This window comes from Paenibacillus radicibacter (genome assembly GCF_024721995.1).
Lineage (GTDB): Bacteria > Bacillota > Bacilli > Paenibacillales > NBRC-103111 > Paenibacillus_AM > Paenibacillus_AM radicibacter.
Genome location: NZ_JANQBC010000009.1, coordinates 230,686 through 282,379 on the forward strand (window position 1 = coordinate 230,686; position 51,694 = coordinate 282,379).

The 51,694-nt window shown below is 41.7% G+C and carries 65 protein-coding genes, 1 pseudogene and 1 riboswitch (1 of these 67 cut by a window edge); of the genes and pseudogenes, 11 read left to right on the forward strand and 55 right to left on the reverse strand.

The genetic code is table 11. From position 1 onward, the window contains the following. Positions 1-157, reverse strand: the start of a protein-coding gene (locus NV379_RS17575) for a hypothetical protein (protein ID WP_258208636.1). Its footprint begins 701 nt before the window's first position; 157 of the gene's 858 nt are visible here — the first part of the coding sequence; it begins with the start codon at positions 155-157; the stop codon falls past the left edge of the window. A 165-nt stretch (positions 158-322) separates the two neighbouring features. Between NV379_RS17575 and NV379_RS17580 the strand changes: the two genes are divergently transcribed. After that, a complete protein-coding gene (locus tag NV379_RS17580; protein ID WP_258208637.1) occupies positions 323-1,261 on the forward strand; it encodes an AEC family transporter in 939 nt (312 codons plus the stop codon). Positions 1,262-1,266: 5 nt separating this feature from the next. Here NV379_RS17580 and NV379_RS17585 read toward each other — a convergent pair whose 3' ends face one another. The 7 genes from NV379_RS17585 to NV379_RS17615 all read right to left on the reverse strand — a co-directional run bounded on the left by NV379_RS17585 (position 1,267) and on the right by NV379_RS17615 (position 6,002). Continuing rightward, positions 1,267-1,947 (reverse strand): GNAT family N-acetyltransferase, encoded by a 681-nt coding sequence (locus NV379_RS17585; protein ID WP_258208638.1) that lies wholly within the window; start codon positions 1,945-1,947, stop codon positions 1,267-1,269. A 54-nt stretch (positions 1,948-2,001) separates the two neighbouring features. Next, positions 2,002-3,159 carry a purple acid phosphatase family protein gene (locus NV379_RS17590; RefSeq protein ID WP_258208639.1) on the reverse strand — a complete coding sequence of 386 codons (1,158 nt, stop codon included), beginning with the start codon at positions 3,157-3,159 and terminating at the stop codon, positions 2,002-2,004. 6 nt (positions 3,160-3,165) lie between these two features. Then, positions 3,166-3,531 (reverse strand): zinc ribbon domain-containing protein, encoded by a 366-nt coding sequence (locus tag NV379_RS17595; protein ID WP_258208640.1) that lies wholly within the window; start codon positions 3,529-3,531, stop codon positions 3,166-3,168. A 323-nt stretch (positions 3,532-3,854) separates the two neighbouring features. Continuing rightward, a complete protein-coding gene (locus NV379_RS17600; RefSeq protein ID WP_258208641.1) occupies positions 3,855-4,316 on the reverse strand; it encodes a DIP1984 family protein in 462 nt (153 codons plus the stop codon). A 289-nt stretch (positions 4,317-4,605) separates the two neighbouring features. Beyond that, on the reverse strand, positions 4,606-5,037 hold the full coding sequence (locus NV379_RS17605; RefSeq protein ID WP_258208642.1) for a hypothetical protein: 432 nt from the start codon (positions 5,035-5,037) through the stop codon (positions 4,606-4,608). A gap of 120 nt (positions 5,038-5,157) precedes the next feature. Further along, positions 5,158-5,802, reverse strand: coding sequence for an NUDIX hydrolase (locus tag NV379_RS17610; RefSeq protein WP_308860302.1), 645 nt, complete (start codon positions 5,800-5,802; stop codon positions 5,158-5,160). Further along, positions 5,799-6,002 carry a hypothetical protein gene (locus tag NV379_RS17615; protein ID WP_258208643.1) on the reverse strand — a complete coding sequence of 68 codons (204 nt, stop codon included), beginning with the start codon at positions 6,000-6,002 and terminating at the stop codon, positions 5,799-5,801. Before NV379_RS17615 ends, NV379_RS17610 begins: the two co-directional genes overlap by 4 nt. 108 nt (positions 6,003-6,110) lie before the next feature. Between NV379_RS17615 and NV379_RS17620 the strand changes: the two genes are divergently transcribed. Continuing rightward, positions 6,111-7,358 (forward strand): MDR family MFS transporter, encoded by a 1,248-nt coding sequence (locus NV379_RS17620; RefSeq protein ID WP_258208644.1) that lies wholly within the window; start codon positions 6,111-6,113, stop codon positions 7,356-7,358. A gap of 5 nt (positions 7,359-7,363) precedes the next feature. Here the strand turns inward: NV379_RS17620 and NV379_RS17625 are convergent, their stop codons facing one another. The 5 genes from NV379_RS17625 to NV379_RS17645 all read right to left on the reverse strand — a co-directional run bounded on the left by NV379_RS17625 (position 7,364) and on the right by NV379_RS17645 (position 9,920). Then, the gene (locus NV379_RS17625) at positions 7,364-7,783 is read right to left on the reverse strand and encodes a GNAT family N-acetyltransferase (protein WP_258208645.1); all 420 of its coding nucleotides are present in this window, start codon (positions 7,781-7,783) and stop codon (positions 7,364-7,366) included. Positions 7,784-7,786: 3 nt separating this feature from the next. Next, complete coding sequence (locus NV379_RS17630) at positions 7,787-8,308, reverse strand: hypothetical protein (RefSeq protein ID WP_258208646.1); 522 nt, start codon at positions 8,306-8,308, stop codon at positions 7,787-7,789. Between the two features lie 14 nt (positions 8,309-8,322). Next, entirely contained in the window at positions 8,323-8,820 is a 498-nt protein-coding gene (locus tag NV379_RS17635) for an NUDIX hydrolase (protein WP_258208647.1), read from the reverse strand. 23 nt (positions 8,821-8,843) lie between these two features. Continuing rightward, positions 8,844-9,248: a GNAT family N-acetyltransferase gene (locus NV379_RS17640; RefSeq protein WP_258208648.1), complete on the reverse strand. Its 405-nt coding sequence runs from the start codon at positions 9,246-9,248 to the stop codon at positions 8,844-8,846. A 123-nt stretch (positions 9,249-9,371) separates the two neighbouring features. After that, on the reverse strand, positions 9,372-9,920 hold the full coding sequence (locus tag NV379_RS17645; protein WP_258208649.1) for a nucleoside/nucleotide kinase family protein: 549 nt from the start codon (positions 9,918-9,920) through the stop codon (positions 9,372-9,374). Between the two features lie 91 nt (positions 9,921-10,011). Here NV379_RS17645 and NV379_RS17650 point away from each other — a divergent pair, with 91 nt between their 5' ends. After that, complete coding sequence (locus NV379_RS17650) at positions 10,012-10,248, forward strand: hypothetical protein (protein ID WP_258208650.1); 237 nt, start codon at positions 10,012-10,014, stop codon at positions 10,246-10,248. Next, positions 10,232-10,498, forward strand: coding sequence for a type II toxin-antitoxin system RelE family toxin (locus NV379_RS17655; protein WP_258208651.1), 267 nt, complete (start codon positions 10,232-10,234; stop codon positions 10,496-10,498). Before NV379_RS17650 ends, NV379_RS17655 begins: the two co-directional genes overlap by 17 nt. Before the next feature lie 26 nt (positions 10,499-10,524). Here NV379_RS17655 and NV379_RS17660 read toward each other — a convergent pair whose 3' ends face one another. From NV379_RS17660 to NV379_RS17690, 7 genes are all read right to left on the reverse strand, one after another. Beyond that, a complete protein-coding gene (locus tag NV379_RS17660; RefSeq protein ID WP_258208652.1) occupies positions 10,525-11,433 on the reverse strand; it encodes a serine hydrolase domain-containing protein in 909 nt (302 codons plus the stop codon). Beyond that, positions 11,430-11,960, reverse strand: a complete 531-nt coding sequence (locus NV379_RS17665; RefSeq protein WP_258208653.1) for a P-loop NTPase family protein — start codon at positions 11,958-11,960, stop codon at positions 11,430-11,432. Before NV379_RS17665 ends, NV379_RS17660 begins: the two co-directional genes overlap by 4 nt. Before the next feature lie 16 nt (positions 11,961-11,976). Next, positions 11,977-12,462, reverse strand: a complete 486-nt coding sequence (locus NV379_RS17670) for a GNAT family N-acetyltransferase (protein ID WP_258208654.1) — start codon at positions 12,460-12,462, stop codon at positions 11,977-11,979. Between the two features lie 194 nt (positions 12,463-12,656). Further along, positions 12,657-13,223: an HAD-IA family hydrolase gene (locus NV379_RS17675; protein ID WP_258208655.1), complete on the reverse strand. Its 567-nt coding sequence runs from the start codon at positions 13,221-13,223 to the stop codon at positions 12,657-12,659. 23 nt (positions 13,224-13,246) lie between these two features. After that, entirely contained in the window at positions 13,247-13,777 is a 531-nt protein-coding gene (locus tag NV379_RS17680) for a P-loop nucleotide/nucleoside kinase family protein (protein WP_258208656.1), read from the reverse strand. A 67-nt stretch (positions 13,778-13,844) separates the two neighbouring features. Continuing rightward, positions 13,845-14,750, reverse strand: a complete 906-nt coding sequence (locus NV379_RS17685; RefSeq protein WP_258208657.1) for a P-loop NTPase family protein — start codon at positions 14,748-14,750, stop codon at positions 13,845-13,847. Continuing rightward, a complete protein-coding gene (locus NV379_RS17690) occupies positions 14,747-15,559 on the reverse strand; it encodes a GNAT family N-acetyltransferase (protein WP_258208658.1) in 813 nt (270 codons plus the stop codon). The genes NV379_RS17685 and NV379_RS17690 overlap by 4 nt, the downstream gene beginning before the upstream one ends. Positions 15,560-15,749: 190 nt before the next feature. Here NV379_RS17690 and NV379_RS17695 point away from each other — a divergent pair, with 190 nt between their 5' ends. Both NV379_RS17695 and NV379_RS17700 read left to right on the forward strand, forming a co-directional pair. Beyond that, the gene (locus tag NV379_RS17695; RefSeq protein ID WP_258208659.1) at positions 15,750-17,063 is read left to right on the forward strand and encodes a hemolysin family protein; all 1,314 of its coding nucleotides are present in this window, start codon (positions 15,750-15,752) and stop codon (positions 17,061-17,063) included. Between the two features lie 58 nt (positions 17,064-17,121). Beyond that, entirely contained in the window at positions 17,122-18,204 is a 1,083-nt protein-coding gene (locus tag NV379_RS17700; protein WP_258208660.1) for a hemolysin family protein, read from the forward strand. 65 nt (positions 18,205-18,269) lie between these two features. Here the strand turns inward: NV379_RS17700 and NV379_RS17705 are convergent, their stop codons facing one another. From NV379_RS17705 to NV379_RS17805, 21 genes are all read right to left on the reverse strand, one after another. Continuing rightward, positions 18,270-18,569 (reverse strand): RNA polymerase alpha subunit C-terminal domain-containing protein, encoded by a 300-nt coding sequence (locus NV379_RS17705; RefSeq protein WP_258208661.1) that lies wholly within the window; start codon positions 18,567-18,569, stop codon positions 18,270-18,272. A gap of 26 nt (positions 18,570-18,595) precedes the next feature. Next, positions 18,596-18,958 (reverse strand): glyoxalase superfamily protein, encoded by a 363-nt coding sequence (locus NV379_RS17710; protein ID WP_258208662.1) that lies wholly within the window; start codon positions 18,956-18,958, stop codon positions 18,596-18,598. Between the two features lie 128 nt (positions 18,959-19,086). Continuing rightward, positions 19,087-19,593 carry a signal peptidase I gene (lepB, locus tag NV379_RS17715; protein ID WP_258208663.1) on the reverse strand — a complete coding sequence of 169 codons (507 nt, stop codon included), beginning with the start codon at positions 19,591-19,593 and terminating at the stop codon, positions 19,087-19,089. Positions 19,594-19,632: 39 nt separating this feature from the next. Beyond that, entirely contained in the window at positions 19,633-19,854 is a 222-nt protein-coding gene (locus NV379_RS17720; RefSeq protein WP_258208664.1) for a hypothetical protein, read from the reverse strand. Positions 19,855-20,093: 239 nt separating this feature from the next. Beyond that, entirely contained in the window at positions 20,094-21,545 is a 1,452-nt protein-coding gene (locus NV379_RS17725; protein ID WP_258208665.1) for an amidohydrolase family protein, read from the reverse strand. A 243-nt stretch (positions 21,546-21,788) separates the two neighbouring features. Then, a complete protein-coding gene (locus NV379_RS17730; protein ID WP_258208666.1) occupies positions 21,789-22,775 on the reverse strand; it encodes a DMT family transporter in 987 nt (328 codons plus the stop codon). Between the two features lie 38 nt (positions 22,776-22,813). Next, the gene (locus NV379_RS17735) at positions 22,814-23,932 is read right to left on the reverse strand and encodes an FAD-dependent oxidoreductase (RefSeq protein WP_258208667.1); all 1,119 of its coding nucleotides are present in this window, start codon (positions 23,930-23,932) and stop codon (positions 22,814-22,816) included. A gap of 63 nt (positions 23,933-23,995) precedes the next feature. Continuing rightward, positions 23,996-24,820, reverse strand: a complete 825-nt coding sequence (locus tag NV379_RS17740; RefSeq protein WP_258208668.1) for an alpha/beta fold hydrolase — start codon at positions 24,818-24,820, stop codon at positions 23,996-23,998. A 52-nt stretch (positions 24,821-24,872) separates the two neighbouring features. Beyond that, entirely contained in the window at positions 24,873-25,703 is an 831-nt protein-coding gene (locus tag NV379_RS17745) for an alpha/beta hydrolase family protein (protein ID WP_258208669.1), read from the reverse strand. A 43-nt stretch (positions 25,704-25,746) separates the two neighbouring features. Continuing rightward, positions 25,747-25,935, reverse strand: coding sequence for a 4-oxalocrotonate tautomerase (locus tag NV379_RS17750; protein ID WP_258208670.1), 189 nt, complete (start codon positions 25,933-25,935; stop codon positions 25,747-25,749). Further along, positions 25,926-26,714: a 2-keto-4-pentenoate hydratase gene (locus tag NV379_RS17755; RefSeq protein WP_258208671.1), complete on the reverse strand. Its 789-nt coding sequence runs from the start codon at positions 26,712-26,714 to the stop codon at positions 25,926-25,928. The genes NV379_RS17750 and NV379_RS17755 overlap by 10 nt, the downstream gene beginning before the upstream one ends. A 3-nt stretch (positions 26,715-26,717) precedes the next feature. Beyond that, the gene (gene dmpG, locus NV379_RS17760; protein WP_258208672.1) at positions 26,718-27,746 is read right to left on the reverse strand and encodes a 4-hydroxy-2-oxovalerate aldolase; all 1,029 of its coding nucleotides are present in this window, start codon (positions 27,744-27,746) and stop codon (positions 26,718-26,720) included. Continuing rightward, entirely contained in the window at positions 27,736-28,632 is an 897-nt protein-coding gene (locus NV379_RS17765; protein ID WP_258208673.1) for an acetaldehyde dehydrogenase (acetylating), read from the reverse strand. Before NV379_RS17765 ends, dmpG begins: the two co-directional genes overlap by 11 nt. Positions 28,633-28,646: 14 nt before the next feature. Beyond that, the gene (locus NV379_RS17770) at positions 28,647-29,426 is read right to left on the reverse strand and encodes a 2-keto-4-pentenoate hydratase (RefSeq protein WP_258208674.1); all 780 of its coding nucleotides are present in this window, start codon (positions 29,424-29,426) and stop codon (positions 28,647-28,649) included. 29 nt (positions 29,427-29,455) lie between these two features. Beyond that, entirely contained in the window at positions 29,456-30,907 is a 1,452-nt protein-coding gene (locus NV379_RS17775) for an aldehyde dehydrogenase (protein WP_258208675.1), read from the reverse strand. 13 nt (positions 30,908-30,920) lie between these two features. After that, positions 30,921-31,382, reverse strand: coding sequence for a RidA family protein (locus tag NV379_RS17780; RefSeq protein ID WP_258208676.1), 462 nt, complete (start codon positions 31,380-31,382; stop codon positions 30,921-30,923). A 15-nt stretch (positions 31,383-31,397) separates the two neighbouring features. After that, positions 31,398-32,396 carry an amidohydrolase family protein gene (locus NV379_RS17785; protein ID WP_258208677.1) on the reverse strand — a complete coding sequence of 333 codons (999 nt, stop codon included), beginning with the start codon at positions 32,394-32,396 and terminating at the stop codon, positions 31,398-31,400. Then, positions 32,381-32,920 (reverse strand): 3-hydroxyanthranilate 3,4-dioxygenase, encoded by a 540-nt coding sequence (locus NV379_RS17790; protein WP_258208678.1) that lies wholly within the window; start codon positions 32,918-32,920, stop codon positions 32,381-32,383. Before NV379_RS17790 ends, NV379_RS17785 begins: the two co-directional genes overlap by 16 nt. A 47-nt stretch (positions 32,921-32,967) precedes the next feature. Further along, complete coding sequence (locus NV379_RS17795; protein ID WP_258208679.1) at positions 32,968-33,732, reverse strand: IclR family transcriptional regulator; 765 nt, start codon at positions 33,730-33,732, stop codon at positions 32,968-32,970. A 381-nt stretch (positions 33,733-34,113) separates the two neighbouring features. Next, complete coding sequence (locus tag NV379_RS17800) at positions 34,114-34,857, reverse strand: MOSC domain-containing protein (RefSeq protein WP_258208680.1); 744 nt, start codon at positions 34,855-34,857, stop codon at positions 34,114-34,116. Between the two features lie 29 nt (positions 34,858-34,886). Next, positions 34,887-35,714, reverse strand: coding sequence for a hypothetical protein (locus tag NV379_RS17805; protein WP_258208681.1), 828 nt, complete (start codon positions 35,712-35,714; stop codon positions 34,887-34,889). 137 nt (positions 35,715-35,851) lie between these two features. Between NV379_RS17805 and NV379_RS17810 the strand changes: the two genes are divergently transcribed. Beyond that, positions 35,852-36,148, forward strand: coding sequence for a phosphatidylinositol kinase (locus NV379_RS17810; protein WP_258208682.1), 297 nt, complete (start codon positions 35,852-35,854; stop codon positions 36,146-36,148). A gap of 162 nt (positions 36,149-36,310) precedes the next feature. Next, a pseudogene (locus NV379_RS17815) lies at positions 36,311-37,060 on the forward strand (exodeoxyribonuclease III); the annotation flags it as partial. Positions 37,061-37,984: 924 nt separating this feature from the next. Here the strand turns inward: NV379_RS17815 and NV379_RS17820 are convergent. The 7 genes from NV379_RS17820 to NV379_RS17850 all read right to left on the reverse strand — a co-directional run bounded on the left by NV379_RS17820 (position 37,985) and on the right by NV379_RS17850 (position 43,276). After that, the gene (locus NV379_RS17820; protein ID WP_258208683.1) at positions 37,985-38,449 is read right to left on the reverse strand and encodes a DinB family protein; all 465 of its coding nucleotides are present in this window, start codon (positions 38,447-38,449) and stop codon (positions 37,985-37,987) included. Between the two features lie 28 nt (positions 38,450-38,477). Next, the gene (locus tag NV379_RS17825) at positions 38,478-38,975 is read right to left on the reverse strand and encodes a HugZ family pyridoxamine 5'-phosphate oxidase (protein WP_258208684.1); all 498 of its coding nucleotides are present in this window, start codon (positions 38,973-38,975) and stop codon (positions 38,478-38,480) included. Between the two features lie 16 nt (positions 38,976-38,991). Then, a complete protein-coding gene (locus NV379_RS17830; protein ID WP_258208685.1) occupies positions 38,992-39,777 on the reverse strand; it encodes an ABC transporter ATP-binding protein in 786 nt (261 codons plus the stop codon). A gap of 1 nt (position 39,778) precedes the next feature. Next, positions 39,779-40,768 (reverse strand): FecCD family ABC transporter permease, encoded by a 990-nt coding sequence (locus NV379_RS17835; RefSeq protein ID WP_258208686.1) that lies wholly within the window; start codon positions 40,766-40,768, stop codon positions 39,779-39,781. 37 nt (positions 40,769-40,805) lie between these two features. Then, entirely contained in the window at positions 40,806-41,816 is a 1,011-nt protein-coding gene (locus NV379_RS17840; protein WP_258208687.1) for a helical backbone metal receptor, read from the reverse strand. 173 nt (positions 41,817-41,989) lie between these two features. Then, positions 41,990-42,517 (reverse strand): GNAT family N-acetyltransferase, encoded by a 528-nt coding sequence (locus tag NV379_RS17845; RefSeq protein ID WP_258208688.1) that lies wholly within the window; start codon positions 42,515-42,517, stop codon positions 41,990-41,992. A gap of 78 nt (positions 42,518-42,595) precedes the next feature. Then, a complete protein-coding gene (locus NV379_RS17850; RefSeq protein ID WP_258208689.1) occupies positions 42,596-43,276 on the reverse strand; it encodes a Type 1 glutamine amidotransferase-like domain-containing protein in 681 nt (226 codons plus the stop codon). Between the two features lie 101 nt (positions 43,277-43,377). Between NV379_RS17850 and NV379_RS17855 the strand changes: the two genes are divergently transcribed. Beyond that, positions 43,378-43,791, forward strand: a complete 414-nt coding sequence (locus NV379_RS17855; protein ID WP_258208690.1) for a hypothetical protein — start codon at positions 43,378-43,380, stop codon at positions 43,789-43,791. A gap of 80 nt (positions 43,792-43,871) precedes the next feature. Here the strand turns inward: NV379_RS17855 and NV379_RS17860 are convergent, their stop codons facing one another. From NV379_RS17860 to NV379_RS17885, 6 genes are all read right to left on the reverse strand, one after another. Beyond that, on the reverse strand, positions 43,872-44,933 hold the full coding sequence (locus tag NV379_RS17860; protein ID WP_258208691.1) for a sensor histidine kinase: 1,062 nt from the start codon (positions 44,931-44,933) through the stop codon (positions 43,872-43,874). Continuing rightward, entirely contained in the window at positions 44,923-45,618 is a 696-nt protein-coding gene (locus NV379_RS17865) for a response regulator transcription factor (protein WP_258208692.1), read from the reverse strand. The genes NV379_RS17860 and NV379_RS17865 overlap by 11 nt, the downstream gene beginning before the upstream one ends. 29 nt (positions 45,619-45,647) lie before the next feature. Further along, a complete protein-coding gene (locus NV379_RS17870; protein ID WP_258208693.1) occupies positions 45,648-46,331 on the reverse strand; it encodes a phosphatase PAP2 family protein in 684 nt (227 codons plus the stop codon). Further along, complete coding sequence (locus tag NV379_RS17875; RefSeq protein ID WP_258208694.1) at positions 46,332-46,775, reverse strand: class I SAM-dependent methyltransferase; 444 nt, start codon at positions 46,773-46,775, stop codon at positions 46,332-46,334. Between the two features lie 139 nt (positions 46,776-46,914). Beyond that, positions 46,915-47,793, reverse strand: coding sequence for a radical SAM/SPASM domain-containing protein (locus NV379_RS17880; protein WP_258208695.1), 879 nt, complete (start codon positions 47,791-47,793; stop codon positions 46,915-46,917). 68 nt (positions 47,794-47,861) lie between these two features. Continuing rightward, on the reverse strand, positions 47,862-48,809 hold the full coding sequence (locus NV379_RS17885; protein ID WP_258208696.1) for a DMT family transporter: 948 nt from the start codon (positions 48,807-48,809) through the stop codon (positions 47,862-47,864). A 143-nt stretch (positions 48,810-48,952) separates the two neighbouring features. Next, positions 48,953-49,104, reverse strand: a riboswitch (FMN riboswitch). A gap of 230 nt (positions 49,105-49,334) precedes the next feature. Between NV379_RS17885 and NV379_RS17890 the strand changes: the two genes are divergently transcribed. Both NV379_RS17890 and NV379_RS17895 read left to right on the forward strand, forming a co-directional pair. Further along, positions 49,335-50,069, forward strand: coding sequence for an MBL fold metallo-hydrolase (locus tag NV379_RS17890; RefSeq protein WP_258208697.1), 735 nt, complete (start codon positions 49,335-49,337; stop codon positions 50,067-50,069). A 204-nt stretch (positions 50,070-50,273) separates the two neighbouring features. Beyond that, a complete protein-coding gene (locus tag NV379_RS17895; protein WP_258208698.1) occupies positions 50,274-51,476 on the forward strand; it encodes a polysaccharide deacetylase family protein in 1,203 nt (400 codons plus the stop codon). 74 nt (positions 51,477-51,550) lie between these two features. Here the strand turns inward: NV379_RS17895 and NV379_RS17900 are convergent. Beyond that, positions 51,551-51,694 (reverse strand): IS3 family transposase (locus tag NV379_RS17900; protein WP_258208712.1); only part of this gene is annotated, 144 nt, incomplete at its 5' end.

Here is a 51,694-nt window from a genome sequence, read left to right on the forward strand (position 1 = left end):
TAAAACGATCTGGACTATATACTGCATTAGAAGTTTGTGGATGATTCGTAGTAGTTGGTGTTAGACTTTCTGGTGAGACAGCTTGTTGATTGTTACCGCAAGCAGTAAGCGCTAATAATATGAACAAAGTAATGAACATTTTCAATTTGGTTTTCAAGATTGTCGACTCCTTGTGTATGTATATTCTTGGCTGCTAAAGTCCAATCCATCAACCATACCACATGAAATCCCATTAATAAATCAATTATACCAAATACTAAAAATAAAGGTAATTCACCCATCTCTCCCCTATTTCATACGCTTTACCAAGGGGGAGTGGCTCATGTTCTCTATGCTCACATTTATACAAGAACTCGTACTTATGTATATGATTGGACTGCTTGGTTATTTGCTTCGTAAAAAAGGTATCTTACAAAGTGGAAGTGAAGGTGTCCTTACTTCACTTATTCTATATGTGACCCTTCCCGCGCTCATTCTGTATGGGATGGATATTCCTTTTTCAATTACAAGTCTGAAGCATTTTCTGTGGCTATCTCTAATGTCATTCTCGATTCTAACCGTTTCATCTATTATAGCCTTCTTGACCGTGAGGCGATTACGTGCAGGAAAGCTTAGAAGAAATGCGCTTGAAGGTATCATGATATTCGGGAATCAGGGATTTCTTGGAGTGGCGATTAGTTATCTTCTATTCGGTAAAAATGGGGTTCTACTTGCGACTTTATTCAACTTCGTCTATCTCATCTTCATATGGACATATGCCATTTACTTGTTCGCGAGGGCAGCTGAAACCATTCAGTGGCGTAAAGTTTTCTTCAATCCAGGTATACTTGCAACTCTTCTTGGTCTAATCTTATTGCTTTTACCTGGAACACTTCCACACGTTCTGCAAGATACATTGGAAATGCTGGGTAAGCCAACGGTTCCATTGTCCATGCTCCTAATTGGCGTACTGCTCGGGGGAATGAATGCCAAAGTGCTTCAACAATTTGTGAAGGATCGGTATCTTTGGCTTGCTTCTTTGTACAAATTAATGCTGTTTCCCTTATTACTGCTACCATTCTACTGGCTGTCAGTCCCTTTCGAGCTATTAACAGTTGCTGTCATCTTGGCCGGTATGCCGTCAGCACCTACGATCTCAATCTTTGCACATCAGTACCGAGAAGACTCTTCGTATGCTGCTGCAGGCGTTGCGATCAGCACGCTGTTATCCATTGTTACAATACCTATATTGTATGGATTGCTGTATATAATCATGAAGTAGCAACATCACTCTGTACTTATATTAAAATCAACCCCATACTGAACGAAGCCAAGTTTCTTCGCCACTTGCTGAGATGCGATATTGTCCCAAGAGGTGCTGTAAAGCGGGATGAGACCCGACTTAAGGATCAACTGTACCCAACTGGAAACTACTTTTGCTGCGTATCCTTTACCTCGAAATGGCTCAGCAGTCATTAGACTTGCTTCTGCTGCCTGTTTCGATCGACGAGCACTACAGCATACGGATACTGCTTCACCATTGACAACATAAGCGACAACGGGTTCGCGCAAACTAAGTTCAGACGTTAGATGATTGAAGTACGGTCGTAATAACGCCTTATTCGAATCGTCAATAAGTATCGTTTCATCTAGGTGTTCAAGGGTCTCTTTTGTTGAAAAATAATATGCAGGTCCTGCCCAGATCGTTTTCACTTTCTGGTGTTTTTCTACTATTTTACAATAATCGATAATCGGCAATGGATCTGTGGGTAATGTTTGAATCTCATCTAATAAATATTGAGGAATATCATCGCGAAAATGAATAACGGAGGAATTCTTCGTCTTTCCAATAAAGAGTGCTGGAGGTTGCAACTCCGTTTGTTCATTAATGCGTACGATTCGATTGTCCTTATTCATCACGTACAAGGTTGAAGCTTGGATTTGGATTAGTTCATGATCGTTATACAAGGGTATAATCACACTCCTCTCATTAATGTAAATCATGGTACGAATATCTACGTTTTAGAAAAAGCTTTTCTTTCCTTCCACTGATTTCCTAATTTGCAATGTATCAAACAATCTACCTTCTTCATCTATAGCACGTACTTCCAATCGATCTGAAGTCACGACGACCTGAACAAAATGTGGAACTGCTACTGCTTGGGATGTATGCCATTCGCGTTTAGGCAGTAACCAATTCTCCATTGCCCCAGCTCCACCTGCCACGATATAGACGACTCCTTGCTCAAAATCGACTTGCCCAGCACGAAGTGGATGACTTCGTTCGTAGATAATCGTATGCGAGTTAAATACCAGATCCACACCATATTGCTCAAAGAAAGGACTAAGCACTCTCAAATCTTCCACTTGATAACCGCCTGACACATAAGGAGGGTAATGAAAATATACGATTTTCCATTTGGCAGTTGTCGCTTGTAAATCACTTAATAAGAAATCAATTTGAGGATTAACGCAGTGCAGTTGACCGTTAAGATGCGGATAGGTTTCAGATGGGATGAAATCTGTAGCGTCTAAGCAAATAAAATGAGCATCCCCATAATCGAAGGAATAATAATTTTTCGGAGGATTAAATGCAAAAAAATCATAATACCAAGACCCTTGATTCTCATGATTTCCCAAAAAACTAAACACAGGTGTAGAATGGAACAATTCTTTACCTGGTCCAAAGAAATATTGTTCCCAATCCTCATACCGCTGACCATCATCTACAACGTCGCCTATAAACAATGCAAGATCAGGTCGATAACGACTCATCTGTTTAAAAATATTCCGATTGATCTGTCCATCCGTCGAATCAAATCCACTATATCCACCTGTTTCACTCGTTACTGCGAAGGAAAACGACTCTCCGCTTCGTACTGCTGTTTTGAAGGGAAAAGGGCCACCTTCAACCGAATCACCGGCATATATTTTATAAAAATAGATGGTACTCGGTTCTAGATTATCTATAGTTACTTCATGAATTAGTGCTGATGTTTCATTCGTAATAGATCTGATGATATGTTCTGGTTGCTTGTAGTTGCCTTGATGACCACTGTGGATTCGCTCCGCTTGTAGCACTTCTACTTTTGAGAATGTGCGCTCTGAAGTCTCCCACATAATGGTCATGGAGTCCATAGTAGGTCGTTGTAGATAAGGTCCTTTTACGATCTTCATCATTTCACACTATCCCCCAAACAATATATCTAGCACCGTCCCAAGCTTCCCCGTCTTCTTCCCTTCCAGAACTTCAGGATCATACATCTCCACATATCCGCAGTTCATACAAGAGACAAACAAATAATGATTATGCTGAATATCAAACATCTTGCTGAGTCCAGTACCCGTCATTGCTACTTCTTTAATTCTGCATTCTTCGCACTTACACTTCGCGCATTTGAACTTATCTTGGATCATGTCCTGGATACTCAAATGATTCGTATACACATCCGTATTATGTAGTTCTTGATCTGGCAGTACTTCTTGCTTGCAGTTGGGACAAATATTGTCATACACTTCAACATTCTTGTTACACCAAGGACATTCAATCATCTAGCTCATCCCCTCCTATCTTTTCACATAAATTTTAACACAAATACCAATAAAAAAATCTGCAATAATCTATTGCAGATGTTGTAATTCGAATATGTAATTGTCGAAAAGCAATCTAAATCCCCAATCCCGCCCTCGCTTATCCGATAAATCAGCATTTGGTAGTAACAATAATAGGTACATGATGCAGTGCTTTCACACGTGTGACAATGCTGGGCTAATTCGTCATGGTTTGGACATGGCCCGGCGTCCATTCAGGTTTCCAACTTCCCGTTGGAGGGGTCATGCTCGCCTTTATTCGGATTAGCTACCTACTTCGATTGCTATTCTTCGATCAGATCAACTGTCCAGTTCAATTCTTGGATCTTCAAGTCAATTTCGCGATATTCTTTGGATAGGTCATCCACTTGTTTCTGCACAGCAGCAACATCAATTGTACGGATATATACAACCTCGGAACGTGAATATCTCTCTTGTTTGATCGTGGATTGATCGAGTAGATCACTCAATATTTTACGATGCTGCATCCATTGATCGCGCTGTGCTAGTGCATCGGTCAAGCTAAGTTTATCATCATAAGGCGTTAACGAGTTTGTTTTGTTTACTTTGCGAACCCAAATCGAATGTTCTTGAATTACTTTTTCTAGTTCAGCAAGGAGTGAATTCGAGTCCTCTGCAGGTGTCTCACCCTCTTGAACTTTTACAACTCTCTCAAGCCGCTGTTTCAACTGCGCAATTCGCTTCTGACAATCTGCACGTAATACAAGTGCCTCTGCAAGCCTCATCTGATGATCCCCCTTATCAATCTTTCGCATCTAGTCTATTTCCCTATTCTATCAAATTCTACAGGTACTCGTTCATGCACAATACGAATCACGCGAAAATTTTATAAACCAAATAGGCAATTATCGCGCCAAATCCTAATCCTGCAAGGGCAATTAATGAATACCTGATTTTATCTGCTAATGGTTCTGGCGACCTTTCGCCGCAATGTGGGCACATCTTCGCTGTAGAAGAAACTGTACCACCGCATGTTTTACAATTGATGAGAACTCCCATGTTGTTTGTACCCCTTTACACTGCATTCTGCTGTCGCAACACGGCAATATATGCATACAACCCTGAACCGATTGAACTGCATACAACCACAAGCAAGATATTCACTTCAAACAGATAATAGACAACTAAGATGACCATCAATAATACGATCATATAGTACAGCTTGATCTTGAGCGTTCTTTGTTTCGTATGTAAAAGTCGATTCAATTCGTAATAGTAATCGCTCAGAATAAAGTTTCCTTTTTCCAAAAAAGTTATCAAATACTCCCTGCTAATCGGATACTTTAGTTCCATAGCAATCTCGTAGAGCAAATTAGCCTGATCTTCTATTGAACTTCCTACATCTTTTAAAAATGTACGAGAAGTCATATCAAGCCTCTTCCCATACTTAGCTTCATACCGCTTCGCAACATATTGAACAAACTGATTTTCAGTCCTAATCTTCATATGGAATAATCCTCATTCGCAAGTAGTTTGGATTATTATACCATCTAAGTTGGGTCATGTATCAATTACCTACAAAAAAAGCACCAAGCTGTTCGCTTGATGCCTGCTGCTTTCATATGTTCACACATTACCCTCATAGGAATAGAACGCCTGAGTTTTAATGGAATCATTGTTCAACTGCAACTTCTTCATTAACTCAGGCATCAAGCTCTCCGCCGTTGAATGATCAACCCAACGGACTTCGTGAATATCATCATCAGGATCTTGAATGTTTATCGTCCCGCCTATAATTTCCCCTGTAAAAGAAATAATCAGCGCGTGATGCCCACGCTCGGTAAATAACGCTTCTCTAATGGAATGAAGTCCAGTGATCCTAACATTATACCCTGTCTCCTCTTTCACTTCACGTACAGCAGCTTCCTCCAGCGTCTCCCCATCCTCAACCGCACCACCTGGTGGACTCCAGTAAGACGACTCACCTCGAACATTCTTAACGATTAATAGATTTCCCTCTGCATTATGAATAAGTACAGATGCTACATTAACTCTTAACATAAGATGACCTCCAAGTTGTTGTTCAGTTTGTTTCAATATAATGATTTCATTCAACACACTCGTTCTTCTAGAGAGCACAAGTTCTACCTCTTGATACAAGTGATAACGGCTCAGTTCTTCCTCTGTTGGAATTTGTACGCGTCTAAGCTTACCGTCTGGTTTAATTACGCTGATGATATCCTCTTTAATAAATACGACAGTCCCTTTCACCCGGTGGACGTCTTTAAAGATAGATCAAGTGCAATTAATATCGCAAGTACCATAAAGAATAGGGCTAACAACCCAAAGAATACCACTAGAAAATAAAACTCTCTACTTGCTGTAACCACCGCCTGCAGAACGGAAATGACGAAAAATAAGCTCGTAGTTAACAAGATGGTAATTAGTGATCGTTCGTACCTTTTCTTCACAGCATATCCCCCCGAACAAACCATTTTGAACACCAAAAATTTGTCTATACTTTTCCGACAACTTCATATATAGTTCTCTTTACTTGATTTTGAGTAGAGGTGATTTATATGCAAATTCGTTTGTGGGACAATAATCTGAAAGTTCGACTGCTTGGTGATGGCTTATTCAATATGCTGTTCTGGATGTACTTCCCGTTTATCACCGTCTACTTCGGCCAGGCGCTCGGTAATCATATCGCAGGTGCACTGATGACAGTCCCGCCTATATTTAGTATGATCGGAGGTTTAATTGGAGGCGGCTTAGCAGATCGCTTAGGAAGAAGGCCCGTTATGCTTTTCGGAGCAATCCTACAGACCGTGATGTTCGCAGCGTTTGCGATGTCACCATCCCCTTGGCTGGATTATGTAGCTTTTATCGGAATTGGGATTGGGGGATCGATCTATCGCCCTGCAAGTGCCGCAATGGTGGCAGATCTCGTACCTTCTGAGCATCGTCGGCAAGTATTCGCCACGTTTACGACGGCTAACAATATCGGAGCTGTGCTCGGGCCAGCGCTCGGAGCCATATTCTTTTTCAATTATAGACAAGAATTGTTGTGGACTTGTTCCTTGGTCTTACTTCTGTACTTCATCGCTATCTATTTTATGATAAAAGAAACCCTTCCAGACGCTGCCAAGCAAAATGCGAAGCCGACAACGATACCACAGTTATTCACAGAGCAGTTGAAGAGCTATAGGACTATTTTTCAAGATAAAATATTCCTCGTCTACATCTTGGCAGGGATCTTCGCGTTAGTTGCGATTATGCAATTAGACCTGTACTTGCCAGTGTACATAATTAACCACGTTCCTGCACAATCCTTATTCACATGGAATGGAGAGGCATTCATACTGTCCAGTACAGAAATTTTCGGTTGGCTAATCGGGCTTAACGGCTTATTGTTCGTCTTGTTCGTGCTCCCAGTCACCAAATGGTTCGGGAAATGGAAAGAGCGTAATGTGTTCGTACTATCCTCGCTGCTTGCAGGAGTTGGGACATTCATGGTCGGACTATATACGAACTTCTGGTATTTAGTCTTCGTGACGATTATATTCACTTTCGGTGAGTTGGTACGCTCTCCAGTTATGCAAAGTTTTATCAGTAACTACGCACCAGAGGATGCAAGAGGGCAGTATATGGGTGCAGATAGTATGCAGTATACGATTGGAAAGTTCCTAGCCCCGATGACCGTATTCTTATCGAATTGGATACCTTCTATGGGAGTTTTCACGCTGATCTTGCTAAGTGCGCTGGTAAGTGCAGTGCTCTATATTCAATTGTTTCGTATGTATAAGGATAAGCCTAGTGGTGGGTAACTAATTTACTCACCGCTTTGCCATTCCCAAATGTTATTAATCTTCTTCGTTTCTTTGAGTCTCCAGCCACTTTTCTCATAATAATTATTCAATGTAGAAGATATTGGGCACAGAACCTCAATTGGATAATCACCTAATATCCGAAGCATTTTCCCCAGTAAACCTTGCCCTTGGTGACTCGAAACGATGGCGAATTGATACAGTGAAATCGTCTGAGTAGACTTCTTCGGATAAAATCGTAATGCTCCGACGATCTGATTATTGTCTATCGCTACAACAACTTGCCTTCTTAAAGCAGCCGCAAATGCTCCATCTGGGCATAAGAATTCTCTGTTAGGTATACCATCGTTATATACGAAGACATTCTTTTGAAAAAATGATGTAATCTCATATCCCAACGATGAGTCAGCAATTGATATTTTCATAATTTAAACCTCGCTTACTTCCTTTTTGCAATACAGGATGGTTAGGATACACATGATTGCTGCCATAAATGAAATCGAAGCTCCTAAAAAATATCCGAATGCAACCATAAATGTATCATCTCCTGGAAATTGCGGCTTAAGTGTAAAGAGTGAATACAGAAGAATCCCACAAAGCAGCCAATAAAACAAAGCCCCGATGTTAGCAACCCATATTCTAGAGCGATAAGCTCCACTCCATGTTTTTCCAATCTGAATCCAGAACCAGAAGCTAATAACAATCCCAAGGATAGCTAATAACCAGTGCAAGAACGGTATGTTCAACATAATATTCAACATAAACAATCCACTAATACCAAATAGTAAAATTAAATTCCCAGCAAAAACAAGTAACCCTGTCTTCCAGTAGCTCTGAAACCATAATTGCTGAGATAAGTATTTAAAAGCACTAGAAGGTTTAACGAACTTGACCATCCCGAACATAATCGGAACCATTACCATTACGATGACGAAGAAAAAGATCATCAAAGCAATTGCACCTCCTAAGTTTTAACACATTCACTCGCTTTCTCTAAGATAAGCAATGCTAACGCATGATCTTCGATCACATAAGGAACTTCACTTGGTTCAACCCAAATTCGCGCAGTTGTTTCATGTTCTCTTCTAAAAGGATGACACTTCGTAATATCCATTCGATAGAACAATTGGTAACCAATTAACGGATACTTACCCTTCGGGTCATACAGTGGATTTTCCTCCGAACTAACCTCAATCATACCTAAGTAATGTATGTCACCTTCCACTGATCCCTCTTCCATTGCTTCACGATGAAAAGCTTGTTCAGGTGTCTCGCCCTGCTCTACATGCCCGCCTGGCATATTAAAGCTCCTACCTGCTACATGAACCAACATTACTTTGTCATCATGGAAGCAATATCCGTGTACGCTTGTTACTTTACATGCTTCTGGCTGCTGATCAGTTGGGATCCAAGTTAACTTCATATTATGTCCGTTCCAGTCCGCATAGATGGTTTTGTTCATTGATATATCATCCTTTCAAGCAATTACAGCTTCTTCGTTAGTATCACTTCAAGAGGTTCATTTTCAAGCAATAAGCAACCAGCGTCACGATAACCCATTTTCCGATAAAAATGCTGTGCATCTTCATTAGATAACGTTGAAGTCATGACCAACTTAAACCCTCTATCACGCATGATCTTCTCCCACTCTAGTACCACTTGCTTGCCTATGCCTTTCCCCCGATGGCTCTCATTGATCCACAGCATATTCATAAACGGTGTGTTATCCCAAAAGTATCCGAAACGCATCCAGCCGATATTAGTATCAAAATCTCTTATAATCAGAATCTCTTGATTGTCGATCTTCCGCTTAATTAGCTCCTCCACAATATGCTTGTCCCGCTCCAAAATGTAGGTATAGTCGTTATCAGTTGCATATTTGATAATCATAGTGCTTAGTCACCTCACTTTTATAAAAAAATGACTCCAACAATCAATCCTATCAAGATAACGCTCAAACTAAATATCAATTAACCATTTCCAATACCCAGTTTGATGTTATATATTTTCCTATTACTCATTGAATCTCTTCGAAATTTCTTCGAGTATCCGAGCAACAATTGTGTCTACACTAAGAGTCCCATCTATGATCAAGTCCGAATCTGGTTTAATCGTTCGTAACATACTTTCATAACCGCGTCTTCCACCAGATAGATAGTTACGCATCTCATCCATAATAACTTGAGTGTCAGAATGGCTATGATCTCTTAATATCCTTCTTGCCATCGCGATATCCAGAGGTGTATCAATAAAAATCGATAGATCAATTAATGGTAATTGGTTATGTAATCTTGAGAATGGGTAATCCAGCAATAGGAACTCAGCATGCTCCGAACATGTTATTTTTCCCATATCCTCAAGTAAAGGGGTGATGTTCCATTCGTTACGATCAGCCCCTCGATCTATCCAATCCCGAAAGTCTTTAGGACCTTCAAATTCATAATCGTCAAAGTATAGTGCTTTGGAATTGGCAAGTACTTTATTCAAATGCGTAACGACAGTTGTTTTCCCTCCGCCTGAAACACCTGAGATTGAAATGATTATGAGATTATTATTATTCATTTTTATAACACTCCGCAACTTATATCATGTAATTATCCATTTCAATAGTGGTATAATGTTTGTATAGATCTTTAACAAATGGGGTGAAGTTGTGGCTATAACCAAAGAAGATTTAAACAAACTCATTCAAAAATTATCTGATGATGTCCTCCCAGAAGCTGCAAAATACTTGGAAAATCTAGTATCCAAATCTGCACAGCGAGAAATACCATGGGATGATGAACCAACTACACAGGATGATCTTGATGTTATCAAAAAGGCTAAGGAAGCATTTACACGAGGTGATACAATAAAATTAAAGGATGTAGTAAATGACCTACTCAATTGAGTTTGATAAAGAAGCATTTAAGTACCTCCAGAAATTAGACAAAACAACAAGACTACGAATAGTTCACAGCTTGCAAATACTCAGCGAAGATCCATATCATCCCGAGCTTGATATTAAAAGGATGAAAGGAACTTCTGATGAATATCGCTTAAGGGTCGGTAGCTATAGAGTTATTTATACAGTTTTTAAGCAAGAAATATTAATATATGTAATCAGAATCGGTTCTCGCGGAGATGTTTATAAAATTTGATTTTGTCTACTACTTTTCAATTCAAGTTAGGAATTCAGACAATCAAATAACATCTCATTAAAAATAACCTGATCCTCCGCATACTTATCCGTGTATCGATTTAGCATCCTTACAGCAACCGCATTTCGTTCAGGTACAACTACACAATGACAACCAGCTGCTCCTGTTGCGTAGTACCAATGCTTTTTATGATACCAACCTAAGATACGACTTTTATCCTCTGTGTCCTGTCTTAATTGATCTATCACATCAAAAACCTGACTTGGAATCAACTCCACACCATTTAACATTCCTTTGTTTAGGAACAAATTGCCCCACATTGCCAAGTCACGCGCACTGGTGTATAAGTTTCTCTCATGACCCTCATCCGATTCTATCCGAACGGAAGCATAACCATTACCTGCTTGAAAATCGCATACCAAGTTAGCAGAAGGAACTGTTGCCCACTGCGAATGTGTTAAATTTAATGGTGTGAGAATACGCCTATGAATAAGCTCAGCAATCGTATGTCCAGTAAGCCGTTTAATTACTTTACAAGCTACTTCTTCCCTTTCGATACGACTCTCCCCATAATACTTAAGATTGGATTTAGTAGCCAAATCTCGAAGGGTCAAACCTACGAAATCCTGTTCACTTAACTCCGATTCAATGTCAGTTACTTTCGTATCTATCGATATTCTTGCCTCAACCGCTGCAATAGCTGTCGCTAAGCCTACATACGTCTTTCTTGTTGAATACAGATTGAACATGGAATCCGATGTCACTTGAACAGCACCATTTTTAAAATGATGATGTCCTGCATACCACTCCGTTACGATTTTATTATCTTGAATCACCAATACGGATGCTGCTGAAGCACCAAAATTGTCTTGTGCTTGCTTCGTATAAGTAACTAAAGATTCAAACTTCTGATTATGTACGACAGGTAATTTCATGATTGTATCCTCCAATTATTACGATTTAAATCCACATGAAGATACTTATAAATCTTCGCATTATCATCAAGTGTAACGATCTTATTTTGATAAATACTGTGATTAAGAAAATGTTGCAACGACACTTGATTATAATTCCTGTTCCATTCAATCAGTTCTTGAACGCTTTCAATTGTTTCTTTCTTTTTCGAAGGAAGCAGTCCGGATTTTCTCTGCTCATAACGAGTCCAAATCCGCTCTTCTTGCATTTCTAATGGTACAGTTAACACAAATATGTAATCTGCCGAAGCAAAACTTGGGTCCATCCACGAAATATAGACCCCTTCATTAATCCATGCGAACTGATCTACAATACTACTAAGCTTCTGATCTCTTATATCTTCAGGATTTTTCACCCCAAACATCTCAACCGAGTTATCCCAGTAAATATCGTCCATATCGAAGTGAGGAATACTCCATCTGATACTCAGTTCATTCGCGATGTAAGACTTACCACTGCCTGCTCCACCTAGAATATGAATTTGCATAAGAGCTCCCTCGTCTTCAAGTTATTTTCCTGCTTCCTTCCTTTTGATAAAATACCATCGTCATACGATCATTAATTTCTTTCATCTCTCCAACTTGTTTATAGCCTAACTTTTCATACAAGTAGCAATTTCTTTTTTCTTGTAAAATAGTACCTAGTCCCCACATTTTCGCATCATAATAAATCTCTTCGATCTGATTAAATACCTGTTGTGCGATGCCTTTTCCTTGATACTCTGCCAAAATAAATATCGGACTGACGCGATACGACTGACTCGCCCTCTTTACGATCCTAACAGCACCAATAGGTACTTCATCACATTTGATCATGTAGTAATCAGTAAAGTCTTGATTCATACGATGGATCACATGTTCAATTGTCTCATTAGCTGGACTTGTTTCATAGTCTTGATATTTTTCGAGTAGCGGCATAAACGCCTTAATCTGCATCTCGTGAATAAGTGTAGCATCTTCTAACCCTGATTTCTGTAAAATAATTTCCATTCAGCATTTGCCCCTTCCTATGAATTAGACGATTGGTTATAACCATGATTCAGCTTGAATCATAGATTGCTCCATCTAACATAAAGCACCCCCTTATTCCGACGTTTTGCTTAATTTATACTCTGAGGTCGTGACTCCGAATTTCGATTTGAACAGAAGTAAGGTATGGGAAGATCATTATCGGGGTTAGATGTTCAGTTCAGCTTCATTATCTTTTCAAATTCCTCATAACTCGCTAAATAATAATCCGCTCCTGGCGTATTATTCTGGAACAAACATGTTTGGATACCAATCGCTTTCGCAGGTAGAATATCAAGCTCTCTATCGCCTATTGCTAGATCTAACTTGTATTTGTCATGTAAATAGATATATGAGGCCGGATCTGGCTTTCTAGGGAAACCGTCTTCTTTAGTAACCATCTCTTGAAAATAATCCAACCAACCATAATACGATAAAATTTCCGTTACCCCTTTGCGAGATTTATGCGTCATAATCACATTGTTATCCGCAGATTGCAGCACTTTTTCAAGAAAAGGGAACGGTGGTGTCTGCGAAGGATGGAAATTTTTCTTCAGTTCCAAGATCTTGGTCTTATGAACTTCAGTTAAATGATAGTGCTTCTCCATGTGTGAAAAAGATATTTTTAAATGAGACATAATCTCTTGCTTAGAAGCTTGCCCTTCTAATACTTCATAAATCGTGTCTGTATATGCAGGGTACGTATTAAACAATGTACCGTCGAAATCCCATAGTATGTTCATCATTCTCACTCTCTCTTTCTCCACTACTCTCTCACATATTTCATGACTTTCTCTAGGTAAGTATCTAAGGGATTTGAAGAATCCACAACGATGTACGTATGTTCTTTCGGCTTAGCGCTGCCATTCACCGCTCGATTAAAGCCCTCAATAGACCTTACCTCTTCAATCTGGCTTCTCATCCGAATACGGCTTTTCAGTCGGGCACTAATGATATCTACATCATTTAGGTAGCACTCCACATATTTATATTTCACATTGTTCTTAGTTGCAAGATACTCCCCCTTCTCAACCATTTCTGGATAAAGGCATGGACTATCTAGTATCACACTAAACCCTGATGAGAGATAATAATCAATCAGCGACCACTCGATATCGTACGAAATACGACCTGCCTGACCTGCATCAATCTCAGCACTAACGGAATCAAGTGAATTCATCAATGCTGTCTTCATAATATCATGATCGACTACAATTGCTCCGGTTGCTTGACTAATCCGCTTCGAGAGCGTTGACTTCCCTGAACCCGGGAATCCTGACATCTGAACGAAGAACATACACACCCTCCAAATCAAGATAATAACTTCTACTCTTCAATTTTTGACTTCATATACGCTAGTCCTTTCATTCATATTTGATTATGATTCCGTTCATATTAGCCATCTTTTTGAATTTATCACCCGAACTGCCTTGAATGCTTAAGTTTATTGAATCATGCCAGCTAATCTGAAATTCACTATCGGAAATGTACACATTCCCGGTCACATTTGCAAGTTCACTGCTTTGCTCAATTACGGACAAATGGTAGCTGAACCCTGTTGTAGCCCCACAATCTCTTTCATAATAAACAGCTGTAAAATGGCCACCATCGGGTTGATTCAGATTACGAATAATCTTATTACCACATGCACTGGACATCACCTTACTGCCGAATTGAATAAGGGATAGAACAGTAATACCAATTACAATAAGTAGTGATAGAGTTAAGAGCCATACATTTCGTCTTAACAAGCGCCTCTTGATTTGATTAAAATCACTCGATACATCAATGTCCAATTTTCTATTGTCCATCAATCGAATGACCTTATCATTGTGTAATTTCAATCTTTCCTCAAACCCCGCTCGGCTCTGTTCAAAATCTCTCGTCCACTTATACATATTTTTCAACATCGTAAGGTTCGGTTTGTAATGACACTTCTCTATACCAAGCCTTTGTTTAACGAATCGCGTTGATATCCGTAGTCGGCGTTTCCACAGCGGAGGATCAAGGAAGATGATCGTATCCGCCATCTCATATAAACAGCGGTAAGAATCGCGATCCACCCCTTCCATAATCCATGCACCTTGACTATCAATATCCTGAATAACTTGAACTTGTTCTTCTGCTGTACGTTTATACCTACCCGCTTCTGTTTTGTGGTACACAACGCTATCGAGTTCATACCAGGTAATATTAAGATCCTTCGATAATTGCTTCGCTAAAGTAGTTTTGCCACTTGCCACAATTCCCACAATGAAGATTTTTCTCATGAAGTCCACGTTGTCCTTACATACCCTATCTTCATTCCAGCACACTCCATGTTTCTATGGCTCTGTGATAGGAATGCACACTGGCTGACAACAAGTTTACAGTTACTTTTCCTTGCTTCTTCAATCCTTTTTTTGATGAGTAGTTGATGTAATCCTAGATTTCTATACTCGGGTAATGTAGCTGCAAATGTTAATGAAGCTGTCGTATCCTTCGTATACATGACCGCAACTGCAGCTGGGTTCTTTTGATAATAGGCGATGAAGAATTTCCAGCCTGGTCGGTTATACAAGACTTGATTATTCGCGGCGACATACGGTATTCCGTCATCAGACAATCCTGTTCCTCTGCAATGGATAGATGCATAAGTCATCATCTGATTCTCTTGTAATTCTTCTATTTCTATGTACTCAGAAGGAACCTGCACGTTAACATTACTCGCTGTTAACTCTGTATATACAGAAGTGTGAAAACCTGATTGATACAACCCACGTTCTGATAAATGCTTCAATACATTCTGATCAACAAGAGAAGGAACAATTTCAAATTGAACTTTTCTTCCTCTTCCTATGTAGTAATCCATAATCTGATTGATCCTATCAACGTCGCTGCTTGAGAATCCCTTCACTGTATTAAACGCCGCCCAAGGCATTGTTCGACTATATAAACATAAGGCGTTGCCGAACTTTTGAACTGCAATTCCTTCAGGGTTCCCTGGCCTTTCTTGAATGGCTGTTACGCGATCATACATGTAATCCATCTCAGACTGCTCAATCTTCTTAATCAATGTTTCAGTAAGTACAGAATTCATCATTTTTGCTCCTTCTTGTTATTAATCTCATACAATACGTCAATCAAGACACCCAAAACTGGATGATGCAATCCAATCTATGGTATACTTTTGCCAATTCATACAATGAAAGGAGTTATAGTTCTCTGTTAGAAATTAACACTTAGATGCTACTACATACGGAGGTGAATCCCTCAATCGAGGGAAGTAATTGGACATAATCACGTTAACAAATTTATTCATTCTTGCAGTATTAATTGGACTAACCGCTTTTTTCGTTGCAGCAGAGTTTGCCGCTGTCAAAATTCGGCTTTCTAGAATTGATCAACTTATTGCAGAAGGAAACCAGAAAGCGATTATAGCTAAGAAAGTGGCAAGCGACTTAGACTACTATTTATCCGCCTGCCAGCTCGGAATCACGATAACAGCGCTAGGATTAGGTGCTATTGGTAAGCCAACTGTGGAGCGCTTGTTGTATCCACTTTTCGATTTATTCAATGTATCGGCGTCAGTCTCTTCTATCGCGTCCTATGCCATCGCCTTTATTTTCGTGACTTTTCTTCACGTTGTAGTAGGTGAAATGGCTCCCAAGACACTCGCGATTCAGTTTTCCGAAAAACTGACATTGATGTTGTCTGGCCCGCTCTACTGGTTCGGGAAAGTCATGTATCCTTTTATATGGGCATTAAATGGAGCTTCGCGTGTTATACTTAGAGGTTTCGGAGTAAAGCCTGCCGGTCATGATCATGTCTACTCTGAGGATGAATTGCGTATTATTATGAACCAAAGTTACCAAGGCGGAGAGATCAATCAGACTGAGCTGACTTTCATGGAGAACGTCTTCTCATTTGATGAGCGTGACACCAAAGATATTATGGTTCCACGTACGGATCTAGTCGTTCTAGACAAAGATATGAAATATTCAGAAATCATAGAGATTCTAGATAAATATAATTATACAAGATATCCGGTCACCATGAACAACGATAAAGATAAAGTAATCGGAATTGTGAACGTGAAAAAAATGCTTCCCCATATCATAGCAGGCAGAGAGCGCAAACTTGAAGAATTTGTTCGATCTATGCCTATCGTACTAGACGCTGTTCCCATCCAAAAAGTGATGAAGATCATGCAACAACAACGCGTGCATATGGCTCTAGTTATTGATGAATATGGTGGAACTTCAGGAATTGTAACAATGGAAGATATTCTCGAAGAGATTGTTGGCGAGATCCGGGACGAGTTTGATATAGATGAAAAAGCGGATATCCAGAAAGTATCGGAGAACGAATACTTAATTAATGGACGAGTTCTATTAGAAGAACTGAAGAAGCAGTTCGGGTTTATTTTCGAAAATGAAGAGGAAATTGATACGATCGGTGGTTGGATTCAATATCGTAAAGGTAGAGCAGTTGATGAAGGTGAGATACTCGATCATGAAGATCATACTTGGATCGTATCAGAGACCGATAACCTTCAGATTAAGCAAGTCATATTGAAGCTTACACATGTCCAGAACGACTAATATACGATCAACTAAGACCACATACTTACGGAGGTGAACCCTCAGCCTGAGGGAAACATTGGACGGAATAATTGTTCTTAATTTAATTTTAGTTGCTGTATTTATCGCGTTAACTGCTTTTTTCGTTGGAGCAGAGTTTGCAATTCTCAAAGTTAGAATGTCGCGAATCGATCAGTTAGTTGCAGAAGGCAATAAAAAAGCAGTTCTAGCGAAGAAAGTTGCTCAAGAACTGGACTATTATCTATCCGCCTGCCAGCTAGGGATTACAATCACAGCACTTATTCTAGGTGCCCTTGGAGAACCTACTGTAGAGCGCATTTTACACCCGCTATTCGTAAGTTTAGAAGTACCTGCTGCTCTTGCAACTGTACTTTCTTACGGTATTGCGTTATCACTCATTACCTTCCTGCATGTAGTAGTTGGGGAATTAGCTCCTAAGACCCTTGCGATTCAATATGCGGAGAAAATGACACTTCTATTAGCACCGCCGCTCTATTGGTTCGGTAAAGTAACAAGCCCAATCATTAAAGCATTAAATGGATCGGCTACGCTGCTCCTCAGAATCTTTGGCATTAAGCCATCTGGTCATGATTCGGTTCATTCCGAAGAAGAAATCAAATGGATCGCGGATCAAAGTTATCAGAGCGGTGAGATCAATAAAACCGAGCATGACTATTTGAACAATATTATCGCTTTTGATAAACGGAAGCTGCACGAAATCATGATCCCACAGGAAAGAATCATTTCGATTAGAAAAGACATGACAACCGATCATGTGATTGCATTCCTGAACGATTATGACTACACCAGATACCCTGTATCCTGTAATGAGAAACCGAATGAATATATAGGTTATCTGAACGCGAAAGAAATGCTAACAGCTATAGCAGCAGGCAGAACTTGCGTACTGGCTCATTTCATTCATGAAATGCCAAGACTCTCTGCTCAATCATCTATTAGAGACGTTCTTGTCAAAATGCAGCAAACTCGCGTTCATATGGCAGTCGTCCTGAATGATACGAACACGATTGTGGGACTGGTTACGATGGAAGATATTCTTGAAGAAATCGTTGGGGATATTCGTGATGAATCCTATCGAAGTATACAAATTAAGATCCCACCACATCGAGCAAGATTGTAGCCGTAAATGAACAAAGTAAAAGCCTTCCATCCCTATTCATTAGGGATGTGAAGGCTTTTTTCTGATTAGGGATGTTGTTGAAAAGCTAATCCCGCTTCTTGCAATGCTGCTCTTAGCTTAGGTAACGACGCGGGTCCCATCCCGTGGAATTTCATGATATCTTTTTCACTATGGGAAGCTAATTGTTCTACTGTTGTGATCCCGTTGTGCTCTAATGCTCTTCTCGGTGGTGCTGACAGCACCGAAAGAAATCCATCAGCAGGTTTACGTTCCTGCTCACAGGTTGGGCAAGTTGGACAGTCCGTACTTTTATCATATTGATGTCCCTTCGGGCAAGTCCGCAAAGTTTTATTGGAAGTTGTCACGATTAAACGCCTGCTTTCTTTTCCAGTTAAATATATTCATAGAAAATGATTCGGTTTCCAAAAGGATCAATAACACAGCACTCTTCACTCCCCCAAGGGGTACGCTCTATCCCTGGACGTGAATACGAATACTGCTTACCGATCAATTCCTTATGTAAGTCTGTAATGCCATCCACTTGAATTCGAATCGCGGCCCCCGGACTGCAATCACCATAATGTTCACTTAAGTGGATCTTCAGCCCATTCTTTGAAATTTGCATGTAGAGCGGCAATTGTTCCTCAAATCGATGCTCCCAATCGGGTTCAAATCCTAAATAATTCAAGTAAAATTCTCTCGCCTTCGCGACATCAAATATCCGTAAGATCGGTACAACTTCCTGAAGCTTCATTCTGCTAACCTCCATAAAAGCCGTTTGCACGCCTGCAGCAGGCATCGATCACCAATAAATGAACGTTGACCTATCTCTGAAAGGCAATCTTGCAAAGGGTTACTTGTAGACATGCACTAGCCTCATTCCTATTGACTAATATAATGCCATGGAATATTGAACATAACCTTACCAATTAATTTATCCTTTTTAACAAAAGGTACGTCCCATAGATGACCATCCAAACTCATATTACGATTATCCCCAAGGAAAAAATAGCTGTCTTCCGGAACCATAATCGGTCCGAAATTATAAGTCATTCTTTCATTAAGATAAGGCTCATCGAGCTTCTCGTCATTGCGATACAGTTCTCCATCTTTAATTAGAATCTTATCACCTGGAAGGCCGATCAATCTTTTCACATAGCGATTGTCTTCTTCGCCTTTAACAGGAGGGTGAAACACGACCATATCTCCGTGCTTTATTTCCGTTTCCCAAGGAAATTTTTCCACTACAACTCGATCATTAATTTGAAGTGTAGGGATCATGGAACCTGTCGGGATATGCATAGCCTCGGCTACGTATGTACGGATGAATAAGGATAGAACAATTGCAATTGCGATGCTTGGCAGCCAGTTTTTGATAAATTTTTTCATGATAATCCTCCTCTATTAATACCAAATATTCTTTTATTATTACTTCATACTAGTATCCTTCAATTTCAATATCTTATCTTCTATTCTAAACCTAGCCACATCTTTTATATCAAAATCTTTCTTCGTGCTGACAGCTTCGATTAAATCTTTCTTAAATTGTTCAGCATTTGCATTGTTCACTTTTACCTTGCTGTATGAATAATAGCTAAACAAAAAAAAGACCAAAATAACAGCAGTTATTACAAGTACAACCCCCTTCAACGTTTTAAAAGTCAGATCCTCCACCTACTTTTGGGGATTATAGCCTGTTAAATTATCTCTATATTTATCGTGTAACTGCCTTTCATTCTTAATTGACTCACCTGTCATCTAGTAATTACTTCATACTACATCTAGTATATTCCATTTCTCTCCAAACAAAAAGCCCAGCGATCTCTCGCCAGGCTTCTTGCTTCAATCAACTACTCTATCTTATCCTCTTTGAAAATAATTCCTAAACCCTAAACCATCAAACCAGTCTTGTAAGCCTCACCAAAGCTCTTCGTCGCCATGCGCTCGCCGATTGTCCACCATTGCTTAATACCAGCAGCATCAGCAAGTGGCAATTTCTCAGCCGCTTTTCTCATGCGCTCAAGCGCTTGCGTTGCACGCGCACGTACTAAGAACAGATCTTGACCTACTAGCTCGCCATGACGCTTCTTGATCTCACCATCAATAATAACTGTGTCAACGTCAGCAGCTGTTGTTTGCAGTACAACTGTACCTGCAGGGTAACTGGAAGGTACGAAGCTGCGTTTTGCAGACACAATGATAACATCTGCTTTCTTACCAGGAGTCAAGGAACCGATCTCATCGCCTAAGCCAAGTGCTTCAGCTCCACCTTGTGTTGCCCAGCGAAGAGCATCACGCACGCTTAGATCGATTGTCATAGGCATTGTACCATTAGCATGTACTTTGTCGTTATCGATTGTACGTTGGAATTGAAGACCAAGACGCATTTGGGAGAACAAGTCACCAGAACCTACGCACACGATGTCTGTACTAAAGGAAGGCATAATACCATGCTCTAAGCTCTTACGGAATGGAGGGTGCCCCATACCCATCTGCATTTCTGTCTCAGGAGAGATGGATACTTTACCGCCTGTTTCTTTTACAATTTCCCATTCAGGATCTGTAAAGCCATTGCAGTGGATATGCAAGTGATTAGGACGAATCAGGTTATGATCTTTGAACTCACGAAGTCCCTTAAGCAGCAAGGAGGAAGTTGCAGCACCTGTATGGGAACACATTAATACCCCCATATCTGCACCTTTATTAAATTCTGCAGCAGAATGCTCGAACGGCAGTGTTCCATAGTCGCTCATTAAAATACCCATTTTGACAAGGGAATCACTGCTGAATTGATCTTTAAGTAATCTCTCTGCATCTCTCAAGCGCTCGGAATGCTCATGGAATGCACGTGGCTGGAAGTCATAGTGCTGCATGCCGTAAGCATACACACCGCGAATACCTGTTTGACGTAAAGATTCAACAGCTGCAATTCCGTGATCCGGTGTATTTACGCAGTCACAGCAATCCATAATTGTAGTAACGCCTGAGTCGATTGCTTCAAGTGAACCAACGAGTGTTGCAGCTCCCATATCTTCAGCTGTTACAACAGAGCCAATACGGTAGAACGTATTTACAAGGAACTCAGGCAAGGACATATCTGCAGAAATTGCGCGAAGCAAGGACATCCAAGTATGTCTGTGGCTATCTACGATACCTGGAAGAATGATGCCGCCTTCAGCGTCAATCACTTCAGCTTCAATACCTGTGAAGTCTTCAGCACTTTCCGCAACAGCTACGATTTTATTGCCTTCAATTAGTACTGCACCATTTGGCAAGTCACCTAGATTGTCATCCATTGTAATAATGTAACCATTCGTAATAATTTTGCGGTTTGTGCTCATCGTTTTCTTCCTCCTTATAATTAGACCCATATTTTGTAACGCTGTTCACTTCCAACCCATTTCAATAAAAACCCAAAACTCTGTTATTCGGAGGAGGACGCGCCCCCCATTTCCTTCGATTATCTACTGTTTCTACCTGAATACCTCGTCCATAAGTATCTGACACAATGTCGAAAACGCTTACATTATTGCGTATCCGAAAAGTTCTTATATCCACGCCCCTTATATCCCCATTTAAGTTCATTACGAAGAGATATTAGAAGAATGTATAGGAGGTTGATTCGGATGTTCGTTTAGCGGATTCGGATCACGTTGCAGCATATACGCAGCGCCTAAGATCAGAACACCACCGATAATTTGGATCAAATAAAGCTGCTGATGCAAGAACACCGCTGCAAGTACAGAACCAACAATCGGTTCAAAGATTGCCATAATGGAAGCTTTCGATGGTCCAATCATCCGGATACCAGTTAATAGGAGCATCGTTGGAATCGCAGCAGCAATCACACCAGCAAAAATTAAGATCGGCCACACCGAAGCATCTTTAAACGGATGGAGCATCGATTCACCCTCTCCAAATAAGAAGCCAATTACGGAGAATACAATTGCACCTGCAATTAGAAAGATCGTTGTCGCATACGAGGCTGGAAGCTTCGGATAACCACTTTTTCCAATGAGAAAATAGACACCAATTCCTACTGCAGCAAGTAGTGCTAACACAATACCGAACCAATTGATCCGTAATTCTTCACCGAACATTTGACCGATAATTGCAAGCGTACTTCCACTTAATGCGCAAATTAATGCGATCAACTTCGTACGTGTTAACATCTCTCGACCTGTCACAGCGCTGATTATCGTCACGATCGCTGGATAAATGTAGAACAATAGGAAAGCAAGTGATACGGTTAAATAGACGAATGCATAGAAAATCGCTAATGAGTAAGTCATGAATGCAAATGCGGCAAAACATAAATTACGAATCTGAGACTTCGGCATATTCTTAAATGGATTACGTTCTCCGGCTTGTGGACGTCCAACACCGCATAGAAGTAAGATAACCATGGTGATCGCCCCAAGTGTCTCGCGCCATGCACCGAACGCAACTGGACTCATGCCCGCTTCATAAGCAAAATTCGTTAATACCCCAAGTGATGAGAATAACGCTGATGCTAATAATACGATGAGAATCCCGTAAAGCTGTGTTCTTCTTGGACTCGAATTACCCATATAACCGCCTACTCTCACAATGAAATGTATACGACAACTTACAATCCCGTGATGTGTCTAGCTGCAGTACTGAGCATGAGGTCAACATCCTCTGATCCTAGTGCCTTGCGTATGACTTCATTACGTATGCCTAACAATTCCTTCGGCCAATGTGCCGCTGCTGATCCATAAATGCGCGACCACATTTGGGTATGCTGAACAGTTGGACGCATTAATGTCTCCCAACGGTCTAAAGCGTTGTCAATATCATGATTCTCAAGCTGCTTCGCAAGTTCTAATGCACTTGTAATACTAACACCTGCACCTTGTCCCAAGTTTGGTTCCATACCATGTGCAGCGTCACCAAGTACCAAAGCTCGACCTGAGGACCATTTGTCCATAAATACATAATAGAAATGACGATCTAAGCGGGTTTGATCAATGCGTTTAATTAGCGTTTCTAAGTGTGGGAATGATGAAATCCAAGCTTCTTTATTCAGTGGATCTGAGAGGGCTTCTTCATCGCTAGATGAGGCTGTTAAGTACACATACATATGCGAAGGTGAAGTAGGAGAGATTCCAATGCGACGGGAGCCTGACCAATGTTCTTTGGCATGAGCCACACTGTCTGCTTCTAACCGCGGAATAAGTGCACGTACAGCACCATTGTTCACACGTTCGAAGGTTTTGGTAATGTTAAGCGAGTTACGTATATTGGAATAGATGCCATCTGCACCGACAACGAGATCGGCTTTGTAAGTCTTACCATTCTCAAGGGTTACTTCACCACTTGGACAAGCAGCAGTCACGTTCGAACTTGTTTCGATTTGTACACCTGCTCGTGATGCTGCTCTTGTCAGACCACCATACACGATATTGCGAGGGATGACACAGAACCGACTGTTACTTGAAAAAGGCGTGGAGTGGATTAACTCTTGATGTTCGTCAATCATATCGAGCTTCGTAATGAGCTCTACATGTTCCCGAATATCCTCATAAACGCCGATATCCTCAAGAACCTTCAATCCATTCTCCCAAGTATACAGCCCTGCCCCAATCTCTCTAAGCTCTGCTGAACGTTCTAAGATCTGAACATCCCAGCCACGCTGCGCAAGTGCAGTTCCAAGCGTTAATCCTGATAATCCTGCTCCAGATATGACGACTTTCTTAGGACTCAACTTCAACCATCCTCCTTAAGTTAAGAAATATGATGAAATGAACTGCCGGTATACGTTATGAAGTTATACAGCTTTGACGAAGTTGCTTATCTCATGCGCGGTTTCTTGCGGGGATTCTAAAGTTGGAAAATGTGTCTGACCATTAATGTGGCGGTAACCAAACCATAGATGCTCGCTAATAAATTGATCTTGCATCTCTTCATAACCCTCAACAGGTGCTTGTGAGTAAACATGAATGATTGGACGCTTCTCTGTTAGTGCTGCCATCCGCTTAAGAGGTGAACCCCATTTTTTGTAAGCGTTTTCAATTACGCGACAAGAACGAGACCACATATCGTAACCGAATGCTGCCATTTCTTTATTTAAGTGATTGCTAATCGCTTCGTTATGACTAACTCCTAGCCACAGATCGAATAAGTTCTGACGACCTTGTACCCAATGTACTTCCGTTTGACTTACTTGCAGATCGTGAATGAAACCTTCACTTGCTTCAATCATAATCCAATCAATGACGATCGAACGAGGTACTCTAGCTGTTCCAAGTCTCTCGCAAAGCTCAATGTTTGCCCAACCTCCATGTGAAGTAGATACTGGAATAACTTGATCAATGCCGAGCGCATCAAGCACAGCAATAACATCACTAGCCTGCTCCGCAACACCGAAATCTAAAATTTCAGTTGACGGATCAGAATGTCCACGCCAATTTATCCGGATTACTTTGTGATTCTGAGCAAGCTTATCAACTACATACTTAAATAATCGATAATCTTGGCACCATCCACTTACTAACAAGACTGAAGGACCATCCGCATCGCCGTGAATATCATACGTAATTTCGTGATCATTCACGATAATTGAACGTAATCCTTGTGTTTCTTGCATACTCATCGCAAACATCTCCATTCATACACTTTTATTAGAATCATGCCTTTATTGCATGTCATTCTTGAAGTAAACGTATTGTGGATTGTACAACTTGCAAGCCTGCCTCTGTGTCTGGATCAATTAATTGAAAATGTTCTGCTGTTGGTAAAATCATATAGTCGACAGCATCCCCAGCACTTCTAGCTGCTTGGACAAAATGATCACTAATACCTATCGGCACGTTAATATCGAGCGATCCGTGAATCACACAAAGTCTAACACCGCACGGTAATAGCTTAATTGGGGATCCCTCGTTATAGCGATCAGGCCGCTCTATTGGAGTTCCATTTAAGAGATCATAGGTTGGGTTATCATGGAAACCGTTAATGGTTTCACGAATTTGATGCACGTCATGCATCAGTGCAAGATCACTAACACCTGCAAGACTAACTACACCTTTTAAAGTTAGAGATAGGTCACTTGTACGAAGAACACTATCTGTAGGCAAATTGTTTCTACCTGCAAGCCATACCGCTAAATGTCCACCCGCAGAGTGACCAATTGTAACGACTCGGTTCAGATCAATGGGATAAGTATCCGCTAAAGTCCGAACATAGTTAGTTGCAAGAGCACTGTCAATGAATGTCCCTGGCCAAGCTCCTCCTTCATGACCAACCCGGCGGTACTCGATTGTCCAAGTCGCAACGCCCTGAGCTGTCAGGGCATCTGCTAATGGATTGATATGATCTAGATTGAACTTCGCACGCCAGAATCCACCATGTATCACAATTGCAACGGGAAAAGGACCCTCACCTTCAGGTAATCGAAGATCACCAAATTGATTTTCATCATCTCCATATGGAATCCGAATCGCTTGGTGAGGTACAGTATTTGTTGTTAAACTCATGACTTATCATCCCTTCTCGGTCTTTAAAATCTACTGTGATCGTTTAGGATTGCTGATCTTTCGTAACCCCACCTGCCCCCCAATGGGAAGCAGGAATTTCGGTTACGAGTACACGTACTTGTTCTTTCTTAACTTGAAGATTATTGACACATGCATCTGTGACTTCAGCAATTAAGCCAGCCACTTGCTCTTTACTTCTGCCTTCGAGAATGGAGATTTGTACTATCGGCATACGAATGTCACACTGCCCATTCCGCTAATTTGTACATGCACATTGTCTCCAGCTACGAATGGAATCGCTTCTGTTAATGCTCCGCTTAGGATGATCTGACCTTTCTTGAGACCAAGACCACGCTCTCCAAGCTTGTTTACAGCCCAAGCGACAGCTTCAGCTGGATGACCTAACACCGCAGCACCAGAACCCGTTGTTGCTACAACACCGTTCTTCGACATCACGACACCCGTCAATGCAAGATCCATTGCATCCACAGCAACCCAAGTGTTGCCGACTACAAATTTCGTAGAGGAACAGTTATCTGCAACTACATCTGGCAGGGTGAAGCGGAAGTTCTCATAACGGCTGTCGATAATTTCGATCGCAGGAGCAACATGGCTTGTCACACGCATCACATCTGCTGCAGTTACATTCGTTCCTTTCAAGTCTTCCCCAATCATGAAAGCAATCTCAGGCTCGGCTTTCGGATGAATATAACGATCATATGGAGTTGGTTCCCATTCAAGGGCAAGCATATCATCTGTCAAATATCCATAGATCGCTTCATGAACGCCCATCATCTGCTGCTTGGCTCTACTTGTTAGACCTAACTTCAGACCGATGACACGCTCACCGCTTTGCTCTTTACGAGCGATAAGTAACTGCTGAATATCATAAGCGACTTCGATTGGAAGATCTGGATAACGAGAAGTAATCTTCTCCACTTCACGTTTCTCTAGCTCTGCCCCAAGCAGAAAATCGGCAACCTCTTGTTTTAACGCTTGTGTCCATTCCATCTGTTAGACCCTCACCTTCTGCTGCTGTGCAAGCTCTGCTGCTACGTCGATGATCATGTCTTCTTGACCACCAACCGCTTTACGACGACCTACTTCAAGCAGAATGTCACGTGGATCAACGCCAAAGCGCTTGCCCGCTCTTTCTGCATGTAAGAGGAAGCTGGAATATACGCCTGCATAACCCATTACAAGTGAGCCCTTACGAATTTCTTGGGATTGCGGAAGGATCGGTCCTACGATATCTTCGGCAATATCCATCATCTTATAAAGGTCAACACCAACATTCATACCCATGCGATCAAGCACTGCAATGAGTACTTCTGTCTGTGCATTCCCTGCACCAGCACCAAGGCAGCGCAAGCTTCCGTCAATGCGTGTTGCACCTTCTTCAATTGCTGTAATCGTATTTGCCACTGCAACGGATAAGTTGTTATGTGCGTGGAAGCCGATCTCAATATCAAGAGACTGACGAAGTGCTTTCACACGTTCGCGCACTTGATCAGGAAGCAAAGCACCAGCGGAATCTGTTAAGTACACCGCTTCTGCGCCATAGCTTTCCATGAGCTTCGCTTGTTCAACCAGCTTCTCAACTGGAGCCGAATGACCCATCATAAGAAAGCCACATACTTCCATCCCAAGCTCACGCGCTATACTAATATGCTGTGCAGATACGTCTGCTTCTGTCACATGCGTTGCGACACGAACAAGTCCAACCCCTAATTGATGAGCTTCCTTCAATTCATGAACGGTTCCTACTCCAGGAATTAATAAAGTTGCAACTTTCGCTTGTTTACAAGCGCCAACTGCTGCTTCAATTAATTTCATTTCATTCACAAGAGAGCGTCCGTATTGGATCGTTGATCCGCCAAGTCCGTCTCCATGAGCGACTTCAATATAATGCACACCTGCATCATCAAGTGCGCCTGCAATCTTCGTTACTTGTTCAACTGTGAATTGATGCGCCATCACATGGCTGCCATCACGTAAGCATACATCTGTAATGCGGATAGGTTTATCACTATTACGCTTCAATGTTGACACCCCTTCCATCCAATAGATGACAAGCAATCTGTTCACCGACGCGTGCTGCTGCAGCCGTCATAATGTCGAGGTTCCCAGCGTAAGGCGGGAAATAATCCCCTGCTCCTTCAACTTCTACGAATACCGTTACTCGATTCCCATCAAATAACGGTTCTTGCTTAAGTCTGTAACCCGGTACGTACTCACGAATTCGCTCTAATATTTCATGAATGGACTTCGTAATTGCTGCTTCATCCATATTCTTCACTTCACAGTAGATCGTATCACGCATCAAGATTGGCGGTTCTGCCGGATTCAAGATAATAAGCGCTTTACCCTCATCTGCTCCACCGATTAATTCCAGACCACGACGTGTCGTAATTGTAAATTCATCAATGTTCGCTCTTGTTCCCGGGCCTGCACTCTTAGATGCAATTGTCGCTACGATTTCCGCATAAGAAACGTCAGCTACTTTATTAATGGCATGAACGATTGGAATCGTCGCTTGACCCCCACATGTAATGAGGTTGAGGTTCGAAGTTTCCATCTCAAGGAGTGCATCCAAATTAACTGCCGGACTCACGAATGGCCCTCTTGCTGCTGGAGTTAGGTCAATTGCAACAATACCTAATTCTTTTAACACTTTGGCATGTCGCACGTGCGATTTAGCCGAAGTTGCATCGAATACGATCTGTGCTAGATCCGGATTTTCTTCAATTGCCTTGATCCCATTGGAAAATGTCTGGTATCCTCTGTCGCTCGCACGCTTTAATCCATCCGAATCTGGATCGATCCCGATCAATGCTGTCAGCTCGATATGATCATAACGTTCCAATTTGTACATAAGATCTGTTCCAATGTTGCCGGAACCAATAATCGCTGCTTTAATTTTGTTCACAGGAACTCTCCTCTCTATACAAACGTCACGCTGACGGACCCGATTGATCCAAACTTTGCTGTTACGCTGTCACCTTGTTTCACTGCCACTGCACCACTTAACGCACCTGGTAAAATAAGCTCCCCAGCTTTCAAGCTAATGCCGAATTCATGCAGCTTATTAGCAAGCCATGCAATCGCATGTGCGGGGTGTCCAAGAGCTGCTGCACCTGCACCATTACCGACTTCAATTTCATTATTGAATAAAACCATGCCAATATTGCGAAGTTCCAGTCCATCAATCGGCGTCTTCTGATCGCCAACTACAACCATGGCAGAGGAGCCATTATCCGCCACTGTATCCACGAGCTTGATTTTCCAATCTGCAATACGGCTATCAATGATCTCGATTGTTGGTACAACATAATCTGTCGCCATCAACACATCCAGATAGTTCACATTCGGTCCAACAAGATCACTCTTTAGTACGAAGCCAATCTCTGCTTCCACTTTCGGAGAAAGTAAGCGACTTACCTCAACTGTTCCATTATTTGCAACAACCATATCATCTAGTAAATGCCCGTAGTCTGGCTCATTAACGCCAAGCATCGTTTGCATCGCTTTGCTCGTTAACCCTACCTTCTTACCGACAACAACTCTTCCACTTTGAAGCTTTGTTTCTAAGACTTGAAGCTGAATTTGGTAAGCATCTTCTACTTGCAAGCCTTCATAGCGTGCAGTAATTGGCAAGATCGGCTCACAGCTTGTTTCTGCTTCTAATAATTGTCCTGCGATTTCCTTAATTCGTTCCATCATCTGACCACCCTTATCCGCTTAAGACTTACCTACATTTTCATCGTAACGGTCTTCGCCTCTGTATAGAATTCAAAGCTGTGACGTCCACCTTCACGTCCAATTCCGCTCTGCTTCGATCCACCGAATGGTGTGCGAAGATCGCGAATATACCAGCAGTTGATCCAGAGTAATCCGGAATTGATGTTAGCTGCTACACGGTGAGCACGTCTTAGATCATTGGTCCATACGACGCCTGCAAGACCATAGATGGAATCATTCGCAATACGAACCGCTTCTTCTTCGGTTTTGAAAGGAATAATGACGATAACTGGGCCAAAAATTTCTTCTTGTGCCACACGCATCTTGTTATCCACATCGTAGAATACAGTCGGCTCGTAGAAGTTCCCTTGCTCAAGTCCTGGCACGATGACACGCTTACCACCATGGGCAAGCTTCGCTCCTTCGGACTGACCAATCTCTACATAGCTTTCTACTGTATGCAAATGACTTCTGGATACGAGTGCACCCATCTCAGTCGTTGGATCAAGCGGATCGCCCACTTTGATCTTCTTCGCAGCTGCCGTAAATTTCTCAAGGAACTTATCATAAACAGACTCTTGAACGAGTAGACGTGATCCAGCTAAGCAGATTTCCCCTTGATTACGGAATATTGCCTCAATTGAACCTGCAACTGCTTCATCCAAATCTGCATCTTCGAACACGATGTTCGCCGACTTACCACCAAGTTCAAGTGATACAGGAATTAACTGCGATGCCGCATTACGCATAATCGTCTTTCCTGTCGTCGTTTCCCCTACAAAGGAAATGCGACGAACGTGCTCATGTGTTGTCATTGCTGTACCAACTGTACCTCCAGGACCTGTTAAGATGTTCAATACGCCAGGAGGAAGTCCTGCTTCATTCGCAATTTCACCTAGCATAATCGCGCTAAGCGGTGTATAGGAAGCTGGTTTTACTACAACGGAGTTACCAGCAGCTAGTGCAGCAGAAGCTTTCCAAGTCATTTGCATGAATGGCAAGTTCCAAGGAATGATTAAGCTCGTTACTCCAGCTGGCGCATACTTCGCGTAGGAAGTATAGTTGCCTTTATCATAGTGCTCATGATTCACATATTTCGCCATTTCCGCAAAGAAACGAAGGTTCTGTGCTGCACGAGGAATATCAAATCCTACGCTCTCTTTAATCGGTTTACCTACGTCCATCGTCTCTAATCGAGCAAGCTCTTCGACACGCTCCATGACTAGATCCGACATGCGACATAAAATTTCAGAACGCTCTTCCACCGACTTCTTCGTCCACACACCACTTTCAAAAGCAGCCTGTGCCGCTTCAATCGTACGATTCACGTCTCTCTCATCTGCACAAGCTACATCTGCTAGCTTCTCGTTCGTCGAAGGATTAATAGAAGCGAATGTTTCACCGGAAAGTGCGTCTTGGTATTCTCCATTAATAAATAATTTAGCTTGAATTGGACTCGTCATGGCTACCTCCTGCTTACTCTTCAATCTCCAAAATCATCTCGATCTCGATTGCCGTGTTGTTCGGAAGCTGCGCCATTCCAACTGCTGAACGACCATGTCTGCCTTTATCTCCGAATACCGCTACTAGCAAATCCGATGCACCGTTCATGACTTTGGGTTGGTCTGTGAAGTCTTCTGTTGAATTGACAAATCCTAATATCTTAACGACACGTTTTACTTTGCTTAATTCACCAATCTCTGCTTTCACTGCACTTAACAGGTTTAGCATCGATTGACGGGAAGCAGCGTAACCTTCTTCAATTGTGAGGTCGCGTCCTAATTTGCCTTTGTATTGGTCAACACCTTGACCTGCAGTAAAGATTAGATTGCCCGTTCTTACGCAAGGTACATAAGTGCCGACAGGTGTACGAGGGTTAGAGAGCTCGAGTCCGAGCTCTTGAATTCTTTGTTCAGGTGTTAAAGTTTGTTCTGTCATTGTCGCAACTCCTTTTTATCGTTTCCAGTTCAAGAATGCCAAGGCATTGCCGCCTAACATCGCTGCTTTTTCCTCTGAAGTAAGTCCCGGCGTATCGTAGATTACTTTGCCTGGTGGCAATTCCCGAAGTGGGAACGGATAATCAGTACCCATCACAATCTTGTCAGAACCGAATCGATCTATCATGAGTTTCAAATTCAGAGGATCATAATTTAAGGAATCAAAGTAAAAGTTCTTCGTATAGTGACTTGGTGGATGTTCGGTAACACGCAAGTGTGGCCATACATTCCAACCTTGATCAAGTCTTGGCAGAATGAATGGGAACGATCCACCGCCATGTGCGAAGCATATTTTCAAATTCGGGAACTTCTCAATCACACCGCCGCCTACTAAGCTTGCTGCAGCAAGTGCAGTTTCACTCGGCATGCCCACCGTGTACATGAAGTTGTGGCGTGGCATTCTCTCGCGTCCAAGTGTCTCCCACGGGTGGATAAAGAGTGGCACTTGCCACTTCTCGCACATTTCGAAGAATGGAAGGAAAGCTGGATCATCCAGGTTCAATCCGTTCACATTCGTACCAATCTCGATTCCATGTAAGCCAAGCTCATTCATACAGCGCGCCATTTCGCGAATAGATGTTTCCACATCCTGGAGTGGAACTGTACCTAGACCGATGAATCGATCTGGATTCTTACGAACCGTGTCTGCGATAAAATCGTTCTGAAGGCGTGCCATTTCTTCGGCAGCTTCAGGTGGTGCCCAATAAGAGAACGTAACGGGGATGGGGGATATGACTTGCATATCCACCCCCTCATTTACCATATCTTCAATACGTTTATTCGGATCCCAGCATTGATCCGTAATTTGACGGAATAAGTTACCTGCAATCATAATGTTGGCACCGCAAGAGCACGTCTTCTCGATAGTCGGCCAGCGAGTACCCCCATATTTACTTGCGAAGTCAGGTAATTGATCCGGTATGATGTGTGTGTGAAAGTCTACTCTGGTTGCCATTCGGATACTTCCTCTGATGCAACATGGTTGCAGTTTTTGCAAGTACGTAATTCAAGGCTGGAATTGAATCCGTGGATTGCTTCTTTTACTTGCACTTCAATATCAACGAGTTGAACAGTTGCACGGTGCATTGGGTGGTCACATTTCTCACAAAACCATACGAAAGATTCAAGCTCACCATCTGCACGATTTCTCTCGATAACTAAACCTAATGTATCTGGAACACGGTGCGGGGAATGCGGAACGTTTGCTGGAAGCAAGAACATTTCACCTTCGTTAACCGTAATAACTTGACGCTTACCTTTTTCATTAATAATTTCAACATAGCAAGAACCTTTAAGTTGGTAGAACACTTCTTCGGATGGATCGACATGGAAGTCACGACGCTTGTTCGGTCCGCCGAGCAGCATCACCATAAGCTCTGCATCTTTCCAGATCACTTTGTTATTCACTGGTGGCTTGAGGCTATCCTTATGCTCATTGATAAAATCCCACAAATTAATCGGCAACGATACTTTACTCACAATAAACACACTCCTTAGGATTAAATGATGATTTATTTGATAAAAAATTAAACCCGGTATCCAAGCTTACGAGAAACTTCAAGTCCTGCACTTCGAACTTCTTGAATCACAATTGCTGTCTTCTCGTCTGAGAATCGGTGCTTTGGTCCTGCACAACTAATGGATGCAACGACCGTACCTTCATGATTGAATATTGGAGCTGCCACACATTTGAGGCCGATCTCAATTTCTTCATCATCAATCGCATAGCCCTGTTCTCGAATTTTCCGTAATTCCTGTTTAATTTCATCAGGTGTATCTAAGGTGTAAGGTGTGAATTTCTGAAACTTTACTTCTTGTAAAATACGCTCAATAGCCGATTCCTCGAAAAATGCCAGCATCGCCTTACCGACCCCTGTGCAGTACATCGGTGCACGTTTACCTACCATCGAGTACATCCGTAAGGAACCAAGTCCTTCAAGCTTCTCGACATAAACTACTTCGTCCTTATCACTGACAACCATGTGCACCGTTTCATGTAATTTCTCAACTAGCTCTTGAATGATCGGATAGGCAACTTTGCGAAGCTCCATTCCACCGCCCACCAAGTTTCCTAGCTGGAACAATCTGAGTCCCAATTTATACTTCTGGTCAGATAAACGTTGTTCCAAGTATCCTCTGTGTTCCAGTGTCTTGATCAGCCCGTGAACCGTACTCTTCGATAGTCCCAACCGCTCGCTAATTTCCTTCACGCTTAGTTCAGATTCAGTTAATGAGAACAGTTCCAGAATATCTGCCGCACGCTCAACAGACTGAATTAACTTGTCGCTCATGCACCCTCCTTTTCGTTCGATAATGTCGAACGCCATTCGATAATGGTGATTACGCTTTCATTATAGTATGACAATTTTGCCTTCGCAATAATAAATTGGCAATTTTCTGATAACAATAATTTGTTATTTAACTGCATCAAAAAAGCCCCAAATCACTTGGGGCTCCGCTGTTTTTTCCAATTATATTAACACTCAAAAAAAATACTTGTCATGACAATAAAACGCATAGTGACGCGGTCTAGAAATTTTGAATAGCGATCAAAAACACGTATGAGAAGTATCTCCAGACGTTCAATTTTATCCAATTCACGATTAAAATTATGCCAAATTCCGATAATTAAATTTTATCACCACTTAAAATTAGAAAATCGGAATCAATTGTCAATGCAAGTTTATTTCATCACCGAGCTGTATTTGTCCCTCTTCGATCACATTCGCATATACACCAAACTTGAGTCCAAGCTCCTCATTAACCTTTTTTAGAATAAGCGGATTCCGCTCGAATGTATCAGGATCTATTGTGATCAGAACGCAGCGTTCACATGGCAGTGTGACCTCAAGTCGGCAGTTGCCAATGCTCAGCTGCCTACCAATCCAATTCGTTTCATCTTCTTGCTCTGCATCATCTAGCTTCACTAATAGATTGGCACGGAATCGACGAGTGTCAACCTTTACGCCAACGATCTCCTCAAGCTTTCGTAGCGTACGATCACTAATGATTAGAATCCCTCCAGCATCCACAGCTAACAGTTCTTGACTATCTGCTTGATGCTGTTTCATCGTGATTGGCTGCTTCACATATTGCTGCATTTCTTGCAAGAATGCCTCATTCCAACTAAACTCCTGCCCTGTCCTCGAAACAATTTTGATTTTTGGAAAATGTACCGAAGCGACCCCTCCATCACTTGGTTCTGTCAACTCAACCTGATACCCCAGCATCTGCGGATAACGTCTCGCTGTAATATATGCGTTCCAACCTTCCTTCGCTGGATCAATAAAGGCATGGGAGCGATCTCCATAGAACCCATACTTAGCAACATGTGTCTGCGTAATAGCCTGTCCAGCCATTGATTTAACCGGGTATCTTGTTAATTGTGTTATCGTTCCGATCGAACGTTTCGTCATCAACTATCACCTTTTTCTATGTTATCAATCTATTCTTTGATTATATCATCATATTTCACTTCGTCTGTACGTTTGAGCACCAAGGCTTGTTTCTTCGCATCATACCTGAAATGATACACGTTGATGAAATCCTCTCCTGCACCATGTCCCCCTGTAATGATCATTTCTCCACTCTTAATTTGAAAAGGACGCACAGGCAGCTGACCGATGTTGCTCCACACTTGATCTTCCGCCATCTGAATGGGAATGGGGAACGCCTTTCCTCCTTTAACACCGAAGAAGTATGTCTCGAGCCCATGACAATCCGTGTACCGCGGTGTATAGGCAAATATCGCTACATCCCCCATACTCGCTTTCTGCATCACCATCGGCTCTTCGCTTGGTTGGACAATTTCAAAATCAGCTGGAAACACCATCACTTGCTCTTGCGGTGCACCATCCTTCGGTTCCCATACGGCTTCATACGTTCCTGTATACCGATAATCCGTCTCCATACCATAACAACTTGGCGCTCCAAGCTGCGTTACAGACGCAACGGTAAGCGGACGCACAATCAGCTTCCCTGTACCGAGCACAGCTGTTGCACGTGTTGAGCGATCTTCTTGTACAGGAGGTGGTGTAGGCTCAGATTGAGGAGTAGTTTCCGGTTCAGTAGAAGAGTATACTTGCGGTGAACTTGTCGGAATAGGCGTCAAGGTCTGTGCGCCAGAGAAAGTAGAATCAGGAGTAGAAGTAGCTGTTGCTGAGCTTTCTGTCTGCATGCTGAAATTGAGATCACACGCACTTAACATAAGCATGAATACAAGCAATAGGAACAGTCCTGCCAACATTCTAAGCCCTAATTTTTTCATAAACATGCTATGAATTCCCCCATCGACCCAAGATAAATATGTATATTTGCTGTCGTTTCTAGGTGAACGCCGTGCCTTCATTAGGTAAGCAACCATAGACTGTCATTGTTCCTCGTTATCTAACCACTCATAGGAGGCTGATCATGGATTCCAATTATATGCATCAACTGTGTATGCATTGCATGCATCGATATGTAGGGATTCGTACACATGAAGGTCATTGCGTAGATGGGTTTATTGCAGGGATTGAAGGGAATGACGTCATCTTGGCTATTCCGACCGAGCAGATGGAAGAGCGCATGATGGGCATGCCCGCAGAGATGAATACGTATCGTCAGTTTGGGTTCCATCCTGGTTTCTTCCCGCGCAGACGCTTCTTTGGTCGTCGCGTCCCACTATTCGGAATCACTGATCTCTTCTTATTACCATTCTTTCTTTAAAAAGAAGCACACGGGGATTATGCGTAGACAACAGCATGTCCCCTTCCCATTCTATGATTTTACCAATTAAATTTCAATTCCTTCCAAATCATTTGGTCACAATTAGCGATAATGATATACTACGAGTATACATGCGATTGATGATAGTGGGAGTTGAATACAATGAAGCTCGTTTCATGGAATGTGAATGGATTAAGAGCCTGTGTGAATAAAGGTTTTCATGATTATTTTACTAGTATGGACGCTGATATTTTCTGTTTGCAAGAGATAAAGCTCCAAGAAGGTCAGATTGATCTGGACTTTGGCGGTACATACGATCAATACTGGAATTATGCAATTAAGAAGGGGTACTCGGGTACTGCTATTTTTACGAAAATAAAACCTTTATCTGTTCGATATGGCATCGAAGAAAATTCCGAACCTGAAGGTCGAATTATTACTTTAGAATTTGATAACTTTTATATGATTACTGTCTATACACCGAACTCCAAGCGTGATCTATCACGACTTGAAGAACGAATCGAATGGGAAGATCGTTTCCGCAATTATTTACTTCAATTGGACAAGCACAAGCCTGTTATTGTATGCGGTGACCTTAATGTAGCCCATAATGAAATTGATATTAAGAATGCCAAGTCCAATCATGGCAATTCGGGCTTCACAGAAGAAGAACGCGGGAAAATGACTGATCTGCTAGGCAGCGGCTTTATTGATACATTCCGACATTTTTACCCGGATCAGACAGACAACTTTACTTGGTGGTCGAATATGCCAGGGATTAGAGAGCGCAATGTAGGTTGGAGAATCGATTACTTCCTAACATCTAATCGGCTTGCTCCTAAGTTAAAGGATGCTCACATCGACTCTCATATCTTAGGCAGTGATCATTGCCCGGTTGTTCTAATTATGGATGATTTCGTAGAAAAGAAAGGCGGGAAACCCCCAATGAGTATGGCAGCACAACCATTCTTCATTACACCTAGCTCCTATCATGCCTTTGCAGATGAAGATGAGCAACTGGAGAAGTGCAGAGAATGGGGCTTAGTATCGAGCAAGGCGGCTAAGACCAAGGCATTCTATTACAAAGGAAAAGGGCTTCATCTGCCATGCCAAATTGTTGGTTTTATTGATGATGCTACAGCGGTCATTGAACTAGATAACAAGCAGTTGCACTGCATTCACCCTGCTTTTCTTAAAGAAATGCAAGCGGCAAGCTACAGCCAAAGACAAGTTTCTACGACCGATGAAGGCGGAGAAGAAGCAGTCCCATCTAACGAGAGCACAGGCGAGGTTTCAGCACCAGTAGTTAATACGGTTAACGAGCCTTCAATCGAAGCGAACGTCTCTGTACAGACCGAGCAGGAAAAAGTAGCGATTTCTTCTACTTCAGATTCCTTGCTAGCAGATCCAGTCACACCTGAACCTGTTGCTAAAAAGCCAACCGCGAAACCGAAGAAGGAGAAAGCACCTAAGCTTGAACTTCCAACGGAAAAAGTGAGGATGCGTGCGATTGTGCAAGAGTTTGCAAGTGTACCGAATCATTTTACCGAAGAAGAAGATGAAGTGATTATTTATGAAGGGGTTCAGATGCTTGACCCTGAGATGGAGATCGGTACTGCATGGTCCAGCCACAGCAATACACTCAAGAAGTTAGAGTTAGAAGTTGGTGACGTACTAACGTTTGATTGTAAAATTGTAGCGAAGAAGCTGACGAAGCACCCTGTCGCTTACAAAATCAACAACCCAGCCAAAATTCAAAAAGAAGAATCTTAAATACAGCAATAAAGGGGGTGTGCGAATTAATCGCACACCCCCTTATCTTTTGCCTCATTAAATTTAAGAATTAGCAGGTTGAGCCGCATGTTTACGAATCAAACCAACTTGTCCACCATGTAGTCCTGCATGATAGAGTACACGACCGATTGCTTCACGTGGAGTTGAAGATCCGATTGGCGATGATACGGGCTCATCCCAAGCGTTCTCAGGAAGTTCCTGCATAGCAGCCGACAAGTGTTGATCCGAAGCTTCAAGGAAAGCTAGCAATTCCGCAACATCACCATATACAGCTTCGCCTTTGTCAGGACCATTCGTTACATAGGTTAAACCTTCTGGTGCTTTCTTGTTAAAGAACCACTCTGCGAACATATACTCCACTTCCGCATTGTGTCTAAGGATAAAACCTACAGATGAAGTTCCTGTCGCAATGCGTAAGGAAAGCTCCTCTTCGGTTAGGGTCAGCATCGATTTTGTAAAACGGTCTCTTACCGTTCTCCATATAGGGTTCACAGATTCAAATGACATGAGTGCAAACCTCCCTCTAAATTTAGAATTACTTGTCCTTCTTGTCTACAACAATGTGCTCGAACTTCTCACCTGTAATATCCACATCGTACGCTTGCCCGAAACCTACTACAAAGCGGCCAGTAAGTGGAGTCAATTTGAACAAGGAGAAATCAAGTCCACGAAGCATGTTCATCATTTTGTCGCTGAACTTCGTATTGAATTGTTCGAAGATCTCTTCATTGCCCTCATTACCCAAGTTCTCAGTTGAACAAGCATAACGAGCACGCTCACGAGCAAATGCATTCGGAGTCTCGGACTCGTCAGCAATCATCATGACGTGGATACGCTCGTTCTCTTCTACATAACGGAAGTGGTCCGAAATTTTGCTAATGTAAATGTATAAGTTTCCTTCAACCTTAACGAATGGTGCATAGCTAATGAAAGGTGCTCCTGTTTCATCTTGACTGCTGATCATAAGTGTCTTGCGGCTACCGATAAATTCTTGGAATTTAACTTTCATTGTTGCTGTATCGATTGGTTTCATTGTTACTTCCCCCTGGTTAATTGACTTGAGCTTTACGAAGTGGATGAATACGTGGTGCTTTTTCACCATTAATAAATTCAACTTCTGCTTCTACTCCATATACATCACGTATCATTTCATGCGTGAGAACTTCGCTTGGCTTGCCAGATAGAGCAACCACACCGTTACGAATCACACAAATGCGATCACTATACGTACTTGCTTGGTTAAGATCATGCAGAACCATAATAACAGTAATACCTAATTCTTTATTCAGTGAACGTACAAGTTCAAGAACTTCCAATTGATGCGCGATGTCCAAATACGTTGTGGGCTCGTCAAGTAAGAGCACTTTAGGGCGCTGCGCTAATGCCATCGCTATCCAAGCACGCTGCGCTTCTCCACCTGACAAGGAGTTCACATGGCGCTTACGATATGTAGACAGACCCGTTTTTTCTATTGCCCAATCAATGATCTCATGATCACTGCTTGAAAGGCGTTCATACCATTTTTTGTGAGGAAAACGACCATAAGATACGAGTTCTTCCACTGTCATATCGGCTGGCGTCTGATTCTGTTGACACAAGATACACATCATCTGGGAAATACGTTTCGTATGCATATCTTTAAGTTCTTGACCAGCAATACAAACACGACCACTTTCACAAGGAATCATACGAGAAATTCCCTTAAGCAATGTCGATTTCCCCGAACCGTTCGGACCGATAATGGAGACGATCTCTCCTTCTTCCACTTGTAGGGTGACGTTCTTTACGATCGCGTTACCGTCATAACTAATCGTTAAGTCAATTGCTTGTAGCATATTAGATATCACCTTTTCTCATGAGATATAAAAAGTAAGGTCCACCAGCGACAGCCATCACAATACCCGCTGGAATATCAAGTGGAGCGAAGAACGTTCTTCCGATTGTATCCGCTACAAGCAGTACAAGTGCACCAAGAACGATACTCATAGGCAGCAATTGCTTGTAGTCTGATCCGACGAACATCCGTGCCATGTGCGGTACAACTAATCCGACAAAGCCGATCATACCAACAGTAGAAACAGAAACCGCTGCTAAATAGACAGCTACAAAAGACAACAAGATTCGAATACGATTAATATTCTCACCTAAGTTTAGTGCAGCTTGCTCGCCTAGACGAAGTACATTCGCCTGACGAATGCAGAATAACGCTGCGACCCAACCTATGATTGAGTAAGGCAGCATAACCGTTAAATCGCCTAACCCTTTACCAGACATACTTCCGTTTAGCCACTGCAATGCACCTGGAAGCTTATCGCTATAGAGAAGGGATAGTAAACCAACAATACCCCCAACGACGGAGTTTACGGCAACACCTGATAGAATCACTCGAACAGGCGTAATGCCCCGCTTCTTCCAAGCAAGGGCATAAACCAATACTGCTGCTAAGCTACCGCCAATAATTGCTGCAACAGGTATGAACGAGGAATACGCAGGTGCAGCTAGCAAAATGAAGAGTACCGCAACCGATGCACCACCAGATACCCCTGTAAGACCAGGGTCAGCTAGTGGATTATGCATAACCGCTTGCAAGAGCGCGCCAGATATCGCAAGATTCGCACCAATCACAACTGCAAGTGTTACGCGTGGAATTCGAATATCCCACAGAATCGTGTCCGAAACCTCTCCACCATTACCAAACAACGCCTTAATAATTTCAATTGGTGAGAAGCGAACGCTCCCCAGTCCAATCGATAATATAATAGCAACGATAAGCAGGATGAATGTTATGCCGATCGTGAATCCTTTTGTCCTACTCTGTGCTAGCATCTGTCTTCCCCCTATTGACTATAAACCAATAATTTCCTTATTGATACAAGAAATTGAACATTTGTTTGTACGCATCGCCTGCTTTAGCAACGGATGCTACACCGTACAAGTTATAATCAAGTGCTTTTACTTTGCCATTCTTAAAGGCATTAAGTTTATCCCAAGCACCATTCTTTTTCACATCTTCTTCAAACTTCTTAATCGCTGTATTCGGATCACCGTGAGCAACTAGTAAGATTACATCTGGATTAGCTGCTACGACATTTTCCATATTAAGTGCAACGTATGTTTCTTTGGATTTCAACACTTCAGATACAACGTTCTTCGCACCAAGCTTTTTCGCTACGCTGCCTGCAAATGTGTTCTCATTCATCATCATGAATGATTCAGCAGAACCGAACAAGAACATCACTTTAGGTGCTTGTTTACCTTTGGATTGTTCTTCGATCGATTTTTCTTGCTCAGCAAGTTTCGCTAGGAAATCATTCGCTTCTTTTTCCTTCTTATACACACGGCTAAGTACAACCGTAGATAATTTTAATTCTTCTAAAGAATCAGCCGGTAAGAATGCTGTTTTTAAGTTTGCTGGGCCGAATTGTTTGTTTAAGCTGTCTTTGATCGATGCAGGTCCTACCACGATGTCCGGCTGCAAACTTGTTACTTTCTCGATATCAGGCTTTAGTGCTGAACCGATTTTCGTAACATCCTTTAATGCTTCTGGCAAAGCAACTGTTGAAGTTGGAACGCCTACAGGTTTAACACCAAGTACATTAAGAATTTCAGTTAAAGATACGGATACTGTTACGACTTTATTCGGTGTTTGACCACCAAATTGAGCAAGTAATGCTGCTGCTTTCTCTTCATCTACTTTATAAGCAGGTGCTCCAGTCGCTGTTGGTGTTGCAGCAGGCGTAGCAGCTGGTGTTGCTGTAGCAGCTACTTCTTTCGCTTTCGTATCAGGAGCTGCTTCTTTGTTACCACAACCAACAGCCAATGTTAATAGAAGTGCACTTGCAATAATTCCGCTTGATCTAAGTACTTTTTTCATCTGTAAAATACCCCTCTTTATCTATATGTTATTAGAATGAGACTGATAATTATTATCAATACGGGTATGTTAACATGCACATAGAAATCTGACAATATGTCTTATTAAATTTTTTATAGATTTTTCAAAATAAAAGAAGCTAGTGTGACAATTTCTAGCTTCTTTACGAGTAATTATAAGATTTTATAATAATTAATGGTTGCTTGGAACTCTCCAACTTCATTAATAACGAAATTAGGAGTACGTCCTACTTCAATATAACCATGCGATTGATAGAGCTTATTAGACGGATCTCCTTCACGAGTATCAAGAATAAGCAGCGATCGATTCTCCACTCTCGCTGTATCTTCCATCGTATGAAGTAACTGCCACGCAATGCCCTTCCTACGATGTGCAGGATGCACCATGAGCTTGGCAACTTCCGCACGATGTAGCCCATTCTTTTTCAAGACGAGATGAAGTTGAATCGTTCCTGCGATAACGTTATGCTCATCTTTCGCAATCCATAACTTAACGCCATTCTGCAAGACGCTCAGCCAGTAATTGCGAGCTTCCTCTAATGCTACAGGATGCAAGAAACCAATAGACGCACCGTCAGCTACGACATCTATTAATAGTTCACAGAGTTGGTGCAATACTTCAGAATCTTGAATCGGGTCTAGAGATGTAACTTCTTCAATGGTAATTGAGCCCGTCCTCATCGATATTTAACCACCTTTACTAGTTGTTAATAACAGCCAAATGTTCTTTATAATAAACTCTAATGAAGTGCTTTATTCCTACGCCAGATTAATTCGCTTCAGCTCACCATCAACGATCGTATGTACACCGTCTTCTTCTGTATCACTAATCATCGAGAGCACACCATTTAAAAAGTAGACACCCGCATTCTCATCAATCCCGTAATTAACCGTATTGGGGCATGTCTCTACAGCTTGTCTTAAGTGATTCTCTTCTTCCCATTGTCTAAAATGAACAGCGATGACCACTTCATCAACTAGCCCTAATCCTTCACGAACTTGGAATTCCTCTTTATCGTTATCTTTTGGGGACAACACACAAGTCACAGGACTGATCAGTGCACCTGCAGAGAACCCAGACATGGGAATGCCTAGTTCATAGACTTGCTTAATTGCATTACCGATCGGGGTATTCACAATGTAGTCTGCATACAAATTCGTATCCCCACCACCGATTACGACCCCTGCACTTTGTAAAATAAGATTTGCCACTTGATCGACTTCATTCGTCGGCAACGTAATAAGATGAATTCTTAACTCGTCTATCCCATTCTCTACTAAGGGTTCTGAATAACGTGCCATGAATATCTCCCAATCCGAATTGACACCTAGGATTACGACGCATCCTTCTCTTGCCTGAACAAGTTCTGCAAATTTTCTAGCCAGTCTAGGTGTATAAGGATTCGGTCCCCCACCTACGAAAAATAAATGTTTATCCATATAACCACCACTCCCTATAATTTACCAGTATAATAACAGGTATAACTACGAATTAGAAGACTTTCATGATTTTAAAATAAAGATAGGATGTGTATCCGTCCATGGATCAATCGCTTGTAAAAGAACAACTCGATCAACTAACTGAGTTTTTCTTTCAACTCTTCACGAACAAAGAAGGAGCCATTCCCCAGGTAAATCTCATTCACGAGCTATTCATCCCAAGTGGAACGATTATTTGCAACACAGGTTCCACACCTATCATTTACACGCTGGAGGAATTCATCAAGCCGAGAGTAATCATATTAACAGATGGAACATTAGTTGACTTTGAGGAAAAGGAAATATCCGAACAAACCGAAATCTTCGGTCAAATCGCGCATCGGTTCAGCGTATACGAAAAATCTGGCGTACGTGATGGACAATATTTTCAAATGAAAGGCAGTAAGAGTACACAATTCATTCACACACCAGATGGTTGGAAAATTTGCTCCTTAATCTGGGACGATGAGAAATAATGAAAGCTTGGGAAATACGTAAATATTAATTTCCCGGGTAAGCGCATAATTCGCTATAAAAAGCAATGTGTTGACAACATTTATCTTGCTGAATCGTGCTTTTTCTTAAGCGTTACTAGGACTTGGTAATGCCCATTATTGTGCAGAAGCTTAACTCCACCCTCATGCATTTCGACGATATGACGGGTAATTGCAAGCCCAAGACCGGATCCAGAGGGCATATACGTATCCGCCCGAACTGGTTCCAGACGATAGAATCGATCGAATAAACGCTCTTCCTGCTCCTTGGAAATCGGCTTTCCTTCATTTTCAATCTGAATCATGATCTCATCTACATGCTCAGACAGACTGACTACAATTTCCCCTGGTTGATACGAAAATTTAAGTGCATTCATTAATAAATTATCAATGGCACGAACTATTTTCTCAGCATCAACCTCTAATGTAACAGGTCCTAAAGTAGACAACTTACGGATTGAGACTCCTTGCTCCATAGCAACAGATTCGAATTCACTGAGCATTTGTTCGAGCAAGCTGTTCACATCGATCAATTGAATGGACAATCGAGTCTCTCCGTACGTAAGCCGTGTATACTCAAACAAGTCGTCAATTAACGTCTTTAATTGTTGGGTCTTATTAATAGCCCCTTCCAGATAGCGCTCCTGCTGCGCAGCATCATCCACTTTACGAGAGTTCAACAAATCCAAGTAACCAATGATGCTCGTGAGCGGAGTTCGCAAATCATGTGATACATACGTAATGAGCTCCATCTTCGCTTGTTCCAGTTCCCGTTCCCTACTTATTCGCTCCTGCAATTGATCTGCCATATGATTAATATTCACAGCAACAGTCCCTAGCTCATCCTCACGTAAGATAGGAATCCGATAGCTCAAATCTCCACCTGCTATTTTCATGACCCCATCGGTTATGTCAGACAAGTAGTGGACGATCGGACGGGAAATCACAGTGTAGAGAAATAGAAACCCAGCAAGGAATACTACGATATTTAATGGCACAAACCATTCATAGGGTATGAAAACACTTATTGTAAACGTAATAATGAAACTAAACACAACCATCCACATAATCCGAATACGAACTTGACTCTGACCCGTAAATTGGCTCCACAGCTTACTTTTCAATCTTATATCCCACTCCCCACACCGTCTTAATAATTTGCGGCTCTCGCGGATTAAGTTCGATCTTCTCGCGGATGTTACGGATATGCACCATGATCGTATTTTCCGAGTAATAAGGGGACGGGTCTTTCCATACGCTGTGATAAATCTTATCCATGTTAAACACTTGTCCGCGATGGGTTGCGAGTAATTCTAAAATAGAAAATTCGATCGGAGTGAGTACGGCTTCTTGCCCTCTAACAATCACTTTATGTTCATTGGGTGAGATAATAAGATCGTCGATATGAATTTCGGAGGAATGATTAGGAGTTGTCAGGGTGGAGTAATTCTGTCGTCTCAGCTGCGCTTTGACTCTCGCAATTAGTTCTAACGGGTTAAAGGGTTTCGTTACGTAATCATCTGCGCCCGTGGATAAACCTGTAATCTTGTCTAGATATTCTTGTTTAGCTGAAAGCATAATAATCGGAATCTTCGACAGTTCCCGGATTTTCATGCACGCTTGAATCCCATCTAGATTCGGCATCATAATGTCGAGAATAATAAGATGAATCGGCTCAGACTGTAGGATGTGCAAAGCTTCAAGACCATCTTCCGCTTCTAACACTCGATAACCTTCATTGCGTAAATAAATGTGCACGATATTACGTATCTCACGATCATCATCGGCAACGAGTATCGTAACTGCCATGTATGTCACCCTCCTCTATATTCCACAATTCACGTAAGACTTTTCTGCTTATTGTTGAAAATTTGTGCCCGGGCGGGTGACTTCGATTCACGAGCAGGTATCCATCTTTTTACAGCATAATACACGACTTCAACTAATACAATCGCTCCGACTACATCTGCCCACACATGCTGCTTCACAAACAATGTGGATGCGATAATTAGCCATGACATGACCCAAGTCCCGATTCGAATCGCTCTTGCCGCTTGTGGACAGTCCGCCAAACCCTTCAGAATGACATAACTAGAGAGCACATGAATACTCGGAAAACAGTTATATGGCGCATCGGTTTGATACACAAAGTTCACGAGCATCATAAGAATTCCTTGGTTTGGATCAATAGATGGACGCAGAACCGTCGTCTGGAATATAAAATACGTGATGTAGCATAGCACAAGTCCCATACATAGTGAGAGAAGTGTGCGATAATACGCCGTCTTATTTTTCATGAAAAAGACAACCAACATCCCAATAATAAACGGATACCAGAGCAAGTAAGGTATTATAAAGCCTGGAACGAACTGAATATTCACATCAAATGATGTTAATAAACTAGAGACATTTCCCCGATCCTGATTGAGTAATCCGTAGCAAATGTTGAGTACCGGAATAGCAAGCATCCATAACAATGGATAATACGCTGCAAGTTTTCTCTTCTTACGTCTAGCTTTCATTCACATACTCCCCCTCTTTCTTTTCTTACGACAAACGTAAACAAACGCAGGTGGAAAGTTCCACGGAACGTAATGAATATGTTCGATTACAAAATGGACCTTGAATTGCTCCAACATCTGCTTGGAATATTGGAAAGCTATGAACCAACCGTTCTCTCGAAGAGCACCGACGATCTGTTCTAACAATTGCTCCCGCACGGATTGTGGGAAATTATAAAAAGGAAGACCACTGAATATACAATCCAGATGTTCGACTTGCTCGTCATGCATCGTTTGGATGAGATTTAAGCAGTCCTCATGGCAGGTGAATTGCGGATATCGCAGTCGCAATTGCTCACGCATCTCGGGATCTTTTTCAAATAGTAGGACTTGTGCGGGCGCCATTATAAACTTCATTAAGAAAAGCCAGTTTTGCTGGATTTGCATACCTTTACTTAATCTCACGAACAATCCCTCCTCTTGCAACCATTCTATCCATACTTTCTTTAATGCAAGGTAGGGAAATCCTTAAGCCTTTCTGAAGAAATCATCGGCTGAACGCAAAAAAGAGGAACACGAGGTTCCTCTTACATACTTAATTATTTTACATATTAAAACGTTGTCGATATCCGCACTTGCGGCACAACTCTTCAACCACTTCACGACGTGAAAATCCTTCTACAATATTGCTTGCACGTTCACCATTAATAATATCCTCGAACGGATTCTGATTAATATTTCCCAGATTAATGATACCCTCACCATCTAAGCAACAAGGAATGACTGTTCCGTCAACGAGAATCCCCGCTTGATTACGAAGTCCGTGACAGAAGCCTTTGCCATCATCCTCTTCTTCCTTCAGATCCGGCCATTTGAACTCATAATCTTGGTTGATGTATACACGATCTGCAATCTTGACGCCTTTGCCAGGTTCAACCTTCTCTTCAATCTTGAAGTCAAGGTCATACTCGTTCTCGATCATAGACAGAATTTCACGATTGCGCTCTCGTTCCACATTGGTCACATTGTCTTGGTCCAAGTTCCATAAGCGAAGGGAGAATATGATATTCGTCTGCTCACGCGCTTCTCGAACGAACGAAAGGACACTGCTGATATACCCTTCTTTATTCTCAGAACCTTCATGTCCGTCGAAACTGTGCAAAGAGATGTTCATCTGACGCAGTGCTGGCTTCGTTAACAGCTTATGCTTATTCTTCTGAAGCAACGTGCCGTTCGTCGTGATGTTGACTTTCAAGCCTTTTTCATGGCTGATGTCGAGTAGTTCATCGATTTTCGGATGAAGCAGCGGCTCCCCTTTTACATGCAAATATATAAAGTTGGTGAACGGCTTCACTTCATCTAATCGCTTCGTAAACGCATCTATCTTAATAAAGTTCGCTTGGCGCTGTGTCGGAGGACAGAACGTGCAAGCTAGATTACATACGCTCGTAATCTCAATATAAAATTTCTTAAATCGTTTCATTTACTAGGCTCCAATCCTATCTGTGCTATATGTTTATTGTACACAAAATAGGAGAATTATCTACACGCTCATTTCTCAGCGCGGGAGAGGACGACAATAGCGCCCCAGATTAAGGCGAATCCGACTAGTTGTGAAGCTGTTAGCGCTTGTTGGAATACAAGCCAGTTCACAAGTACGCCTACTGCTGGGAAAGATAGTTCTGCAAGTGTTGCGTAGGACGCTTTGGTGTTGGAGAGCCCCTTGTAGTAGAGCAATAGACTTAATAAACCTGGTAAGAATGCTTGGAGTAATAAGCTGATACTGACCGAGCTCCACTCCCCTGCTCCTGAGGGCATTACCCATTGCGAAGGCTCGATCCATGAGGTTACCAGTAGTAAAGGAAGTGCCGCTGCAAAGCGTAATGCTGTTACGGATTCGAAGTTGATCTTATTGAGCAATACACGACCCATTACTGTTGAACCGCCCCATAGAATCGCAGCTCCAATGGAGAGTAAACCACTCATGCCTGCTACCTCAGCAAAGCTCCCACCAGAACCTGACCAGCCAAATGTTAGCAAGTAAGTTCCTGCAAGTGCAACGAGGAGCAAGATCGGGAAACGCTTAGGTAGTGTTTCTTTCAACACGAAGTGTGCCATGACTATCGCAAACAATGGCTGCAACTTCTGAAGTAATAACACAACGTTCGGATTCCCATAAGCGAATGCGGAAGTAAACATAATCGTTGCAATCGCTGATCCTCCCCATGAGATGAACAGCACAGCGAAAATATGACGGAATTGCAGTTTACGTAGTTCTCCGCGATGAATCCAAAGTACAGGCAGCGCATAGAACATAAGCAAGATGTGCTCGATTAGGACAATTTGAGTTGATGTGAATGATTTGAGCAAAAGAATACGAAACAGGGGATCAACACCCCACATAGCAGCTCCAAGAACAACGAGCCATACGCCATTTAACTTGCGACTTGCGACTTGCGTCTGCGATGCAGACTTCTGATTACGAATAATGTCTTCCATATCCAACTACCTTCTTTCTTGGTGTTTGAATAGGATCTCGAAAGAAAATCGCCCCGTTACCAAAAATCGATAACGGGGCGAATTCAAACAAGCCAGAGATGATTGTTATGTACATGGACATGACAAACCAAACCTCTGATTGTATTGATCTTCTCCCATCCGGACTATACCGTCGGCCTTGGAATCTACACCAAGTCAGTCATTACTTGCATGAACGCCAAATAATGAGTCGCGGGCTGAGGTTCTCGGGAACCATCACCGCCGGTCAGGAATTTCACCTGCCCCGAAGATCCATATTCATTTACGTAGCATTGTAGCATAGATAATCATTTTTCGGCAATAGACTTTTTATTATTTACTAATTAAAAATAAGTTTATTGAACTCGAATATTTTTTTCTTGACATTTTCTCAATATTATGATATAATAAAAAATTAACTTGAATATCTATTTGATTGCGAGTATGATAACTAAAGCACCTCATAGAATAACGAACTAATTCTAGTAAAACTGGGGGAATTTTATTATGAAACTCGCAAACGGAATTACAGCACTCAAGATTGAAGGCGTAAGCAATGGAAACCCTACTGTTATTTATCCGACCTTAATATGGGACGATAAGTCAATCATTCTTATCGATACAGGCTACCCTGGGCAAACCTCCCTATTTCAAGATGCAATCGCTCAAGCTGGCGCAGACTTTAACAAGCTGAATACCATCATACTTACCCATCAAGATGTCGATCATATTGGCAGCTTATCCGGCATCCAAGAAGCGTTAGCTCTACCTGCAGAAGTACTTGCCAATGAAATTGAAAAGCCATATATCCAAGGAAATGAGACAATCATTAAGTTCGCTAAAGTGTACAACAATCTAGAATCAATCCCGGAAGATCGCAGAGAAGGCTTCCTGTATCTATACAATAACTTACCTAAGGGTGAGGTTCATCGCACAGTTGCAGATCAAGAAGAATTACCATACTGCGGCGGCATTGTTGTTATTAATACACCGGGTCATACACCAGGTCATATTAGTTTGTATCATAAACCAAGCAAAACTTTAATTGCTGGAGATGCCCTATTCTACATAAATGATGAACTTGTGGCACCACCTGCTAATTTTACACTCGATATGGATGCAGCAATGAAATCTGTTCAGAAACTTACTGAATATGATATTGAAACGATCATTTGTTACCACGGCGGTGCTTACAGTGATAATGTGAATCAGCGTATCGCTGAGCTAGCAAATTTGAAATAAATCCGATAATCCTATAATAAAGCGAAAGCTCCACTGAACTCATTAATGTTCTTGGAGCTTTTCTCTTCATATACCAAGCTGGATATTATTCCAAGTCCGTTCGTAATTAGTTTGTAACCCTCGCACGTCGCTTCTCTTATATTATAAATCTATCTATGCAAAAATATCATTATATGAACAGGACATGAAGGAGAATTTACAACATTGAGAAATAGAGTCATCATTGTCGGCGTATTTTTATGCATTATTGTAAGTGCGATCTCTGGATTTAACCAATTTGTCATCCAACCCAAAAAGGTCGCAGAACAAAAGCAAGTTGAAGAAAGTATTAACGAAGCAAAATCTAAACAAGCAGTTGAATTAGTGGAATACCAAGGGAAGGCGGAACATCTATTCTTCCATCCGCTTATCGCATACCCGAAGCTCGCGTTTCGCGGTGATGCACAATCCGAACAAATGGATAAGTGGTTTAACACCGTACCTGAATTCAACAAAATTATTGACGAATTGTATCGCAAAGATTTTATCCTCGTACATATGGAAGATTTGTATGAAGAGGTAACAACCAATGGCCAAACCAAGATTGAACGTAAGAAACTAATGCTACCTAAGGGCAAGAAACCCATCATAATCTCTATCGACGATCTGAGCTATTATCAATTCAATCAAATCCAATATGGAACGGTAAACAAACTCGTATTCGACCAGAATGGAGAGATCGCTACACTATCTTACAATGAGGATCAAGTAGCAGAAATTCGTCGTGATCTGGAGATTATTCCGATCCTAGATGACTTTGTGAACAAACATCCGGACTTCTCTTATAACGGTGCCAAAGGTACGATCAACATAACGGGCTTCGAAGGACTTCTCGGTTACCGAACGAACAGTAAGCAATATAATAAAGCAACGAAAAAGTATGATATTATCAATCCGATGATGCAAGAAGAAATTACACAGGTAAAACCTATTATCAAGAAGTTGAAAGATACCGGCTGGGACTTCGCTTCTCATAGTTATTATCATTGGCCACATAATCAGATTACGCTTACCAAACTCAAGCAGGATATGAAAATGTGGGATGAAGAGGTAAAACCGCTTATTGGTGCAACCGCTGTTTACGTATTCCCTCAAGGGTTTACTTTTAAACAAGGAAACACCCTTAAGAATCCACTTGTTCAATATCTATATCAAAAAGGATTCCGTTACTTCCAACCAGTCGGTTCCGAAACGCATGAACAAAATTTAGGTTCGATCTTGTATCAAGATCGTCGTCATTCAGATGGACTAGGTTTACGTCTTCAAAGTCATCTATTTAAGGACTTATTCGATACTGATGAAATCATCGATAAAGCAAATCGTCCTGCGGAAGTGAAATATGTAAACGAATATACGAAGAAAAAATAGAGTGTATTCTAAATAACCCCCCTCTAAGAAATTAATTCTGAAGTGACCCCTAAAAGTTAGACACGGTTATTTCATCAGGCATCTTGGGTGCAATGAGTTCGGTACTGTACCGGACTCATTTTTAATTTTGCCTTCATCCGTTTCGTATTGTAGTAATCTATATATTTTTCTAGTTCAGTTTTAAAATGCTCCACACTTTCAAATTCCTTTAAGTATAG

Bases quoted from the DNA above. Each gene is read 5' to 3' on its own strand.
- NV379_RS17580 (WP_258208637.1), top strand. From the start codon at position 323: ATGTTCTCTATGCTCACATTTATACAAGAACTCGTACTTATGTATATG.
- NV379_RS17590 (WP_258208639.1), bottom strand. From the start codon at position 3,159: ATGATGAAGATCGTAAAAGGACCTTATCTACAACGACCTACTATGGAC.
- NV379_RS17595 (WP_258208640.1), bottom strand. From the start codon at position 3,531: ATGATTGAATGTCCTTGGTGTAACAAGAATGTTGAAGTGTATGACAAT.
- NV379_RS17600 (WP_258208641.1), bottom strand. From the start codon at position 4,316: ATGAGGCTTGCAGAGGCACTTGTATTACGTGCAGATTGTCAGAAGCGA.
- NV379_RS17605 (WP_258208642.1), bottom strand. From the start codon at position 5,037: ATGAAGATTAGGACTGAAAATCAGTTTGTTCAATATGTTGCGAAGCGG.
- NV379_RS17620 (WP_258208644.1), top strand. From the start codon at position 6,111: ATGCAAATTCGTTTGTGGGACAATAATCTGAAAGTTCGACTGCTTGGT.
- NV379_RS17625 (WP_258208645.1), bottom strand. From the start codon at position 7,783: ATGAAAATATCAATTGCTGACTCATCGTTGGGATATGAGATTACATCA.
- NV379_RS17635 (WP_258208647.1), bottom strand. From the start codon at position 8,820: ATGAACAAAACCATCTATGCGGACTGGAACGGACATAATATGAAGTTA.
- NV379_RS17640 (WP_258208648.1), bottom strand. From the start codon at position 9,248: ATGATTATCAAATATGCAACTGATAACGACTATACCTACATTTTGGAG.
- NV379_RS17645 (WP_258208649.1), bottom strand. From the start codon at position 9,920: ATGAATAATAATAATCTCATAATCATTTCAATCTCAGGTGTTTCAGGC.
- NV379_RS17655 (WP_258208651.1), top strand. From the start codon at position 10,232: ATGACCTACTCAATTGAGTTTGATAAAGAAGCATTTAAGTACCTCCAG.
- NV379_RS17660 (WP_258208652.1), bottom strand. From the start codon at position 11,433: ATGAAATTACCTGTCGTACATAATCAGAAGTTTGAATCTTTAGTTACT.
- NV379_RS17665 (WP_258208653.1), bottom strand. From the start codon at position 11,960: ATGCAAATTCATATTCTAGGTGGAGCAGGCAGTGGTAAGTCTTACATC.
- NV379_RS17670 (WP_258208654.1), bottom strand. From the start codon at position 12,462: ATGGAAATTATTTTACAGAAATCAGGGTTAGAAGATGCTACACTTATT.
- NV379_RS17675 (WP_258208655.1), bottom strand. From the start codon at position 13,223: ATGAACATACTATGGGATTTCGACGGTACATTGTTTAATACGTACCCT.
- NV379_RS17680 (WP_258208656.1), bottom strand. From the start codon at position 13,777: ATGTTCTTCGTTCAGATGTCAGGATTCCCGGGTTCAGGGAAGTCAACG.
- NV379_RS17685 (WP_258208657.1), bottom strand. From the start codon at position 14,750: ATGAGAAAAATCTTCATTGTGGGAATTGTGGCAAGTGGCAAAACTACT.
- NV379_RS17690 (WP_258208658.1), bottom strand. From the start codon at position 15,559: ATGAATTCTGTACTTACTGAAACATTGATTAAGAAGATTGAGCAGTCT.
- NV379_RS17710 (WP_258208662.1), bottom strand. From the start codon at position 18,958: ATGAAGCTTCAGGAAGTTGTACCGATCTTACGGATATTTGATGTCGCG.
- lepB (WP_258208663.1), bottom strand. From the start codon at position 19,593: ATGAAAAAATTTATCAAAAACTGGCTGCCAAGCATCGCAATTGCAATT.
- NV379_RS17725 (WP_258208665.1), bottom strand. From the start codon at position 21,545: ATGAGCACAAACCGCAAAATTATTACGAATGGTTACATTATTACAATG.
- NV379_RS17730 (WP_258208666.1), bottom strand. From the start codon at position 22,775: ATGGGTAATTCGAGTCCAAGAAGAACACAGCTTTACGGGATTCTCATC.
- NV379_RS17740 (WP_258208668.1), bottom strand. From the start codon at position 24,820: ATGAGTATGCAAGAAACACAAGGATTACGTTCAATTATCGTGAATGAT.
- NV379_RS17745 (WP_258208669.1), bottom strand. From the start codon at position 25,703: ATGAGTTTAACAACAAATACTGTACCTCACCAAGCGATTCGGATTCCA.
- NV379_RS17750 (WP_258208670.1), bottom strand. From the start codon at position 25,935: ATGCCGATAGTACAAATCTCCATTCTCGAAGGCAGAAGTAAAGAGCAA.
- NV379_RS17755 (WP_258208671.1), bottom strand. From the start codon at position 26,714: ATGGAATGGACACAAGCGTTAAAACAAGAGGTTGCCGATTTTCTGCTT.
- NV379_RS17770 (WP_258208674.1), bottom strand. From the start codon at position 29,426: ATGATGGAACGAATTAAGGAAATCGCAGGACAATTATTAGAAGCAGAA.
- NV379_RS17775 (WP_258208675.1), bottom strand. From the start codon at position 30,907: ATGACGAGTCCAATTCAAGCTAAATTATTTATTAATGGAGAATACCAA.
- NV379_RS17780 (WP_258208676.1), bottom strand. From the start codon at position 31,382: ATGACAGAACAAACTTTAACACCTGAACAAAGAATTCAAGAGCTCGGA.
- NV379_RS17785 (WP_258208677.1), bottom strand. From the start codon at position 32,396: ATGGCAACCAGAGTAGACTTTCACACACACATCATACCGGATCAATTA.
- NV379_RS17795 (WP_258208679.1), bottom strand. From the start codon at position 33,732: ATGAGCGACAAGTTAATTCAGTCTGTTGAGCGTGCGGCAGATATTCTG.
- NV379_RS17800 (WP_258208680.1), bottom strand. From the start codon at position 34,857: ATGACGAAACGTTCGATCGGAACGATAACACAATTAACAAGATACCCG.
- NV379_RS17805 (WP_258208681.1), bottom strand. From the start codon at position 35,714: ATGTTTATGAAAAAATTAGGGCTTAGAATGTTGGCAGGACTGTTCCTA.
- NV379_RS17810 (WP_258208682.1), top strand. From the start codon at position 35,852: ATGGATTCCAATTATATGCATCAACTGTGTATGCATTGCATGCATCGA.
- NV379_RS17820 (WP_258208683.1), bottom strand. From the start codon at position 38,449: ATGTCATTTGAATCTGTGAACCCTATATGGAGAACGGTAAGAGACCGT.
- NV379_RS17825 (WP_258208684.1), bottom strand. From the start codon at position 38,975: ATGAAACCAATCGATACAGCAACAATGAAAGTTAAATTCCAAGAATTT.
- NV379_RS17830 (WP_258208685.1), bottom strand. From the start codon at position 39,777: ATGCTACAAGCAATTGACTTAACGATTAGTTATGACGGTAACGCGATC.
- NV379_RS17835 (WP_258208686.1), bottom strand. From the start codon at position 40,768: ATGCTAGCACAGAGTAGGACAAAAGGATTCACGATCGGCATAACATTC.
- NV379_RS17840 (WP_258208687.1), bottom strand. From the start codon at position 41,816: ATGAAAAAAGTACTTAGATCAAGCGGAATTATTGCAAGTGCACTTCTA.
- NV379_RS17845 (WP_258208688.1), bottom strand. From the start codon at position 42,517: ATGAGGACGGGCTCAATTACCATTGAAGAAGTTACATCTCTAGACCCG.
- NV379_RS17850 (WP_258208689.1), bottom strand. From the start codon at position 43,276: ATGGATAAACATTTATTTTTCGTAGGTGGGGGACCGAATCCTTATACA.
- NV379_RS17855 (WP_258208690.1), top strand. From the start codon at position 43,378: ATGGATCAATCGCTTGTAAAAGAACAACTCGATCAACTAACTGAGTTT.
- NV379_RS17865 (WP_258208692.1), bottom strand. From the start codon at position 45,618: ATGGCAGTTACGATACTCGTTGCCGATGATGATCGTGAGATACGTAAT.
- NV379_RS17870 (WP_258208693.1), bottom strand. From the start codon at position 46,331: ATGAAAGCTAGACGTAAGAAGAGAAAACTTGCAGCGTATTATCCATTG.
- NV379_RS17880 (WP_258208695.1), bottom strand. From the start codon at position 47,793: ATGAAACGATTTAAGAAATTTTATATTGAGATTACGAGCGTATGTAAT.
- NV379_RS17885 (WP_258208696.1), bottom strand. From the start codon at position 48,809: ATGGAAGACATTATTCGTAATCAGAAGTCTGCATCGCAGACGCAAGTC.
- NV379_RS17890 (WP_258208697.1), top strand. From the start codon at position 49,335: ATGAAACTCGCAAACGGAATTACAGCACTCAAGATTGAAGGCGTAAGC.